The following is a 57,671-nucleotide window of genomic DNA, read 5'->3' on the forward strand; positions in this document are numbered from 1 at the left end:
TGAATGGCAATCATCACAAAACAAAATTTATAAAGAGTTTGTAAGTCACTACAATTCTATAAATAGTGAAGAAAAAATAGATTATAAGTCAAATTTAGAGTTTCTAAACAATTATACTTTAGATAGATTAGCTAAAAACAATGGTTTGTCAGTTGAAGAAAACATAAGACTATTTAGTACAGTTCATACTTCGGAAATAATTTTCCTAATTATGAAAGGACTAAATAAAACATTATCAAAATAAGATGGTAAACTACTCAGAATATAACGACTCTCAAAAACCAGCACTTTCTCTATTACAAAAAATGGGCTGGCAATACATATCACCAGACGAGGTGTTTAAAGCACGTGGTGAGCTATACACTAACGTCATTCTAGATGATATACTAGCAGCTCAGTTAGCTAAAATTAATGCTTTTGAGTACAAAGGAGAAGCCTACCAATTCTCTACTGGTAGTATTCAAGGCGCTATTAACGCATTAAAAAATGTACCTAATGAGGGTTTAGTACAAACTAATGAGCGTGTGTATGATTTAATTACACTAGGCAAAAGTTTTAACGAGACGGTTCAAGGAGACCGTAAAGCCTATACCGTAAACTACATAGACTGGGAATATCCAGAAAATAATGTCTTCCACGTAACAGAAGAATTTGAGGTAGAAGGTCGCAAAGGCAAACGTCGTCCAGATATCGTACTATTCGTTAATGGTATTCCCTTTGTAGTTATAGAGAATAAACGTCGTGATAAAAATGAAGCGCTAGACGAAGCTATTTCTCAAAACATTCGCAACCAAAGAGAGGACGAAGGCATTCCTAGACTGTTTTACTTCGCACAGTTGTTACTAGCAGTACATCCTAATGAAGTAAAGTATGGAGCTACTGGTACCAAAGCCAAATTCTGGAGTGTATGGAAAGAGGATGCAGAACGTGAAATTACCAAGCTACTTAAAAAGAAGACTAATAACACGCTAGCTGAAGAAAGATTAGTTACAGAGCAAGATAAAGGCATTTATGCGCTGTGTAAGCCTGCAAGATTACTCGATTTAACCTATAAATACATCGTTTTTGATGGTCCAGACAAAAAAATATGTCGTTACCAGCAATACTTTGCTGTACAAGAAACCATACAGCGCGTAAAAACTAAAAACAAAGAAGGTAACCGTCAAGGTGGTGTAATTTGGCACACTACAGGTAGTGGTAAGTCATTAACAATGGTAATGCTTTCTAAAGCACTGGCGCTAGATAAGACAATAGAATCACCTAGAGTAATCATTGTAACCGATAGAATAAGCCTAGACAAACAAATATTTAAAACGTTTGTAAACTGTGGTAAAAATGTCAAGAAGGCAAAAAGTGGTAATGACTTAGTAGAGCTATTGCAAGACAAAGGCAATGAAATCATCACTACCATCATTGATAAATTTGAAGTAGCCACAAAACGCGCTTCTTTTAAAGAGGAGTCTCAAAACATATTTGTACTCGTAGATGAAAGTCACCGCAGTCAGTACGGTAGCGCACACGCAAATATGAAGCGTATTGTACCTAATGCCTCATATATTGGTTTTACCGGTACACCTTTAATGAAGTCTCAAAAAAGTACCTCTAAAAAATTTGGTGGTTTTATTCATAAATACACCATAGACCAAGCAGTAAAAGATGGTGCAGTATTACCATTACTATACGAAGGACGCTCTGCAAAATTGAGTATCAACAAAAAACAAATAGATAAAGGCTTTGAGCGTCTAGCAGCACCGCTAAATGAAGAAGCGCGTAAAGATTTAAAAAAGAAGTTTGCCACCATAGCCAAGATCTACGAGTCTGATAATGTGATTGAAGAAATAGCCTATGACATTTCAGAACATTTTCGAGACAATTGGAAGAACACAGGTTTCAAAGCACAGTTAGCAGTTCCTAGAATAGATGTAGCCATCAAATACCAAAAGTATTTTGAAGCGCAAACAGATCCTTCTCTTAGAATTAATACACGTGTAGTTTTCACACCACCAGATAGCAGACAAGATAACGATGATGTGTGGTCAGAAAGCTCTAGCGAATCGCAAAAATATTGGAAACAAATCTTAGAACGCCATAATGACCAAGAAGCGTATGAAACAGATGTAATTCAGCGTTTTAAAGAAGATAGCAAGGAGGTTGAACTTATTATCGTAGTCAGCAAATTATTAACTGGCTTTGATGCACCTAGAAACACGGTACTATATTTAGCAAAACCACTAGTGGCACATAACTTATTGCAAGCTATTGCAAGAGTAAATCGTCTATTTGAAGGTAAAGAGTATGGCCATATTATAGACTACGTAGGTATTTTAGGAAAACTTGATGAGGCACTAACAGAGTACAGTGCTTTAGAGGATTTTGATGAAGAGGACTTAAAAAACACCGTAGTCGATGTAAAAGATGAAATACGTAAAGTTCCTATACGTCACGCAGAGGTTTGGGATATTTTTAAAGAGGTTTATGACAAAAAAGATATTGAAGCGCTAGAAAGGCACATAGCAGATAAAGACATTCGTGATCAGTTTTACGACCGTGTTTCTGCATTTGCTAGAATACTCCAAACCGCATTAGCTTCAGACGACTTTTATAATGAATTTACAACAGAGCAAATTGGCTTTTATAAAAGCGAATTAAAGAAATTCCAAAGTTTACGTCTATCAGTGCAATTCCGTTATGCCGAGAAAGTATCTTATAAAGAATACGAACCACGTGTACGTAAGCTATTAGATACTTATATAGATGCCGACAATGTACAAGTACTATCTCGTGATGTAAATATTTTTGACAAAAATATGGTACAAGAGGCATTAGAAAGTTATGGCAAAACACCAGCTTCTAAAGCAGACTTTATAGCCCACCAAATGAAAAAAGTCATCACAGAAAATATGGAGAAAGATGAGGCTTTTTACAAAAAATTCTCAGAGTTGATAGAGCAAACCATTAAAGACTTTTACGATGGTAGACTTACTGAAAAAGAATACCTCGAGGCAATGCAAAAAACAAGAGACGACCTAGAGAACGGCTATCAAGAAGGTATTCCAAATGCAGTACAAAACAACCCAAGAGCGAGAGCTTTTTACGGAGCTTTAAATGAAGTACTCAACAAAAAACTGGATAAAGAAATTAGCAAACAAAAAGTTGCAGAGGCAGGAGTTGAAATTGAAGAGATTGTAAACAGTCTTATCATCACAGATTGGAAAAAGAATGTCGACATTCAAAACAAAATGGAAAATCAAATAGAAGATTATTTGATTGGTAAAAGAAGCCAATTAGGTATTGAAATCAGTTTTGATGAAATCGATGCCATATTAATCAAGTGCTTGCGTGTAGCTAAAAACAATTTCTAATGAGAAGTATACAATACGGCACCAAAGAAATCTTTTACGAGCTGCAGCGGTCTAAGCGCAAAACCTTAGCTATTGAGGTACATCCAGATAGCTCTGTTCATATCATTGCTCCAGAAGATAGTTCTGTAAAAGATATTGATTTAAAAGTCGAAAAAAGAGCATCCTGGATTATCAAACAACAACAATACTTTGAACAATTTCTACCACGAACTCCAGAGCGACAATATATCTCTGGTGAAACTCACTTTTATCTTGGTAAATCCTACCTTTTAAAAGTGATTGCCGGCAACAAGAATCAAGTAAAACTTAAAGCGGGTAGATTACAAGTAACCTGTAAAGAAACAACTAATCAAGAATTGGTAAAAAAACTATTGGCAAAATGGTATTATGAGCACGCCGAAAAGAAATTCAACAAAATAGCTATCGACGCTTTCGCGAAATTTAAAGAGTACGATATCAAAATGCCCACAATTGAAATTAGAAGAATGGCTAAACGCTGGGGAAGCTGTAATACAATAGATAAAGTCACCATCAATCCTGAAATTATAAAAGCTTCTTCTAAATGTATTGAGTATGTTTTGATCCACGAAATGTGCCATCTTGTAATACCAAAACACAATAAAGAGTTTTACAATGTCTTGACTTCCATAATGCCTAATTGGAAAAAGTGGAAGGATAAGTTAGAGAATAAGTTATCATAACGCCACACTTCCAGCACTTACTCATTCATTCCTTTCGCAAGCTACATTCATTCACTCGCAAAAGCTTTACGTTCGTGCGCAATACTAGTTATGTCCACTACGCACCTACCTATCGGATAGACGCTCCATTACCATAATCAGTATTTTTAGCCAAAGCATGCTAAGTAAATGGCACATTCCTTAAGCAAATTCAACAGTAAATTAGTATTTCAAACTATAGAAATTTTATAGCAATAGTCTTGGAGGAGGTCATTCGCTTAATTACAAGGCTAAACGATTGTTGTTACCAATTTGGTACCTGATAAATTAGTTGATAGAAGAAGTAGTTGTGCTTACTCTACTTTTTATGCATCTTTTTATAAAAGTACTATAGATCTTGTTTTCAATTTTTTTTTATAATTTGTTTATTATTATTATTATTATTATTGCTTTATGAATAATTATAAAATTCATTAAAATTATGAAAAAAATAATTGTATTTCCCATTTTAGTGCTTAGTGCATTTTTTATAGCTTGTGAATCAGAACAGGAATTAATTCCAGCATCCAACACGGTAGAAGTAGTGCCAGCAGAAGAGTTTAAGATTTTTCCTTTGTCTATAAACCTGCCAGATAATTTTCTTGAATCTACCTACGACTTAAGTGAGCATGATTTAGATACTTTAATTTCTTCTTGGGTAGAAGAATTGTATGCCCTAGATTTCGCCCCAGAGTCAGAATCGTATTATATCGGTTTTGAATTCACTATTGATGATAATATTCTGACTTTAAAACCAGCTACCAGTGCAGGACTAGCGAATACCAAAGATGCTGAGCAGAAAAATGCCTGGAAAAAAATGGCTACATTCGAGGATAATGAAATTATGCAAAAAAAGGTTGCCAAAGCAGCTCGCAAATTGGCTGAAAATTCTTCAACAACAAAATCCTTAAACATAAGGGTTAAGCGCACTCCAAATCAAATCATGATTGAAAGTAAATCATAAATTAAATTAGATTTCAATTGATTAAAATCCGCTTAAAGCGGATTTTTTAGTAGCGGCTGCTGGGTAATTCTTTTTGTTACTTCTAAAAACAAATCAAATTTACCTGCTTTATTTTAGGTAAATTTTAACATTAGCTTATATTTGCGGGTTTTACATAAATAAAACCAAATGAAAAAATTAATACTTGCCAGTTTGCTGCTTTTTTGCTGCCAAATTGCTTTGAGTCAAACACAGTATTTGCCCGGTTATATCGTAAATAATTCTGGGGTAAAGCAACAAGTTGAAATCCGTGATGAAGACTGGAAGGCTACGCCCACTTCTATAAAATACAGAAACACTCCAACAGGAAAAGTGCAGTCAGCCGAAATAAAAAATCTGTTGGCATTTGGCCTGAATCATGGACGTAGATTTGAAAGACATACGGTGCAAATCGATCGAAGCACAGATAATTTAAATATATTAAGTCACGTGCGACAATCTAAGCTTGAAGAAGCTACCTTAATTTTGGAACTGCTGGTTTCGGGTAAAGCAAAGTTGTATTATTATGAATCTGGGAACTTAAGACGCTTTTTTTATGCGAAGACAGATGGTAGGGTAGAGCCGCTGATTTATAAAAAGTATTACGATCAGTATGATCGCATCACTACTAATAATAGGTACCAGCAACAATTATTTAATCATATGCGTTGCGAACAAATTTCGACTAAAGAAATCACCAGATTAGATTATAAGAAAAGTGATTTGATGAACTATTTTATAAAGTATAATGCTTGTTTTGAGTCAGATGCGACTAAGACTAATAAGGATGTGCCAAAATTAGAAAAAACAACCAATTATACCTATGACCTAGAGAAGGAAACTAAAGATAAAGCATACTTATTCTTGGGTATAAAACCTGGTTTTAGAAATTCATCTTTCGAAATTACTGGTGCACCGCTTATAGGTGATGCGCGTAAGCCAAAATTTGATGATCAAACCAGTTTTACCGCTGGGATTGAAATTGAATATGTCTTACCTGTTCACAACAACAAATGGGCGGCTTTTGTAGAGCCAACTTTTTTTCAGCGTTTTAAGGGGAGTAAAACCATTGAGGGCTACATAAATGAGGTAAGCTACAACTCAATTGAAGTCATATTTGGAGGGCGGCATTATTTTTATTTAAACAAAGAAGCTAAATTATTTCTAGAGGCAGGCTTTATTGTAGATACACCTTTTTCAGACTCAGAAGTTAGTTTTGACGGGCAAAGACCTGCTTTGACTGTGCAATCGGGTACAAGTTTTTCATTGGGAGCTGGTTTTAAGTATAACAACCGTTACAGTATAGCCGTTCGCTATCAGACCCCAAGAGACATACTCCGAAATTATATGACCTGGGATAGTGAATATAGCAATATCGGTGTAGTACTAGGCTATCATTTTAGCTTGTTGAAATAAAAAAATAACACTCTTCACAATTTAAAAGCCAACCGCTCAAGGTTGGCTTTTTATATTTATTATCTATACTACTCCTTCAATTTCGTTTTTAATGCTATTTAAATTTGCTTTGAAAAATGTATATTTATTGCTTTTTAAGATAAACTATGCGCCATTATTTATATATTTTCATTTTACTTTACGGATGCCTTAGTTGGTCACAACAATCAAAGTCGGTTTTATTTATAGGTAATTCCTATACAGGAGCCAATAATCTGGCGCAATTGGTTATCGATATGGCTAATAATGCGGGACATCAATTAAATGCGGTAGCTTTTACCCCTGGGGGAGCACGTTTTTTGAATCATGATGCTAATGCACAGGTTACCAATTTAATTAATCAGCAAGCTTGGGATGCCGTGATTTTACAAGGTCAAAGTCAGGAAACAAGTTTTGGAATGGCGCAGATGCAGCAAGAAGTTTATCCGCACGTGGCGTCGCTTGTTCAGAAAATAACCGCCAATCAGAACTGTACCGTTCCTATGTTATTTATGACTTGGGGAAGAGAGAACGGAGATGCCGGAAATTGCCCCTATGCTCCTTGGGTATGTACTTACACCGGTATGGATGATGCTATTTACAACACTTATATGGATTTAGGCCAGATTAACCAAACCCAAGTAGCTCCAGTAGGTAGAGTATGGCGCAATTTACGTACTAATCACCCTAATCTTAATTTATATACCTCAGACGGTTCACACCCCAATTATACAGGTAGCTTTGCGGCTGCATGTACGTTTTTTACTAGTATATTTAATGAAGATCCTACTCAATTAGCTTACTTGGGTAATTTATCGGCCAATGATGCCCAAATTATTAAAGCTGCGGTGAAAACTGAACTTTATGATGTGTGGGGCAATTATGATTTCACGCCCAATTTGGCTCAGGCGATATTCAGCTATAATAGCAATCAAATGCAGGTTCAGTTTGATGCAAGTTCTAGTACTTTTGAAACGCTAGAATGGGATTTTGGCGATGGAAATACTTCCACGCAAGTGCAACCCCAACACACTTATGCTACACCAGGTGATTATACGGTTAGTTTACAAGCAGCCTACTGCAACAAGACGGTAACCGAACAAAAAAATATTCAGGTTGATAAGCTTGAGATAAATGCAATAAAATCACCGACCATCGCTCTAATTTTTGATCAGCTTCATCAACAATTGAGTCTTAGTGGAGCTTCAGCCAAGCTTGCATACAGCATTTATGATTTACAGGGGAAAACCCTCAAGCAAGGACAATTAATGCCTCAAGAGCAAATAGATTTACAACATTTGGCGGCCGGCAGGTATTTTCTGCGCCTAGACAACCAGCAAATTTATTCGTTTGTCAAATTGCGTTAAATCGATGCGAAGGTATCGCTAGTAGCATACTGCACCCCCAACGCACTTAATTCCTGCTTTTGCTCTTGGTAAATATTTTGGTCAAGAGCTTTGGCCGCGTCTTCAATAAGTGTGCACTTAAAGCCTTCTTGCAAAGCATCTTTAATCGAAAAATATACACAAATATCGGCAGCCAAACCAGTAAAGTAAATGTGCTTAACACCTTTCTCTTTTAAATAGCCCGTGAGCCCTGTACTTTTTAAATGCGCATTGTCAAAAAAAGCAGAATAGCTATCGATTTTTGGGTTAGTTCCTTTTCTGAAAATCGCCTCTACTTTCTGGGTGTTTAAATCGGGATGAAAGTCGGCACCCCATGAATTTTGAACGCAATGCTCGGGCCAAAGCGTTTGGTCTATACCATCAATTTTAATCGACTCAAAAACCTTGTGATTAGCGTGTTCACTAGCAAAACTAATATGTCCCGAAGGATGCCAATCTTGTGTGGCAACAACCAGGTCAAAATGTTGCTGCAAATGGTTGTTCACTTTTATAATCGTATCGCCCTGGGGAACAGCTAAGGACCCGCCAGGTATAAAATCGTTCTGAATATCTACAAGTAGTAAGGCTGTTGCCTGCATTTTTAAATAGTTTTATACTGTTTAATTAAAGCATCTCTTTCGTCTCTCAGTTTTTTACTTATCCCTACCTTATAGTGATGCGCATTGCTAAAACGTTTATACTCCAGGGGTAATTGAGCAAAGCGTTTTGCACTATAATCGGCTATTGCTTGTAGCGATTTTGGCGCATGAAAGCGTTCTCCGTTTAGCATAACGGGTTGCAACAAAGCTTCTTTTTCTAGATGCTCAATTTTCATACTTTTATATTGATCAAACGGATGGTGAATGCTATCAAATTCGGTTTCATCGCTTAGCGCTACCGCATCTGCACCTATCCAGCGCCCGTCTGCTAGACTTAACCTATAAACCTGTTTGGAGTAGGGCATAGTAATTTTGGCAATATTCTCAGAAATTTTTATTCTGGGTTCTTGGTTGTACGCCACTAATTTATAAACTCCGCCAAGAGCTGCATCGGGTTTTCCTACCACCAAATTGGTGCCTACACCATAAATATCTATTGGTGCCTCTTGCTCTTGCAAACTCTTAATAACGTACTCATCCAACTGATTTGAAACGGCAATTTTCACATAAGACAAGCCTGCCTCATCGAGTCGTTTTCTGCATTCTTTAGCAAAATAAGCCAAATCGCCACTATCTAAGCGAATACCCATTAACTTTTCTCCGCGCTCTTCCATTTCTTTTGCTACCGTGATAGCGTGTGGTAATCCGCTTTTTAAAGTGTTGTAGGTGTCAACCAATAAAACGCAATTTTTAGGACGGTTTTGCGCAAAATCTCTAAAAGCTTGGAGCTCATCGTCATAACTTTGCACAAAAGAATGCGCCATGGTACCCGATACAGGTATGTCAAACTGCTTAGCCGCTATTACGTTGCTGGTGCCATTAAAGCCACCAATAAAAGCAGCACGCGAGGCATAATAACCACCAGGACCGTGAGCCCTTCGCAGACCAAAATCGAGTAAGACGCCATCGGGGACGATATAACGCATGCGGCGCGCTTTGGTAGCGATTAAACTCTGAAAATTGAGCATATTCAATAAAAAAGTCTCAATTAATTGGGCTTCAAGCAGTGAGCCTTCTACCCGCAAGATAGGCTGATTGGGAAATACCACATCACCTTCTAATACAGAATAAATCGATCCGCGAAAGCGAAAATCTTTTAAATAGTTTAAAAATTTTGCTTCAAAATGCTGCCCAGCTAGGTAATCAAGCTCTTCTTTCGAAAACTGAAAGTCGTTTAGATTTTCAAGCAGCGTTTCTAAACCTGCAAAAACAGTATAACCACCTTGGTAAGGATTTTTTCTAAAATAGTAATCAAAAACTGCCTTTTGACTGTGATGATTTTCATTAAAATAAACCTGTGCCATGCTAAGCTGGTACAAATCGGTGTATGTGGCGGTATAATTGGGCACGATAAATTTTTTAATCAAAGATAAGCAATTGCGTTTAGAAAAGGCTTTTCGAATGTTAAAGGAATTATGTTAGGCTGTTCTGCCTCATGTCATCGGCAGCCGGGCTATACGCTCATACGCTTCGGTGGCTTAAGGCCACCTGCAGGGTAACCGCTGCTATCCCTAACAGGTTGATAAAGAAGCTTATTAAATAATAACCATAAAAATTAGGCTATAAAAGTGTTTTATTTCATCCTACGTTCTTTGAAAAAACTTTGCAACAGTTGTGCGGCTTCTTCTTGTAATAAACCAAATTCAACTTTTGTTTTTGGGTGTAGGCATCCGCCCATTTGTCGGTAACCTCGATGCAGGTCTTCGGCAGCAATAACCACTCGATCTATCTGACTCCAATATAAAGCTCCAGCGCACATCTGGCAAGGCTCTAAGCTAACATAAAGAGTGCAATTTTTTAAGTATTTGCCGCCCAGGTAATTTGCAGCAGCGGTAATTCCTTGCATCTCAGCGTGGGCGGTAACATCGTTTAGGCTCTCGGTCAAATTGTGTCCGCGAGCAATAATCTGTTCACCACTTACAATGACACAGCCTACAGGTATTTCTTCGCGTTCATAGGCATTTTGCGCTTCATCTAGGGCTTTTTTCATAAAATAGGTGTCATCAAAAGGAGAAAGCATGGTTAAATATCGTTTGCAAGTTTTACCTTTGCAAAGTATGGAAACTCCTTTATTAAATACAATAGATTCGCCTAAAGATTTACGGCAATTATCAGCCGAAAAATTACCGCAGATAGCGCAAGAGTTGCGTAGGTTTATTATTGATGCGGTGGCAAGTAAAGAAGGGCATTTGGGGGCTAGTTTGGGTGTGGTCGAGTTAACCGTCGCATTGCATTACTATTTCAACACTCCTTACGATCAGTTGGTTTGGGATGTTGGACACCAAGCTTATGGGCATAAAATTTTAACCGGTAGACGCTCCATTTTTGAAACCAATAGACAATTTAATGGTTTAAGTGGTTTTCCTAAACGCAGCGAAAGTCCTTATGATAGCTTTGGAGTGGGTCACAGCTCAACTTCTATTTCGGCAGCTTTAGGTATGGCGCTAGCAGCACAATTAAAAGGAGATTATACCAAAAGGCACGTGGCAGTAATAGGCGATGCTTCTATAGCCAGCGGTATGGCTTTTGAGGGGCTGAATCATGCCGGGGTGACCCCAGCAAATTTATGGATCATCTTAAATGATAACGCTATGGGCATTGACCCCAGTGTAGGAGCTTTGAAAAATTATCTGACCAAAGCCACGGTAGGTAAAAAACCCAGGCAGGCCAATATCATTGAAGCCCTTAATTTTCACTACACCGGCCCTGTAGACGGGCACGATTTACCGGCCTTATTACGTGCTTTTGAAGCGATGGAAAGGGTAGAAGGACCCAAATTTTTACACGTGATTACCACAAAAGGTAAAGGTTTAAAACCAGCCGAATTGGACCAAGTGCGGTATCATGCACCAGGAAAATTTGATCGAATTACGGGTGAGATTTTACCCAAGCAAGAGGCTCATTTGCCTCCTAAATTTCAAGATGTTTTTGGCTTGAGTTTATTGGAGTTGGCACAACAGAACGATCAGATTTTTGCAATTACTCCAGCTATGCCAACAGGGAGTTCGCTTAAATATATGATGCGGGCTTTCCCGCAAAGGGCAATCGATGTGGGTATAGCCGAACAACATGCGGTAACCCTTGCCGCGGGTATGGCTACCCAAGGTTTACGCGTCTTTTGTGCAATATATTCTACATTTTTGCAACGCGCATATGACCAAGTGATTCACGATGTAGCCTTGCAAAATTTACCGGTGGTTTTTTGTATAGACCGCGCTGGCTTAGTGGGAGAAGATGGGGCCACACACCATGGTATTTTTGATATTGCTTATTTGCGTTGTATACCCAATTTGCAAATCGCTGCGCCAAGCAATTTAATCGATTTACGTAATTTATTGTATACGGCATCTAAAAAGCTCGATACGCCTTTAGCGATTCGTTATCCCCGTGGGAGAGGAAGAGAATTAAAATGGCAACAAGCATTTAAAACACTACCCCTTGGTAAAGCGAATTTGTTAAAAAAAGGAACACGTATTTTAATTCTAGCCTTGGGCTCATCGGTTTACGACGCACAAGATGCTATAAACAACTTACCTGAAATCATACAAGCACAGGTTGGTTTAATCGATTTGCGTTTTGTAAAGCCATTAGATACCGAGTTACTCGCTCAGCAAATTCCTACCTATCAACATATAATAAGCATTGAGGATGCTTCGAAAATAGGAGGGGTGGGCGATGCTATTCAAGACTTTTTGGTTCAGCTAAAATACCCTGGTAGCTTTGTAAAACTAGGAATTCCAGATATGTTTATCGAACAAGGCAGCATAGCCGAATTAAAAACTTTGGTTAAAATAGATGCTACAAGTATTGGACGGAAAATTCAGGCCTTAGCCAAAGATTAATTTCGCTTTATTTTTCTATTGGCTACCCATTTGCCAGCAAAGTAAGCACATAAAAAAGGTAATAAAATAAAGCCTTGATACTCAACTAACCAATTTTGTTGTATGGCCAATAATAGCAGTGCGGTACAGCAGCCAATAAAAATCAAATCATATTTCAAGTATTTCATAAAGACATCAGTTTATTGGATTTCTAATTACTTTTTAAAAATACAAAAGTTCAAAAAATTAAAAAAGTTAGAATAAACTGCTTTGTAAATAAAAACTCGGGTAGTCTTGAATCTACCCGAGTTTTTAAAGTTTGCTTTTTAACTTCTAATGTTAAGCGGCTAAGTTTTAATTTATGATTAGCTTTTCAACTTGTTGTTGGTTCGCTGTATTTATCTGTAAAATATAAACTCCCGTATTTAAGGTGCTTAAATTCACCTGAGCCTGCTGTTGGGCGTTAAATTCTTTTTCTAAAAGCAATCTACCCTTAACATCAAATACTTGTATTTTAAATGCTTCAGGTTGATGCTGACGTAATTGTATTAAACCTTCTGTAGGATTAGGATATACCTGAAATAAATTTTGTTGCGGTGTGGTGGTTCCCATCGTACAAGTGGTAGGCAAGTCAAAAGCCTCCAATTGGTCAGAACGGTCTAGCGAGCTTCCTTGGTCGGCACTATATCCTAAACCTCTACGCGCAAAAGCATCCCAAATGAGACACTGATTGGCACCATTGTTTAAAATCATATCGGCTTGTAAGATGGCATCACGGCCGTCTATAAAGCCAGGATTACAAGGTTGTAGTTTTAATGCATCTATTACTAATTGCATGGCCATATTATTACCGCCTGTGCCATTATAAATATCGGGATCAAATCCGTAAAGATTAATAAAATCCCAAGTCATTTCCCAAAGCATAGTGGCCCATACAAAACCTACTCCGTGTGGAGCGCTTAAGTTTGGATTATTGGTAAGGTCATAAGTAGCGGGATTGATGCTAAAATCGGTTGAGTAAGCATAAGGTCTAATCCCTGTACCGCCCGGCTGTTGGTTCACCACATATGTGGCAATGCCTCTAGCATCGGTTCGGGTATCGCTTGCTTTTAAGGTCATCATTAAAGCGACATAATCGCTCCAGCCTTCACCCATTTGTTCGGTGGCTTGAAAACAGCTTCCATCAGGATTGGTAATTTCACAAGGATATAAGCAATCGGCGGTTCCTGCACCACCCGTCAAGCGGATAGAAATACCGTGTCCATATTCGTGGGCGATAATTCCGCCATCGAGCGAACCATCCTTTTGATAGGGTCCGTCGTTTTTAATACTCCCCTGTATACTTACTCCATTTTCCAAATTGCTAATTAGGTTACTACCTGTATTCAAATCAATCATAATGCTAGGAATAGTAATGGTTGCGCTGGGGTTTCCTCCCATATTTATAGTGGATCCATTTACATTATTCACTACAATCACCCCAACGGCTCCAGCATTTTGGGCTTGCAATACTTTTGAGGTAAAATTACAGTTCCCGCGTCTAATCACCGCAATTTGGTTGTTTAAAGCATTGGTATTGATAAAAGGCTCACAAGCATCATAAATATCTGGAGTAGCATCTTCGGCTAAGACCAAATTTCCGCTTACTCCGGTACTGGTGATAGACGGACCGAAAGAAGCAGCTTTGGCTGCATAGGCTCCTGCTAAATTATTCGGACTAGCAATTTGAAGCAAATTAGGGTCGCCTGGTGCCCCCCAAGTAAACATACTCATACTAGCCGCATTACCGTCTTCTAGGGTGCCAAAAAAAGCATTGTTTCCTGGTCCCGCATCAGCATTAAATTGTCCGCGGGCATACACCTCGTCATTGGCTAAACCTTGGTTGGTGTAATTGTACCTTTGAAAATTACCACTGGCCTCATCAAAACCGTATTGGTACCAAACGTCGTGTGCTAAATTACTCCAATAAAAAAGATTGGTTACCGATGCGTCTAGGTAGCCCTTTGGGTCTTGGTTGAGGTTTAATGGGAAATCAAAAACCAAGTTGGTTCCGCCATCGGGTGAGTTTCCAAAGTTACCGTCACGCGAATCGGCTGCAAAGACATTATTACCAAGAGTGCTGGTAAATTCATTTCCGCTCACACCATCTATATCGTGCCAACCAAAAGGAGAAGCTACAGCATCGGCCGGTTGATTGACCAAAACACGATTTCCGTAAGAAGGCGATTCAATGGGCATAGGAAATACGCGATAGGCTGCATTGCCTACCAAGCTCTGCTGTTGGTTTTCTAATGAGAAATTAGATGGAGTAGCAATTGTCTTTTCGTGGGTGTGAGGAACCTCTTCAAACTGGCAGTGCAAAAGATAATCGTTAACGTGCAAAATTGCTCCAGTTGCGGCATCAATACTAACCGACCACCAATGCAAATCATCTAAGGTAAATATACGCAGATTATAAGCCATTCTGTAGCCCGCATCACTCGCTTGGTATACCATCTTTACAGGTATTTCTTTTTTTGACAAGCCATTTTGAGCAATGAGGTAAGTGTTTTTTAGAGGATCTTGCTCAATAATTTCAGTGGCTTTTCCCTCTAGTTTTAAGTAAGCCGCTGCTTGGTTTATCGCTTCAATAGGGCTCAAGTTAGCTTGGCTGCTGCTTATTTGTTGTGTAACTTGTTCAATAAAACGGTGATTGGCTGCAACTATTTTATTGTTTTTAATGGCAAAACTTCCTACAGCTTGCTGCAGCGGTATGCCTTTATAATATTGATCTACATACAGCATTTGGGCTTGAGTGCTGGAGGCAAAATGACTGTCACGCACTACCAATTGCTGCATATCTTGTGGACTGAGCGAACTATTTTGACCTAAGTAAGCTTTGATCTGGGGTAAGAATTCTTGATTTTGAGCTTCCGCGGAAGGGGTTAGCCACAAAAAAGAAAATAAAAAGAGATAAAAGAGGTGATTTTTCATAAATAATGACGCAATTTTTTGCAAATATATTAAAAAGGTACTTAAAACCGTATGGCGTTTAGTTTTTGGTACATTCTTAACGCTTGACTATCGCTTAAGGCCGCTACGTGGCTTGTGAGCCGAATTAACCAATCGTATGCTTCTTCGCCAGCTTGGGGCAACTCAAAGTCTTGTAAAAATCCTTTAAGAATGAGTTCGTGATAATTGTTTTGAGCGTGTTTAATTTTGTTCTCAATGGCTTCGGTAAAAACCTCTAGCAACTTGTGAATAACTTGGTAGCCCACAATTTCTTTTTCAATAACCTCTTGACTTTGGTATACTTTTTCAACCGATATAGAGATAATATCTTTTATTTGGGGTGCATACACCGAGAAGTCGAGCAAGGCATGATGAAATTCACCTTGTAGAATGGCTTCTTCATTCTCTAAAAATACCCGTACAGCATCTTGTATTAAGGTGTTTATAGCCAGCGAACGTAAATAACTTAAGCGGCTACCAACGCTAGTAAGCGAGTGGTACTTGCTAGTGTTTATACTTTTCTTTACCAATTGGATGAGGTATTCTAAGGCTTTATCTTCGGGGATTAGTCCTAAATTTATTCCGTCTTCAAAATCTATGATGGTATAACAAATGTCATCGGCAGCTTCAACCAAAAAAGTTAACGGATGACGATGGTAGTGGATATTTAGGGCATCGCCTTTCTTTTTTAGGCCTAAACCTTTGGCTACACTTTCAAATAGTTGTTTTTCTGACTGGAAATAACCAAATTTCTTGTCGCTTATTTGGTTACTGGGTTTGTGCGGTAAAGATTCTTTTGGGTATTTAGTAAAAGCTCCTAAAGTGGCATAAGATAGCCGCAAACCGTTAAGATTGCCGTTTTTGGTTTCGTTTAGTAGTTTAAAACCATTGGCATTTCCTTCAAATTTTATTAAATCTTGGTATTGTGTTGCAGTCATTTGGTCTTTAAAACGCTGGCCTTTTCCGCTAAGGAAAAATTCACCCATGGCTTTTTCACCTGCATGACCAAAAGGCGGGTTCCCAATGTCGTGAGCTAAGGCAGCAGCTGCCACAATAGCACCAAAATCGTTGAAATGATGCCCTAAATCTTCTTGAAGGTAGGGGTATTTTTCGATAATTTTCTTCCCTACTTGTCGACCCAAAGAACGCCCTACTACAGAAACTTCTAAGCTGTGGGTAAGCCGAGTATGAACAAAGTCTGTTTTAGAAAATGGAATTACTTGAGTTTTATCTTGAAGACTCCTAAAAGCCGAAGAGAAAATAACCCTGTCATAATCTACTTCAAAGCCTAATCGGGTATCGTCTTGGTCTTTTCGAAGACGCGGTTGCTCATCTCCATAACGGGTAAGTGCTAGTAATTGTTCCCAGTTCATGCGTTAGTTTTACGGGTAAAAATACTAAACTCAATGCAGTTTTAGGGAGTTCTAGAATAAAAAATACAAAGCAACTTTGCACGGCTAACACAAAAATAGCGAGGCTATTCACAAATACACAAAACTTAAACGGTGTTACGCAATCAAGTTGCTTTGTACTTTAGTAAAACCTGTACCAGAAAACCGGTCGGTACAGGATAAAATGATTGGTTAGTTAGTTTAATTGTCGTTTACGAGGTAAACCTACAATCCGGTTTTTAAACTGATGGTTTTGGTTATAGTTGGTTACTCAAAAATTTATTGGGGGAGGTATGCACCAGCCCCGATACGAAATTTAAGCGTTCCCGTAATTTTTAGCGATTCGTTAATTTCAGTAGCGCTATTGTCAAAAATACCGTCTAAAATTAAATCAAGACTAGCTAGGCCTCCCTCTTCGGTGGCAAAATAGGTTTTTAGGTTCTTTACCGTTACGGTTCCCGAGCGAGAAATATAACCTTCACCGGTGAATCCTGTGAAAGTAATGGCTAGAGCCGAACTATTTTCTGGATTGTTTTCTTCGCTATCATAGTCGGTGAGTGGCATGGCTTTACCATTATTCATTTTTATAAAGCCTGTGAGATATAAATTTTTATCTTCATCGCTAAGCGAAATGCTTAAGCCTTCAATTCCGTCGCTATTCACATAAACGGCAGCCATATTGTTCCAATCACTACCTTCGGTATCTGTGATAAAGGTGTTGCTGAATTCACCTTTGTTCTCGATGTTTAAAATGTACGAGCTCTGATCGTTATTTTCACCTGTTGGCGAAGCAGAATCGTCATCGCTACTGCAAGCGATAAGCATTAAACTCGCTAAAAGCAAAAAGCTAAGTTTGATAGGTTGATAATTGAGTTGCATAATAAGATTGGTTTGTAGTAGTTAGTTTATATTTTGAATTTTACGCCGGCGGCGATAACCGCTTGACCTTCATCTATGATTACATATTTTAGTTTGGCAAAGGGCACTAAGCTTGAGCCAAGGTCAAAATTAATACCTGCTCCAATATTTAAGCCTACACGACCATCGCTGGCTTCAAAATCGCCACCGCCAAACGGACCGAAATCTATATCAGATTTCACTTTAACCTGACTGTAATTTACCCCGGCAAGGCCAAAGACTTGAATGCCGTCATCGGCTAGAAAATAATAATGCCCATCTGCATTTATTTCCCACCAATTTACTTTTATTGGTCCTTCTTCTTTAGGGAAATAATAAATAAAATTGGGAGAAAGACTTATGCGTTCTGCAATATGAAATTCGGCTGTAGCGCCCAAACCAATGTTTTCAATTTCGGTACCATAAGCCAATGCGGCTCCAATTTTGGTTTGCATTTGAGCTTGGCTAGTCCATAAGCCTCCAGCGATTAAACAAAGTGCGGTAAAAAGTAATTTTAGTTTCATAATGTAATAGTTTAGTTAATAGTTAGTTATTAGTGATTAAGGTTTGTTTGTTTAAAATTGTTGGTAACCAGCTGTCGAAAAACTAAAAGCTTTCTTCTCTAAACTTATGCAGCGCATACGCATATTACGTTTTGATTTTTTATGGTGCTTGAAGTCCATTAATAATACCAAGCCGTTTTCGTTGGGATCAAAACCTTCAGGGAAATTCTTGAGGTTTTGTTGTTGTTGGTAAATCATTTTTACCGGAACCTCTTGCGTAAAATACAGATCTATTTGATATTCATCATTGGTGTAGCGCTTGCCTTGGCATTGATAGCCTAAAATATTCTTTGAGGGTAACTCACTAAATTGGTAATCGCTTTCTTCTTCCCAAGTATCTTCCTCCAAATCGACCTGCATGGCCTGAACTATTTTTTGATTGCCGGCCTGAATAAAACTGAATTGTGTGTTCTTTTGTGTATCGATTACCATAAACATATCCGCGCCAGCGTCTTGCAATTTCATACCCATATACTGGTTGTCTGTATCTAGAAAATAGGTCATTTGCATTTGCTGTTGTTGACTTTGCATCTCAAGCACATAGGTATAGTCAAAATGGTAACTCTCTCTGGGTGCGATTTTGCTCGACTTTACGCGAATGTTCTGGGGTGCATTTAAAACCTCATCCATCCCGCTTTCAACGCCTTTGGCAGCCTTATCGGCCGATTTATCAATGATAACTTGTTCGGCTTTTTGCTCGACTTTCTTTTTAAGCTTTTTAAAGATTTGGGCCTCACAAGGACTCAGCCCTATCAAAAAACTAAAAGCAATCAGTACATATTTCATTCGTGCATCCATCGGTTTGCGGTTTTTGGTTGACTCAAATATCGGATGAATACAGGCAATAAAAAAGGCTCAGTTTGCAATTGAGCCTAAATAGTTTGTAAGTGGTTGTTTTTTGTGTGTAACTAGCAAAATACTGAAATACAGCTTGTTAGCTTGTAAAAGATACCCGATACTGGGTATTGAAAGCCTTGTTGTAAATGTTTATTACCAAGTAGGCATAAGCTTATAAATCTTGGGCGGTTTTCTCGATTTCGGCATACCAATCTTCACCGAATTTCTTTATTAGCGCTTCTTTTACAAATTTATAAATAGGAGTTTGTAGTTGCTTTCCTAAGCTACAAGCATCATCGCAAATGGGCCAACGGTGGTAATTTACCGCGGCAAAATCTGAATAACGCTGTACACGTACCGGATACAATTCACAAGAAATCGGTTTTTTCCATTTGGTTTTTCCATCGCGATAAGCGGCTTCAATTCCGCAAAGGGCTGTGCCTTTATCGTCAAAAGTGACATAGGCACATTCTCCGCCGTTTACCAATGGCGTTTCCAATTCGCCTAAATCATTGTTTACATACAAGCCTTGTTCCTCGATGGCCTTTATACCTTCTGGCCTCAAATAAGGCTTTACACTTGGGTAAACTTCTTCTAATTGGCTCACCTCTTCAGGCTCAACTGGCGCGCCAGCTTCACCTTCTACACAACAAGCTCCTTTACAAGCTTTTAGGTTGCAAACAAAATCTTTAGTGAGTATATCTTCTGATACGATTGTTTTACCGATTTGAAACATGCTAATTACCGATTTTGGGCAAAGATACGCTTATAAAAATTTATGAAAAATTTAAAAATTATATTCTTTAAAACCCGATTTAAATTTTAATTTTGCGGGCTTTTAAAACAAAGAATATTAAGAAGTTATGGGTTTTGACTTAAAAGAAATAGTAACCGCTAGCCTTATTTTATTTGCTGTAATAGATATCATTGGGAGTATTCCTATTATTGTTGATTTAAGACGTAAAGTAGGGCATATTCAAAGTGAAAAGGCAGCGATTGTAGCCGCTATTCTAATGGTGGTTTTCTTGTTTGTAGGAGAAGAGATTCTAAAATTAATTGGGATTGATGTAAACTCCTTTGCGGTTGCGGGTGCTTTTATTTTATTTTTCCTGGCACTAGAAATGATCTTAGGAATACAATTGTATAAAGATGATGCACCCGAAACGGCTTCTATTGTACCTCTGGCTTTTCCATTGGTGGCAGGTGCCGGTACAATGACTACTTTATTGTCTCTGCGTGCAGAGTATGCGACTGTTAATATTATTGCCGCCATCATTATTAATATTATCTTTGTGTACTTGGTGCTTAAATCGTCTAAAAAAATTGAGACGGTATTGGGTTCTCAAGGAATTAATGTAATACGTAAGATTTTTGGTGTTATTCTATTGGCTATTGCCGTAAAATTATTTGTCACCAATATTCAAAATTTATTTAACTAGAAGTTATGAAGTATGTAATTTTTGTGATCATAGGCCTAGCCATTGCTTTAGCCGCTTTTAATATAAGTATGCTCGACCTGAACCATATTATGAGTAAAGAGAGCTCTATTGCATTAGCCGGAGTCTTAGCTAGTTTATGTGTTTTGGTATTAATGCTTATTTTACTGGTATCAAGAAGCATTCAAAAGAAATACCAAGACCAAGAATAAGTAAGCCTTAAAAAGCGAGACGCTCTACTCTTTTTATATAAGGGTCTTGAGAATTGATGATTTGCTCTTTTACTTGAGTGTTAAACAACTGCTCGCCCATACTGGCTTTGAGGTATAGCTTAAGCAAATCTTGGTAGCGACCAAATCGGTAATCAAAATTGAATTGATGAAGGTAGCTAATGAATTCACGAACCCACTCCTCGTCTAACTCGTACGATTGAATGAACTCCTCTTTTGAGAGGTCTGTAAATGCACTTCTGTCTTTCTCGAGCTTGTTAAATACAAACCGATCCATAATACCTCCGCGAAGCATATAAGTTAGTTTTTCTTTGGTCACATGGGTGTCTTTAGGTATAAACACATCTGGAGTAATACCTCCACCACCATAGACCACTTTTCCTTTAGGGGTGGTATAACGCAAGCTATCGTTTACTTGAATGCTGTCTTTGTGTTTTAATTCTCCGTTTTCATATCGGTTGAGGTACTCTAAATGGTAGCTTTCGTTATTGTCTCCGTATGGCTTTTGTATAGATCTTCCCGTAGGTGTGTAATAACGGGCTACCGTAAGCCTCACAGCACTGCCATCGCCCAATTCCATCTCGCGTTGCACCAAACCTTTTCCGTAAGAACGCCTACCAATAATGGTTCCTATATCGTGATCTTGCAAGGCACCCGCAATCACCTCACTTGCCGAGGCGGTATATTCATTAATCAATACATACACCTGTGCCGATTCAAAATTACCCACATCGCTGGCCATGGTTTTAACTACCTCATCGCGCTTATTTTTAGTAAATAAAATGAGTTGATCTTCTTTTAAAAAATCATCGGCGATGTGTATTGCAGGTTTGAGAAATCCTCCGCCGTTGTCACGCAAATCTAGCACCATGTTTTTGGCTCCTAGATCGATTAGTTTTTGGGAGGCTTCTTGATACTCGATAAAGGTGTTTTCGGCAAATCGGTTTATTTTTATGTAGCCCAATTCGGGACCCAGCATATAAGCGGCATCAATACTTTTAATGGGAATGTGATCGCGTTCTACTTCAATTTCGAGTAAAGAATCGCTACCCTTGCGTTGTACCTTTAACAGCACGCTGCTGTTAACTTTACCTTTAAGGATTTTACTTAGCGAATCATTGCTGAGCTGAGCGCTAAATAAAGCCTGATTGTCGGCATATAAAATGCGATCGCCGGCTTTTATTCCCGCTTTAGCGCTAGGGCTATCGTCTAGCGGACGAATAACGGTAATGGTGTCATTGATACGATAAAAATTTATACCAATACCCACAAAATCCCCTTTCATATTTTCACTTACCTCTGCGTACTCACTTTGCGGAATATAAGTAGAATGCGGATCGAGATTGGCAAGAATGCTATTTACCGTTACATCTACAATACTATCGGTATTTACGGCATCTACATATTCATAATCGATATAATCGATAAGTCTTCCCAGTTTTTCTTTCTTTTTATTTGTGGTATTTGGGCTATCGAGTGGGGTTTCAAAATTGAGGTAGGCACCTGCAAAAATTCCTAGCGCTAAACAAAGCCCTAGCAATAGCGGAAAGTATATGGGATTTATTTTTTTCAAATTGGCTGGTGAGCTATATCATTAAAATGTTCTACTTCAACGCCGGCACGCTTTAAAAAATCTATTCCGGCATTGTCTTTATAAGCGTTTAAATATACCACACGTTTTATGCCAGCTTGGTGTATAAGCTTGCTGCAATCTTTACAGGGAGACATGGTAATATACAATGTAGCATCTTTACAAGTTTGGGTACTACGGGCCACCTTTAAGATGGCGTTGGCTTCGGCGTGCAAGACATACCATTTGGTAAGTCCGTCTTCATCTTCACAAGGATTTTCGAAACCGCTAGGCGTGCCGTTATACCCGTCTGATATAATCATGCGATCTTTCACTATAATGGCGCCTACCTGTTTGCGCTGGCAGTGCGAAAGTTTCCCCCATTCTTTAGCCATGCGTAGGTAAGCCTTGTCAAATTTAAGTTGCTTTGCTTTATCCATAAAATTATCTGGTCTTGCTGCTTATTAAAACTATAACCGACACAAATTTATTGTTTTTCATTCAATTTATCCCGATATATTTTAAGCAGTGCGGGTTAGCTGGTTTTAGCTTTACGGATTTAATTTCGGGTAGCGACCAAAATTGGTCCTTCTGGTTATTAAAAAGCCATAGGAGTAAAAGTTTTATTTGGTTGTTGCATGCTATATAAAAGCAACCGATTAGGCATCCGTAAAGGAAAAACTAAAGAATCCAATTGGCACGCAACAGCGGAATGCTTAATCCTATAACCAAGGCAGCGATAAACAACACCCAATCCCGTTTTGAAAAACGCAATAGGCTTTGAAATACCAAACTTAGTAAAAGCACTACCAAGACTACAATAAGCTGAGCGGCTTCTATACCTACGGCAAAAGCGAACAACCTGCCAAAATCTACTCCAGAACTTCCTGTGGTGCTAAGAAAAAATGAAGAAAACCCAAACCCATGTACCAACCCGAAAAAAAGCGTGATGGCGTAGAGTAAAGTCTTGCCGCTTTTTACATTTTTTCCCGCAGTAAACAAACGGTAAATTGCGGTGACCAAAATGCTCACGGGTATTAAAAACTCGATCACCCTGCTCGAGAGACTGACCAAATCATAAGCAGCAAGCACTAAAGATAGGGTGTGGCCTAATGTAAACAGGGTAACTAAAGCAATTACGGGTTTAAAATCTTTAAATCCAAAGGCTGCAACCAAAACACTGAGGAATAAAACGTGATCATAGGCATTCCAATCGAGTACGTGTGTGAGCCCTAAGTTAAAATAAATTAAGAAGTCGTTCATGCGGCCGGTGTTTTTTCTTCACCCAAACTTACATTTTTCTATTTAAAAAAGCACAGACTTAAGCTGAATAAATTTAAGGGCCTTGCGGCTTGTGACCGGGGTCAAGCTGAGGGTCATTTTTATAAACCATTGTGCGGTGGGGGTAAGGTATGCTTATACCTTCGGCATCAAAACGTTTTTTTATCGATTCGAGCAAATCGCATTTCAAGTCAAATGAATCGGCGTAGTTGCTGGTCCATACCCAAGCACGCATCAATACAGCCGACTCTTGTAACTCGACTACCTTTACAGGTACTACAGGCTCATTGTTGGCTTTTTCTAGCGGCGTGCGGTTGTCTAAGGTAAAGGGATGCTTCATACACTCTTCGCGCATAATTTTACGCGCTAAATCAATATCACTTTCATAAGCAATGCGCATAAAAATCCATTGCCGAACCAAGCTATTGCTCAGATCATAATTAATCAAGCGTTCTTTATTGATGATGGAGTTGGGTATAACAATCATTTTATTTTGAAAATCTTGAATCACCGTATGCCGTAAGGTAATATCGTGCACGGTGCCCATCATGGTATCGGTAATCTGAATGATATCTCCAATTTTAAAGGGCTTAAAGCTGATGATAAATAAGCCACTTACCAAATTGGCGAGCGCTTCTTGCGAGGCAATACCCAACACAACTGCGAGAATACCCGCACCTCCTAATACGGTACCGGCAATGTGTTTAAGCGACGGAAAAGCTAAAATTATAAGTAAAACCCCAACGAGATAAACGCCTATACTGGCTAAATATTGAATAAAACGTAAACTGGTAGAGTCTGCTCCTTGAGCGGTTTTCTCTTGAATGCGTTTACTAAAAAACAATTGTACCATGGTGGCGGTAAGAATACTTACCACTAGCACCACCCCTACATATACAATAAGCTGCAGGTTTTCTTTGATTATAGTGGTGGTTTTGGCACTCGCAAACACAAAGCTGATACTCGCAAGCCCAGTAATCAACCAAAGTAAATTTAAAATTTTCTTTACATTGCGTAAACTGCTTAAGCTCTCATAATTGTATTTTTTCTCTAGTCGCTTGGTAAAAAAACGATAACTCCAATTGGTGAGCCACAATAAAAAAACAGTAGCCACTAAAACAAAGCCTACAAATAAAATATCTTGATGGTAAAGCTGCCAAAAATTTTCCATGCTATAATTACTTAAGAAAGCAAGATAATAAATATCGTGCAGTTCTAGCGGGGTTTTGTCTCGGTAATTATCAAGTAGTTTGCTGTATTGAGTTTCGGCTTTAAGCCTAGAAAGCTTTAAAAATTTATAAAAATAAGCGGATGAAAGCAGTTTTTACTGATTTTTCAGGAAGAAATCATTAAATTGTAGGTAAATTAAAGCGTATGAAAAAGAAAATCGGGTTATTTCTTTTGGTTGCAATCTGTTTAACAGCTTGTAAAAACAAGAATCAAGAGGAGCAGTGGCCACCTCAACAAGAGCGTTTAAAAGCTATAGGAATTAGTTATACCCAACAAAAAGGCGAAGTAGAAGAGGCCTACCAGAAATTGAAATCTACTTTGCGTAAGAATAGTGCCATTGGTATTATTGCCGAGTCTGATTATGCCCAAGAAGCGGCTCAAGAGCGTATAGATTTGGCACCCGAAAAAATTATCTTTTTTGGCAACCCCAATCTAGGAACGCCGCTTATGCAAGCCAACCAGTTGGCCGGTCTCAATTTACCGCAGAAAATTTTATTCTTTCAAGATGGAGAAGAATTTGTAACGGCTTATAATAGTACCAATTATTTAGGTGCCCGATTTGGTATTAAAAATACCCCAAGTCTAAATCAAATGAGCGATGCTTTAGAGCGATTGGTTGAAAATGCTGCAGGGCAAACGGTAGTGCATACCCGAAAACAACATGTCAAATTATTGGAAGGTATCATTACCACCCGAAGTAAACAGAGCTTTACGAAAACCAAAAACACCTTATTAAAAAGTATTCACGACAATCAAAAATTAGAATTGATAGCGAGTTTAGATCACCAAGCAAATGCTGCCAGCGTTGGCATGTCTTTGCGGCCTACCTATGTGCTTATGGTGAGTTACCCAGAGATAAGCAGCCGTATGTTGCGCGATAATGCTTTGTTGGGTCTAGACTTACCGCATAAAATTTTAGTTTGGGAAAATGCCAAAGGCCGGGTATTTGTGTCGTATAATGCAATCGATTTTATTGCAAAAAGACAAGGCATGGAGATTAATGCCAGTTATAAGGACCAGATAGAACGTTTGCTCCATCAATTGGTAGAGACCGCCATAAAGCCTTAAAAAAACCGCTACTTCTTGTGAAGTAACGGCTTGTAGCTTAAACATAGTACTTATTATTAGGGTTGTTTGGTTAAAACAATACTGGTGGGAATAACAAAGTCTGGTTCTCCGGGGTAGGTTTTGGCCACAATCCCCTTTTTCTCAATCTCCCAAGTGGCGGTTAAAGGCGATGCTTGTGGGTTTTGAATATTCATCACCACAATACCTCCCGCACTGTTGCCCGGGTGGCAATTGTCATCCAGAAAACCACTCATTGTAACCCCGTCATAGGTAGTAGCATGTGTGATGCTTCTAATCAGCTTGTCAAAATGACTGTAGGCGGCAGCCGTATTGCAGATAACCATTTCCATTGGCGTGCCCATCCCTTCTATTAATTGGATGTCGATGACAAGAAAATCCTGAGCATAATTATTACTTGGACTAGGCCCTAGTACGGCTTTAGAAATGTCTATGATCATCGTGGTGTTTTGGTGTGTGCCTTGCCAAACCCCGATAAAAGGGTCAAAATTATCATCTATATCTTTATAATATTTTCCCGAATGATCTTGGGAATTATCCCTAGTATTCATATTTACGGTTTGCAATTGTGCCCATGTATTTAGGGCAAAAAATAGGCTGATCAAAGTAATTAGGTATGTTTTCATAATAGTAGGATTTACTTTTGTTTTAATCATAATCCTAATCATAATCATAACTCATTTTAGCATTTTTTGCTTCTTTATACTTAGCCTTAGCTATCGAGTCTACTTCTTGGCTATAAAAAGCATAATAGGACCAAGAGCTATAAATAGGAGATTTTCCTTGATAATCACTATAAGTGCTAGGTTTTATTCCCTTTGAGTATTTTTCTCCAATTTCAGTTGCTTCTTTTGTTTCTGCATGGTAAATAATAGCCACCATCGGTGCTAACCCTAAATCATTATTATTTTTATAGCTTAACTTAATCTACAGTTTTTTGACACAGTCCATTAGAATAATTTAAATCATTTTTATTTAGATTTAATTCCTTAAATAAAATAACTTTTGAAATTTGTTTATCATTTGATTTTACACAGGAAATAAATTTGATATAAGTAAAAAATATAAAAACTTCTTCATAATTATACTTCATTTGCAGGAGCTATTTCTGGTGTTCTTATAATTGTTTTATCACTACCTGAATCATCTATAACACTAATATCTTCACCCAAATCATCTGATTCCTTCCGCCACCTGTTCCTAGAAACCAGAAGGTAACAATTCTAAATTCTTTTCAGTGCCTATATAATTCATTTTTATTGTAAAAAAAATTTCATCTTCATTAATAATAAGATAAAATTTATTCTTTTTACTTATAAATTCATGTAAACCACAGGGTTCAAATTTCTTTAGATCTTCAACATTATAATAGTTGATTGAATCAATATCAATTTTATTTTTTATTTCATTGAGATCAAGAAATTCATCAAAGTTTTTTTGATTCAAAATTTGAAATTTATAAGCATCACTGTTAAAGTCCTTATTATTGCTTTTAATAATTAGTGTATAATATAATCTACTATCTTCATCAGAAGATATTGAACTTCGACTATCATAAACATAAAATGCGCTATTCGAATTTTGTGTATAACAAATCGTAGCATTTAAAAAAAATATTAACAGGATTAATTTTTTTTTCATAATTAATAACTTTGAATTAATTGAATTGCATATTGAATCATCGTTTTTTCCGATGAATTCAGATTTTGATATTCTTGAGTGCCTTCAAGGCCCGCCCAAGAAAATTAAAAGTAAAACTGTTGTTTATTTTGAAAAACACCGTCATTGTTAATTATATTAGAAAATGAATCATTGGGATCTAACCAAGAATCAATCATAATAAGGTTATTTTCAATTGACTGTCTTAAATCAAAAACATTAAATAAATCGTGGTTCCATTGTGAGTTTCCATTTCCAAAATTCTTATAGATAGGTTCCCCACTTAATAATTCACCCCTATTCTTATCGAATACTAATTTAAAAATATAACCATCTTCTACATATATCCCCATCCGCTAATCATCAATCCCTTTATTGAAAACCATTTTACTTACTGGATCCGGCAGAAACCCTTTCACAAAGGCTTAACCCAACCGCTAAATTCTTTTACACTAAGCTTAAGCTAAAGTTAAGCCATGATTAAAACGCCCTCATCGCTTTTTCATACTTGCCTTGCAAGCTATATAACATAAGCCAAGGGTTAAAACAGGCTTAATTCCTTATGTTTGGGAATTTTTCCACACATTTAGCACAAACATCCCCGCCCTTATTTAATTTACATTTTAAGAGTTGGGACAAACAAACCCCTTTTGTCAAAGCAAGATTAACAATTGCTTTTGGTTTTTCATTTATATCTTTTGTAATTAACTCCCATTCATTATCATATTTCAAAAATTCAGCGAATACCACAAAATGCTTATTATAAAACCCATACGATATAGTCAATTTATCTTTTATCATGAAAACTTCAATAAAATCAATGAAATTAACATCCATATCTTCGTATATTTCTTTATAAGATTTAATTTTTATAGGATTACCAAATTTTGTTAAACAAATTGTATCTGAAATTGGTTCAATATATTCGCTTTTTAACAGGACTACAGGTTTCTTCTTTTCATTTTCTAAAAAAAAGAAATCAATATGATTTAGGTTTAAAGATTTTTGCAATAAAATCTTATATTCTTGAGCAGAAATGCCATATTTTTTAAAATCTTCATTTATTTTATACTGAGAAAAGCCATAAGACACTATAAATAAAAAAATTAGATATAAAATATTTTTTTTCATAATCATTCCTTTTTTATCAGCTATTCTTGAGCATCTATAAGCCCATCATTATCATAATCTATTTGTGTTCCTATTATTTCCTTTTCAAACTCCCAACCAGTTTCTGTTCCGGTTTCGTGATACATATTACCATTATAGTGAAAGTCTCCATAATGTGTGTACTCATGAAGAATTACAATAGCAATAAAAAACTTATAAACTTTCGCATCAAACGGGCCGCCATTTTCCAATTTATCTTCTATATCCTCAATAGTCCAATAATTCAATTCTATTGTATCGGGGCCAGCAAAGCCTTCAGGGTGGGAAGTCGGCAATCCATTAAACCTACCCATAATGGTGTGTATTGAACTTAAATAACTTAATTTGATATAAGGACCGTTACCCCAAGTTAGAGCATCAATTATCTGTTCTTCTGTAACACTTCCCCATTGTTTAAGAGCATCAACAATTGTTTGATCGTCAGCTATATCTACTAATTCATTTTTAAGGAAATTAGTAAAATGCGGAAACTCATTTGCATAATCACTTCCCTCTGGATATTTCACAAAAGGAAAAGCAGAAATTAATGTTTCATTTTCATAAGCTTTGATTACTTCTTTAGCAAAAGCCTCGGCTTTTTGATGTACACCAACTGGGACATGAATCTGTGGTTATTAAAAATTCACCCTGATGTACCAATTTCATAACCTCCTTGAAGACAAATGAATTTTTTCCCTTTAATTGTAATTTCCCAGTTCTCAAAAGCCATAGAGGTAATATAAACTTCAATTTTTTTATCTGATGAGAAATACAAGATCAAATCATTATTTTTTGAAATTTCTATTTTAATTAAATATTCACTTTGAAGTTCTTCAATCAGATAAGGAATTAAATCTATTTTGGGCATTTGAAAATGATATTTTTTATCTTGATCTTTTGAAATTTGCTCTATTTTGTTTTTTTTAAAAAATCTCCAAAAGTCTGTAGTAATCAAATGAATTTCGTCAAAATAAAAATAGAATAGATTACTGTCATTATCAAAAATCACTTTTTCAAGTTTAGTTTTCCCTTCAAATATTATTTTATTATTCATATTTTAGAAGTTTATTGAAAATCAAAATGATTATTAGCATTACCTAATGTTTGACCATTATTAGGGTTAATTGGATGTCCATTACTATTATAAAACTTTACATACCCTTTTGGATGCGGGTATGTACCTGTCGTTGTAGGTTCCATTATTCTTATTGCATTTGCATCAGAGCCAAAAGGTGTCCCTTGAGGAACAAATTTAATACCTTTCCCATTATCAACAATCCTTGGCACATAATTATCGGGAATATCAATGGTAACAGAAACTCCTTGAGGGTTTGTAACGGTTTTTCCTTGAACAAATTTTGAGGTCATTCTTTTCATAGAAATTTTCCATTGTGTATTGGTCAAGGTTGAATTAACAGGGGTGTTTGCTGGCAAAGTAACAATAGCATGCCCAAAAGTGGTAATCGCATAGGCCCACCATTGTGGGGAATGCAGTGCATCGTTCCACATATCGCACAAGCCATCAAAATAATTACCCGCTGCCATCGCTATCTGCCCTTCAGAAGGCATTCCATTTTGATAAAACAGGTCTGCGGCATGGGTATATAAATCTATATTGTCTTGAAATTCGTTTAATGCATCTCCAGCAATAACATATTCAATTCCATTAGCTTGTGTTCTTGACGCAGCATAACAAATTAAATTGTTATTTCTGTCATAATGCGGTAATAAGGTATAATCTCCAATATTTATGGAATTACTTGTTGAAAATACAGTTAGATCGAGTTTATTACTGTTTCTATGTTTGGCTACTAAATATAATTCTATAGGATCGCCAGTCATTTGGTCTTCAATATCTTGTATTTTTGATATTTCAAAGTCTTGATCTATATGTATATCAAGACTCTGATTATTTAACAAATTATTTATATAATTAGCCGCAAAAGCCTCGGCTTCTTGAGTGGGATAAAGTTGTCCTGGTTCTTTATTGTTTTCTAAGAAATCAAGAATTTGATTCTTTTGGTGAACACTTAAATCATAGTCCCAAGAGTATTGAAGAGAGGCAGGAAGATTGTTGTAAAAGCGACTTTCCATACTAGCTAAATTTAGAATTGGTACAGTTGCGATGCCTTGAAATTCACTTACTGCCTTGTTCTGGTCTGGGTTTTGTGGGTTGGGATGTGTCTCAACATTACCAGCATTGTTTCCTGCTTCACCACCACCGGCACCACTGCCAAAATCTGGGTTAGACCAAGGGTCACCTACGCCTCCCGGGCTACCATTACCGGGACCACTAGAGCCACCACCAAATTGACAATCATAACTCAATACAGACATGGTTATGGCGGGTATTGGCGGTTGATTTGCATCACAACCATCTCCAGGCATGTGATATACACGGTTACCATCATCATCCTTACCGTCACACGGCTGGGCAGGGACTATAATAATGGTCTCCCAGCAATCAGCAGGAATTCCATTTACACTTACCTGGCTATAGTCAGGGTTATAGACCGTTAAATTTACTAAATCTGCAAAATTACTTAAAGTTCCGTTGGCCCAAGCAATACGTTCACTATCAGAAAATTGATAAGAGAAAATATAGGCGAAATACTGCTCAGGATTATCTGCGTTGGCACTCAATACAAGGTTTCTTATCGGTTGTTCTGGAGCAAGACTATCTTGTATCATAAACGTATAAGAATGTTTATTCTGACTTTCAATTTTTATAATACGGGTTGTGTCTAAGTGCATTCTAAACGCTTCGTTGTAATAACCTCTACCATGTTGATCAGAGGGTTGTTGAATTTTCTTAAGAAGGTTGACTAATGCCAAATTGGCGCTAATGTCTTTAAATTTTAAAGTGCTTATTTTTTGATTAAAAGAATTATTGGCGTCAGGCTCGTTGACATCAAAATCATCTTGTGTGCAACTGTGCAGCATAACTACACAGACTAATAAACACAGACTAATAAACACAGACTAATAAATTTACTTTTCATCTGTTAAATTGTTGGTTAAATCGTGAAATTAACTTTTTTTTATGTTAATAACAAACAAAATATTAATAATTTTTTATTTGTTTTAATATGGCTTGTTTTAATTGCCTGTAGCCTGCAAAGTTATTCCTTCATCTATAAATGCACATTCCTTATCTTTTTATGCTTGTCAAAAACCAAAAAACAGGAGCTGGTTTTTAGTGTAAAATTATTTTGTTTCATTAGAATTTCATGCCTTCCACGTAAGCGCAGTAAAAGCCTAAAATAAAATTGTGCATAACAAAATTAGAATCGGTTGGTTTACGTTGAGCTGATTTCTATTTTTGGCGACTAACCTAAAATCTATAAGTAAATATGAGTATTATTTGGTATGAGTGTAAAGTAAAATATATGAAACGCCACGAGACGGGAGAGCAAAAATTAACCAGCGAAACCTACTTGCTCGATGCGGTTTCTTATACCGAGGCCGAAGCCCGACTTACTCAAGAAATGAAGAGCTTAACCGAAGAGGATTTTAAAATCATGAACATAAAGGTGGCCAATTTTGCCGAAGTGCATCCTTTTGAGAATAGCGATCGTTGGTTTAAAGTTAAGGTGGCCTTGGTGGCCATTGATGAAGAAAGCGGCAAAGAGCGTAAAACCAATCAATACCTTTTGGTACAGGCCAATGATGTAAAAGAAGCTTTTGAAAACAGCATGCAGGTGTTACAAAACACCATGGGAGATTATAGTATACCTGCCATTAGCGAATCGCCTATTATAGATGTGTTTCCTTATTTTGATGGTGAAGAAAATGAATCAGGTACTACAGAGGAAGCGGTAGAAGAAAACGCAGAAAATACTATGGCTGCATCCTAAAGAAAAGGCATCAACCCGAATAAAGCAAAACAGGCATGCCAATCGAGGCATGCCTGTTTGGTTTAAGAGGTCTTAGCCGAAAAATACTTGGCTTTTAGCCAGAAGGAAACCCGCACGAGAAAGATGAGCGCCGGTACTTCTACAAGCGGCCCAATAACTCCGGTAAAAGCCTGCCCAGAGTGTAATCCGAAAACGGCAATGGCAACTGCAATGGCTAACTCAAAGTTATTTCCTGCGGCCGTAAAGGCAACAGCGGTAGTTTGATCGTATGTAGCACCCACGGCGCGAGTAATCCAAAAACCAATAAGAAACATCAAACCAAAATAAATCAACAAGGGTAGCGCGATAAGCAAGACGTCTTGGGGTAGGGCTACAATTAATTCGCCTTTTAGCGAAAACATAAGCACAATGGTAAACAGTAAAGCGATTAAGGTTAAGGGAGATATGCGCGGTATAAATTTTTCTTGGTACCAGGTCGCTCCATAAAGACGCACTAAAATCAGCCGACTAAGAATGCCTAATAAGAAAGGGATGCCTAAATAAATAGCGACACTCTCTGCAATTTGGGCGATGGAGATCTCTACCAAAGCGCCTTCAAAACCAAAAAACGGAGGGAGTACACTAATGAAAATCCATGCATAAAACGAGTAGGCAAAGACCTGGAAAATACTGTTGAGCGCCACCAAGCCAGCTCCATATTCGCTGCTGCCCTCAGCCAAATCATTCCACACCAATACCATGGCAATACAGCGTGCCAAACCAATTAAAATAAGGCCTACCATATATTCGGGATAATCGGCTAGAAATACAATAGCGAGTATAAACATCAAAACCGGCCCAATAATCCAATTCAGCAACAGCGAAATAGACAAGAGCTTTACATTTTTAAACACCTTGGGCAGCAAACTATACTTTACCTTAGCCAAGGGCGGATACATCATTAAAATAAGTCCGATAGCCAAAGCTATATTAGTACTGCCTTGGTTATAAGCTTGTAACTTTTCGGGAAAGCTCGGAAAAAAATACCCCAAAGCTACTCCCAGTAGCATAGCGGTAAAGATCCATAGGGTTAGATAGCGGTTTAAAAAGCCTAATTTTTTATTCATGCCTTTACGGATTTAGTTGTGAACAGAGATAAAGCATCTCGGTAGCAATTTGTGTACTGGTTTGCGCATAAGCCTGTTCTTCATTCTCTTGCCCATCATGGTTTTTTGGGTCGGTATAGGTGAGTCCAATGCGTTTTTTGGCTCCTAAAACAACGGGACAGGCCTCATAGGCTTGGTCGCAAGTCATCACCGCGATAAAATCATCGCTGGGGTTTACCAAATGCGTTATGGGTTTAGAAAACACAAAACTCGGTGCGAGCTGTTTACTCGCTTTTACAGCATAAACCGAGTTGCTGCCTTCGCTTAGGCGACTAGCGGTAAATCCTTGCTGTTCTAATTGGTTGATGACCTCGGGATAAATCGCGGTAACGGCCGTACCACCCGAATAACAACCGACTTTAAAATAGCCGTGCCAATATAGTAAATGCTGTGCCCAAACCTGTGCAAACTGACTTCGGCGCGAGTTATGCGTGCAAATAAATTGCAGAGCCACGCCCTCCTTTTTCTGCAAGCCCTCCTGTATAGCTTGGGTCAAATGTTGGAGTATTTGTTTACGATCGCTAGCAATATTATCGGGTTTTAAAGTGCCGATAAAATCGGTGAAAACCTTATTGAATTCCATAATAAATCAAAATAATAAATTAGCAGCAGCCACTACCCGGTGCACAAGTGGCGTTATTGGCGGGTGCAGATTTTTCTGGGATGCCGCAATCTTCTTTTGCCAAGCAATCGGTTTGTTTGTTGCGCAAAATAAAATGCTTGCCGTTAAAATCTAAATCGTATTTACCAATAGTTTCGCCTTGGTATTCTACTTCAACCTCCCAATCGCCTAAAACCAAAGCTTTTTCGGCCAATTCGATAATGGCAGTCAATTTTTCTGGATGCAGGCGATGATTGTAATCGTTGGCGCTCCACAATTGAAAACTGATAAGCGTTTCATAGCGCAAGGTACCGCCACAGTCGATAAAGTTTTTGTCTATTTTGCCAATCTCGGTCACATGAAAATGAGGCGGAACCAATTCGCCCGAAGGCAACTCAAAGGCAATTTGTTCTAGGTTTTGCAGTACGGCTTTAATTTCAGATAATTTCATAAGTAATCAGGTATTTTGGGGTTAACAACATTTAGGATTATGAGAAGGACCGCTGGCTAAAAAGGCCAATAAGTTTTCGCGCATATTTTGCCAAGCCTGGGCATCTATACAATAGCAAACGCGCGTACCGCTAATGCTACCTTGTATAAGTCCTAGTTTTTTGAGCTCTTTTAAATGCTGCGATATGGTAGGTTGAGCCAAACCAATAACCTCTACCAAGTCGCCACAAACGCAGCTGTCTATTTTAATAAGATGCTGTAAAATGGCGATACGCGCAGGATGCCCCAGAACTTTGGTGAATTTTGCAATTTGGTTTTGCTCGGCAGTGAATAAATCGGTTTTGGTAAGTCCCATAATCAAAAATAGATTCATTTATATATTGCAATATTACGATGAATAAGAAAAGCCACCAATGGTATTTTATTTTTTAACAGTTTGTGTTCGGACTAGAGTTTAACAAATACTGCAAGGCGCAGCTCCAATTGTACCCCAGTAGAGCTGCCCTCGTGCCTGAGATAGTAGGTGGCGCTGGGTATAAAGTTATGCGTATCTTCACGGGTAACGGGTCGCATTCCTTGAATGTGACTAAATTTTACATCACGGTTTTTTATACCCCAACCGATATAGGGCGAGAACCCCCAGTTTTTACCCACAAATAATACCGATGCCAAATGCATACTCAGCGTGGTTTTAATACGTCTATAGTCGGCCTGCTCAAAAGCATACTGTTTATGGTCGCTTGCTTTACGGAAGTAATCTTGGTTAAATTGATCTTGGTGGTTGATATAACTTCCGGTTAAACCGATATAAAATAAATTTTGTTTGTTTTTGGCCAGTATAAATTTGATTTCGGGAAGAACCGACCAACTGCGGTAATCGGGATGAATAAAGCCGCACGTCCGAACGCTTGAGGATTCGTGTGGAGGCTAGAGCCAGGAATTAATTTTATACGGTGTTGTATGTGTTTTTTTAATTTCGTATTCAAAATTAAGTACTCTCAAGCCATAAAATTTAAGTGTTTGTTTTGCTTTTATTTTTCCGTCATTAAAACTTACCGTTAGGTGGTCTTTAAATGACTTTATATAATTTGTCCATAAGTTTCCACTTTTGTCTTTTAGCAAAAAGTAAAACCCACTATCTCCAATTTTCCTACCAGCAGATTTTAAGATTAGCTCTCCGTTACTACCAACACATGGTTCTAAAATAACTGTCGCATTTCCGTTTGGTAATGGAAACATTGCTTTAATGCAAGTTATTCCGTTTGGAATTGTACAAGTTTCATAAATGCCTGAATAAACAACTTGTTTCGTTTTTTTAATTGTTCTTAACCAAATTGTTCGTTTTACTTTTTTGGTTTTTTTATCAATTAGTTGAATAATATCGCTATTCATTCCCTTAGTGTTCTTGCGGTTTTTCATGGGAATGTTTAGTTGCTCAATTCTATTACTGAACAGTATTTTTAGGAGATAGCCGAAAAATTTAAAAATAGGATTCCAGTTAGTTTTCAATTCAAATTCATAACTACTCGTGTTTTCGTAAAAGTCAATTACGTTTTTTGATAATTTATTAATTTCGGTTGTTGGTAAGTTTAATTGGTTAATTGAATTTATTAATCCTTTACTTAGTTTAGAGGTACAGATTTCTAAATTTTCATTTTCCGCTAACTGCTTAATAAATTTTTCCCCAATTCCATTTGTATTTCCAAATGGACCTAACAACCATTCATATTCTTTTGAATTGATTTTTTTACCTGAAACAATTACCCATTGTTGAGTAACCCAATCTTGAAAGTTCTGTTTAATAAAAGCAAATCCCATTATTAAACAGTTTTCTTAGTGTAATTGCTATAGCCTTTCCAAGAACCGTATTCTGAAAGAGGTTTAAATCTAAGAGTTGTAAACTCAAAATGAAAGTTTTTACGTTCTCTTTCTTTCATGGCGTTTGAGTGTCTTTTAGGTTTTGGCATTTTGCTATGACCGTGAACCATACTTTCCATTTCTTTTATATTTTTCCAAATTGAAAAAGTTGAAACTGTATTCGGAAATTTGAAAGATGCAATAGAAAGTAAAGTGCCAGAATGATCTCTAACTAATTTTTCAACTGGTATTCCCCATTGTAAGAATCTCGGAACTGCTAGAGGTTTCATACGAGCAATTGTTACGGCAACTACAGGTGAATTTGGATTGTCTAAAATTTGGTTTTTCTTTGGTGTTTTATACCCTTTTATCTTTCCCCAATCTCTCATAAAACCTAAGCGAATGTGCCAACCTTTATTTAGAATTTTGCCAAAATTGTCTTTTTCTAGAAAGTTTTCAAGGTCTTTTTCGCTTTCCCATTGAGCAAAGATTGCTACTTCTCTTATTAAAAAACGAGAAGGTGATAGAATAGGAGAACCTAAAGTCATAGCGGTCATATATTCCGAATAAATTAGACCTTTTGTTTTTGTATTAATCAAGTTTATAAATAGTCCTTTAATCGCTTTTCCAAATGGAATTTTTACAAGGTGAAAAGAGGAAATATTCATTTATTTTTTATTGAAAGTTTCTTGTTTAGCTATGATTCATAAATTACTGGCAACAGCAGTTTGTCTCAACAATAATTTAATTCCCGGGAGAATCGAATATATAGATTTTCTTAAAGGTGCGTACCCAAATACGTTTCTCTATAACCGAGGTTTTGAGATAGTCCGCCGATCTCGTATAACCATCAGTTACGGGTAAATATACGTTAATTTTCGTTTAGGCACTGATGTTAGCAATTCCGAGTGGATTCGGACATAGTCTCCCGACGGTTCGGGACGCCGTAATTGTGGTTATAAATTGCTGTGCAACGTATTTTATTCATTTTCCTCATTAAGTCCAACAATGTCTTTTCGAATCTTTTTTCTCCATTTCTTTCCGTATTTTTTGTCCAAATATTCGAAGACTGTTTTGTTATATTCATAAAGGCTTTCCTCTGCAATTGCCTCACAACCATATTCGACAAAATTCACATTATATTTCTTTGCAAATTTTGAGTCTGATTTATAAAATACAGGTGCGATTCCACTGGATTCCAGTATATTTATTTCTCCATTTTTTATGTCCGCAAGTGCTTTTTCTCGGTTTAGTCCAAATCTTGGTTTCATAACAAATTCAAACACGTATTCTTTCGGGTTGTCAACTCGAATTATTGTATCAAGATTTTCATATCCTAAAGCTGTTAATTCAATAGTTTCCAAACTGTCTCTTTCTCGAATTTTGTATCGATATTCAAATTTTCCTTTTTCGTTTGTCATTGAATATCTATATCTTGATTTATAATTTATGTAAGCATTCTCAAGAGGTTTTCCGTTGACTTCGGACAATACAATTCCTTTAATCAGAACTTCGCTTTTTTCTTGTGAAAATCCGACTATTGAATTCAGAAATAATATTGTCAGTATGAGTTTTTTCATATGTGGCACACCTCGTTAAACCAACTCAAATATACACTTTTAATACAATTTTTTACGGGATAAAGTTGCACACGGTTATTGCGATTACTCTGTCCAGGCTGCTTTATTTTAAAAGACTAGAAGAACACGATGCAATCGCCCAGCAGCGGGGGTGTCATTTTAGCTATTGCATTGCATATTAAAAAGACTTGGTAAGGGGCTTAATTAATGCAATTACAATGTTGGTGGATGAAAATATTTCATTAAAAACCCCCCCAAGCATACCGGAGTTTTATGCCGTAAGACATCAATCGGGCATTTTGTGCCAATGGCGTTTGGCTAAGGCTATTCCATTTAAAAGCATCTGGTTTTTTAGATTGGTACTCCACTAGAGGATTGTTTTTGTCGGCTGTTTTTAAACCTTTAAGGCCGTAATTCAAAAAGAATCCGATATAAAAATGCTGATTTTTATACACTTCACTTTTTATTCCACTTTCAAAGATAGCCGAGTAAGTAGTTTGCCAATTTAAATTTTGCTTTGAGGTTTTGACATCGTCAAACCGACCAAAACCCATAAATAACGGATCGTCTAGAGTGACTTCGTATTGAGGATAGTAACCACTTGTTTTGAGAAAGTCTATTGCTTGATCAAATTCTGCTTCTAGAACCAAGTTGACCTGAGCACCAGCCCTAAAGTAAAATTTAATTTCTCCGCTGGTTTGCCATTGTAAACTGAGCGGAAATTGAAGATTTCCTATTTGTTGTTGCTCTTTTAATCTTTGTGCCTCGAATTGAAAAACAAAGTTCTCTTGTTCCAAGTCTATACTTTGATATTGGTCTTCTATTTTGGCTACACTCAATTTGGCGGTATACTTTTGGTATATTCCAGCCAATTGTAAAGACCAATTTTCATTAAGATAAAAACCATAGCCTAGACCCAACCCCCAATTTCTTTCTGGTGCTGTAAATGTTTGTTGGGTTTCGTAATCAACATAAGAGAACCCTCCTAAGGCCTGAACAGAAAATTCACTGCTTTTTTGTGAGTAACCACCCCAAGTAAGACTGCAAATACTTAAGAAAATCATTGTTTTTATTAAAATGATATGACGTTTGCGGGTGTTTGCGCTTTTGCAATTCATATGAGTTTTTATTCTATAATTAATTTAAAGGATTCTGTGTGATTACCGATTTGGTAACTAGCTAAATAAACACCAGCAGATAAAGTATCAGGTAAATCTATAGGAGTGTTTTTTTCTGTTATTTTCCAAACCCCAACTTGTATACCCTGTAATGTATAAAGCCTTACAAATGCAGGTTGTTGAAGAGAAATCTCAGTTTGACTTACCTCAAAATGAAGTTGATTGCCAGCTTGGTTAGGATTTGGCCAAGCGTTAAAATCGGCAGATTGACTTAAGGAGATCTGGCCAGTACAAGTATGTAGAATAGTTCCGTTTGCTAAAAAAAGTTTAACAGCATATTCGGCTTGTGGGTCTAATATGTCTTGGGAATGAGGACCCGCACTATAATATTGTTCGTTACCGATTGGCTTAGCATTTTTAAACCATTGATAACCCACAAATTGATAGCCGCCGTTAGTCGCTGGATTATTATTAACCAGTAACACATTGTCGAATTTTTGATGAACAATATCAAAAAATGCAAATTGCTTTTCGATTATTATCCAATAGGTTTGCGTACTGCTTCCATCTTGAGAGGTAATAGTTACTTTTTGCTTGTAAATACCTGGTTTGGGGGTTTCAATTTTAAAACTTTTTGCAGGGCTTACTTGAGCATTAACCTCTGTGGTTATCTCAATATTTACACTTTCTTTTTGGCTCGTGCAGGCTATCTGGTAATCAAGCTTTTTTGGTGGTGTGTTAAATTGTTTTTCCTCAATTTGTATAGTATGTGCCGAGGCATCTCTACTGTTAATTTGTAAATTCTGGGACATACTAGTGGCAGGATGATAATTGTTATTTCCTGGTTGTTCGGCAGTAATTTGTATTTGACCAGAACTTAGTAAATTCACCCAACCTGTTGGCGAAACTGTGGCTGGGGGACTGACTCCCGCATATGAATAAGTGAATTGCACGGGCAAACCTGAACTCGCGCTAGCTTGAAGTTGAAAATCTGAATCGTCTTCTAGTATTTTTAATCCAGGGGCTTGAAAGTTTATACTCTGTGCTGCTTTTTCAATCACCAATTGTGCACTAAGGCTAATGGGGTCACAATTTACATCTGAAGCCGGCGGACTTATGACCGCAGTAACAGTATAATTTCCTGCGTCTATTGCGCCATTGGGACTGCTAGTTTGAGGGCTTATACTATAATTAACTTGTGCTCCTGCGGGTAAATTGCTTACGCTTAGACTATGTAAATTTCCATCGTAAGTAAATTGACCATCATTAAAACTTACTGCCTCTAAGGGCGAAGCTAAAACTTGAATATTTTGGGTTTGCGTACTGGTATTACCGTTTTGATCTTGAAACGTCCACGTAATGCTATGATTTCCTTGTGTATTGATAGGGAAAACCGCATCGTTGGTCACCAAGACGCTTCCTCCACAATTGTCAGTTGCAGTTGGCGGTGTTAAATCTGTTGGCAGCAGCTCACAAGCTTTTGATATAGTGGGCAAGCTAGCCAGGTCTGGAGTAGGCGGCATGGTATCATCTATTACAATATTTTGGGTTTGCGTACTGGTATTGCCGTTTTGATCTTGAAACGTCCACGTAATGCTATGATTTCCTTGTGTATTGATTGGGAAAACCGCATCGTTGGTCACCAAGACGCTTCCTCCACAGTTATCTGTAGCAGTTGGCGGCGTTAAATCTGTTGGCAACAGCTCACAAGCTTTTGTTATAGTGGGCAAGCTAGCCAGGTCTGGTACAGGTGCCAATGAGTCGATGACTTGAATGTTAATGGAACAACTACTAGTGTTTCCTGCTCTATCGGTTACCAGCATACTTACACTCTGAGCACCAATCATGCTACAATCAAAAATCTGGGGTGTAATTTGTATACTAGCAATTTGATCGTTATCTGTGCTTCCCGCATCCACCATGGCTGGGGTAATACTGGCAGTGCCATTTGCATCTAGATAAACTTGAAGGCTTTGGCATAGGGCGGTAGGAGCAAGGTTATCTGAGGTATTAATAAAGCCGTTCTTTGTAAGGCTTGCACTGCAGGCTTGGGTTGTGGTAATACTCAAACTAACGTCATAAACTCCAAAACTGCTGTAGGTATGGGTGGGATTTTGCAGTGTAGAGGTATTTCCATCACCAAAATCCCATAACCACCCTGTGATAGGTAAATTACTTGTAGAATTGTCTTGAAAATTAACCGTCAAATTAGGAAATCCAGTTGTGGTATCGGTAGTAGAGAAGTCAGCTATGACTTGGTTGATGCTGATATAATCTATTTTATTTTCGGTATAGGAGCATCCTGTATCTGTTGTGATTTTAAGGCTAACCTTAAAGTTTCCTGGGGTATTGTAGGTGTGACTGGGGTTTTGAACAGTCGAAGTATTCCCGTCTCCAAAATCCCATTCCCATTGTGTAATCGATCCATTTCCGTTTAAGGTTGAGGTGTCTGTGAAAGCAATAGTACTTCCGATACAGCTCGAAGTAGTACTTCTGGTAAAATTTGCGGTTGCAGTTTGAACGCGTATTAAGGCAGTATGGGTATTGTAGGTGTTAAAAATGGTATCGGTGGTTTTTAAAGATACCGTATAATCTCCTGGACTTACAAAGTTGTGTATGGGGTTTTGAGCAGTCGAAGTATTCCCGTCACCAAAATCCCATTCCCATAGATCTGGATATTCAGAGGTGTCTGTGAAAAATACCGTATGCGGTATCCCACATCCTTCAGTAGGATTGGCGGTAAAATCGGTGTTCCGCACCGGTAAATCGGCATTGTACTCTAAAGCACCAAGGTCTATTTGATCTTGACTAAAAAAGCTATCATCATACAATCGAGCCTGACCATTCAAATCTACATCAGTCAATAGATTTCCGCCAGCTTGTGTATAGGCAGTATTGTTTCCTACATTGACCGCCCGACTAGTGTTTTTAAGACTAAAGTCATCTTGAAACGGATTGTTAAAAACCAAAGTGGGGGTCAAACCATAGGTATTTATATTGCCGTTGGTGGTAGTGTTATTGCCTTCAATAAGACTGTGGTAAGCGGTATAAGTTCCGCCAAGTAATTCCTTAATATCACCAAAAATGATACTATTATGCAAAATAGGATTAGACAGTTTGGTTACAATGGCTTCACCTTGAGGGGCCGAATTAAGGGCTACACTCACATTGGTAAATTGCATTTGGCCGTTCAAATTTATATAGATGCCTCCTCCAGCATCAGTGGCGTGATTGTGATGTATAATAGAATTGACAAGACTAGAATTAGCATCGATATTATATATTCCAGCACCTCTATTGGCAGAATTGTCTTGTAGTTTTAGGTTTTTAAAGGGTATATTGGCCTTTCTAATATAAATGCCGCCGCCTGAGAAGTGGGAGAAGTAATTTCCGTTGATGTAAAAACCTGAAATGCTTTGGCTTACAGAACTGGCGTTAGCCCCTTGTATGGTAAAACCATCTACTTTTGTTTGCCCTAGATTGCCAGAGCCCATAAGCACGTGATAGGTATTCTGAGCTCTTGAGCTAGCTGTATGCCTTACACCTGTATTAGGGGCAGGATTTATAAGAGCGTCGTTTGCATCGCGATCACCACTTAATATGCTGGCATTGTTAGTATTACTCAGGTCTCTTTGCGATATGCTATTTTCAGTTCCGGCAAAACCACCAAATAATTGAACATCTTTAACCAGTAAAAATGCATTAGCCCTTCCCTTTTGTTTTCCAAATTCTCCATCAATAGGACTATATAAAGGGGTGTAGGTGCCACCGGCAACCCAAATTTGTAAGGGGGTTGTAGCCCAATTAGGACTAGCATTATTATTTGCCCATTTTAAGGCATGGGCTAGTTCGGGAATGGCATTTGCCCAACTAGAACCATCGCCTTGGGGGTTAGGCGTGTTTTTATTAACATATAAAATTTGGTTAGCGTCTGGTTGGTAAACCAAGGTTTGTTTATTCGTTTGGGCAGTGGCTAACGAACCGGTATTGCCTACTCCATCGGTAAGTTGTAGACTTAAATTTAGCACTCCGTTACTTAAACCGCTTAAATTTAAATCGCTTATTTGTTGATTGGCTTGGCTGATGACACCAGAACCGCTAAGGGGTGTGCCTCCATTATTACTCGTTATGGTGTATTGATAGGTTGCGCCTATTTCGGCTGCAGCTATAGTGAAACTGGCATTGTTTTCATTGCTAATTGCTATAAGCGCTTGATCAAATTGTACTGTATATCCCGTGGGTGCCACCCCGTCAACCAAAACCCCATTTGTATTGGCTACATTATTTAAATTCAGGTTGGCGGCTAAACCATTGCTATTTTGTAGGCTGCCTCCGTTTGCGCTAAGGCCATTAATACCAATACCATTCGAATCAAAATCACCAGCTTGTACCGTGTAAACAAAATCTAAGCTACTTGTGCCACTACCACTAGAATAGGTGGCATTTTTAAGGCTAGATCCTACTGCGATAGTAATCTGCGGAACTCCATTAAGGGTATTGACAATGATGTTTTGATCAAATTGAATACTAAAATTAAGATCGTCACCAGCGGCATAGGTGTTATTAAGGGGCACGCTCACATTGTTGATAATTGGATTACTGGTAGGGAAACTAACTTGAATATTATCAAGCCCAAAATTATTTAGCGTTGCTAAGTTGTCGGGTTTAATCTTAAAGCTGCTGATGTTGCTCGCCAAATTTGTATTGACAACAAAAACTGGAGAGACGACTCCAATGGGGTAAGACGCAAAGGGGGTAATAACTTGATCGTTAGGGTCTAATAAGCTAATTTGGTAATTTCTATAAGCCACACAAGTCAATCCATGTAAGGTAAAATTGGTAGGATTTCCATTTTTTGTAAAACTAATCACCCAGGGGTTTGTATTTCCAGCTCCACCATTGTAATAAAATACCTGCGAACCATTTACTTGGGTAAGCCCAGCATTACCGTTTGACGTAGCGTGGGTGATTGTCATAGTATAGACGTTACCTCCCACAGTAATAGATTGGCTAATAGCACTGTTGTTATTTTGAAGTACTGCATTTTCTAAGTCAAAGGTAATGCTTTGGGCACTTAGGCTGCTTAGCATAAGCATTAACAGAAGAGACAAGTTAATTTTTACTAAAGTGGTCGTTAGGTATTTCATACAATTGGTATTACAAGAGAATAAAACTTAGCTTCTAGAAGGATAGATACCGTTTAAGGCTATGATAAAATTAAGAGCGAGATAGGGCGGGCGGTTTTCGTGTGCCTTGCCTTCTCCTGTATCGGTTATTCTTACGGCATCATTTGCCATTTGCGCATCGCTAGTAGTGCTGTAACTACCTCCTTTAGCCCAATAGTTATTGGTAACCTCGATGGTATTGGCCCCTATGCCATCTAAAGCAGAGGCGTGAGTACTTACGCCGTGGTTATGAGCGGGCATTTCGGAAATGCCTAAAGCTACTTTTTCTTTCCCACCTTGACTGCCTATGGGGTAATTACTAAGCCCCTGCGCCGTACCAAAACCAAGGGGCATTCTACCACAAAGGTTGGGAAGAGCAAAAGTATTTACACCGTCTCCTCCGTATCGTGTTCCTAATAAAGAAAAAAGCGCGGTGTGGTCAGATATATTTAGCATTTGACCGTTGCAAAAAGCCCAGCCAGCAGGTGCGTAATCGCCACCAAATAGGCTTATTTGTCCTAAAAAAACATCCATAATATTATTGTTTAAGTGATAATTCGGGTAGTTTGATCTGTATTGCTGTACCATTTTTTACTTGTAAACTAAAACAGCCTAACGCATCTATAGTTAAGTATATATCGCCGTGTTGTTCAAAACGGTAATAAAATTCGGTACTGTGGCAGCGTAATAAAAGTCCGTAACGCTCAGAAGGAAAAGGATATCCTTTTATCTTTTCTTCGCCTAGATCTAAAAAAAGAACTTCGCCGAGTCCATAAATTTGTAATAAAGCCGATTTTAAATCGGGAATACTAGCACTGGTAAAATGATGATTGATGATCCAATCTCTATTGGTGTCGGTATTGATCAAGCGTCCAGAATACCGGTAGTTGTTTTCGATTTTAATAGTGAACATATTGGGTGTTTTATATTTACCCGTGCAAGTTAGTTTTTAGGTTCAACTTTTGGAATACGTAGCTCTACGTATATAGGCTGGAGTCTTTGATCTTATGTTGGTTATAGCGTAAACATTTCCCTGAAAAGGGAATGAAACAGTTCTAGACCAACAAACAACTTTTTTTAAAAACTCATTTTGTTTTGTTTTAACCAAAGTAAGAGGCTGTGGGCTTGAGAGTCTAGATTTAGCTTTTCAATAATATTACTACGGTGTTTTTCTACCGTTCGTTTTGAAATGAAAAGTTCTTCGGCAATTTGAGCGCTGGTATATTCTTGTTCAATATATTTCAAAATCTTAAGTTCGCTAGCGGTGAGTTTTTCTAGCTGAGGGTTTTGGCTTGGAATATGAATATTATTTTTTAGGGTAGAACTCTGGTAGGTTTTTTGAGATAAAACCGCATTTAAACAATCATCTAGTTCTTCTAAAGCGGTATCTTTGGTTAAATACCCTGCAATACAGTGCCCAAGTTCGGCCAGAATGGCTTCTTGTTGATGCAAGGTTAACAAGATGACCTTTACCTTAGTGCCCTGGGCAAAAATCGCCTTGGCCACCTCTAAACCGTTTTGTTTGGGCATATCAAAGTCGAGAATAGCGATATGGGGCTGATGTTTTAATATGGCATAATAGGCCGCTATACCATCCTGAGCGGTGGCCACCACTTGGTGCCCTTTACTGTTGAGGTAGGCCTGGGTTCCTTTTAGCAATAGCGGGTGATCATCGGCGAGTAAGATACGTAAGCGCATTAGTTGGCGTGTTTATTTAGAATTATACTTATATGCGTTCCTTTTTCTCTACTAGAACGTATTTTTAATTTGGCCTCTATTAATACGGCCCGTTCTTTAAGATTTTTTAAGCCTAAGCTGTCGAGTTTTTGCATCTGTTGGCTAACCTCAAAACCCAGCCCGTTATCTTTTATGCTAAAAATATAAGTTTCTGAGGTTTCTTGTATGCGTACTTGACAAGCCGAGGCTTGAGAATGTTTCTCTACATTGTTAAGACATTCTTGAATCATCCTAAAAATGAAGATGGCTTTTTCTTTTTTTAGATTGATGTGTTGGGTTTCAATAAGTGTGGAGTAATAAATACTCGAATTTTTTTGAAAACGCTCTACCGTATGCTTAATCGAAGTAAGTAAGCCTAGCTTTTCAAATTGAAACGGATGAAGGCGCTGAGACATCGATCTAACTTCTTGTATGCTCTCTTCGAGTAGTTGATGCTCTTGCTGCTTTTTTAACAAGAGTTTGTTTTTTACCAACAAAAGATTTTGCCCCACGCTGTCGTGTAATTCTCCTGCAATACGTTTGCGCTCATCTTCTAATTGATGTACCAAGTTATGAGCAAATTCTTTTTGCAGGCGTTCTTTGCGTTGGGCGTACAAGCGTTGTCGCCAAATGTAAAGGAAAACAAATCCGAAAAGGCTAATTATTCCTAATAATAATAAACGCTGATTTACAATGCGATTTTTAGCATGCAGCAGTTCAATGGCTTGATTTTTTTGCTTTAAGGCGAGATCTTTTTTCTTGGTTTCAAATTGAGTTTGCACAAAAGCAAATTGCCTACGCGATGCGGCTACGTTTACCGAGTCTTTTAAATGGGTGTAGCGCTTTAAATAATAAAGGGCCTTAGGGGTTTGTTGATTTTCTTCGTAGATGTTGGCCAATAACCAATAAGCACGCGCCAGGTGTTGCCAATCATCTGTATTTTCTAAACTCTCTAGCAAGTCATGAGCCGAAGAAATAGCTAAATCTATTTGGTTGTTTACCAAAGCATGCCTGCTTTGTGCCAAGCGATAATAGCTATTTATAAATGGGGTTTGTAATTTGTGTTCGCTAAACTGAGTTTGGAGCTCTTTAAAATAGCGATTTGCTTTATCTTTCTGTTGGTTGCGGGCATAAATAGCCGTAGCAAAGGTGAGGCTTATCAGCCTAACAATCTCTTTGATATCGGCTTGGTTGTTTTCTGTTTTTAAGGCTTGCTCGATATGATACAGCTCTTTTTGCGGTTGATTCTGAAAAAAAGCATCGGTAGCAGCTCGTAAATGGGCCACAGCTTTTACCTGAGCAAAACCAGGCTTTTTAGGCATATTAAAAATAAATTCTCTCTCTTTCGCCGCTTTATCGTATAAAGCAAAACTACTGAATAAAGTACTCAAACCGCTCTTGGTCCATAACAACATAAGACTATCCTGTTGGTGACTAAAAAGGCTCTCAGCTTTTTGAAAATAGGTTGCGCTTTCGGTAAAACGGTTCAACCGATTGGTGTTTTCGGCGGCTTTAAGATAAGCATAGCCAAAGGCATACCAACTGGAATCTTGTTCTTTCTCCATATAAGAAATCCCTTCTTCAAGTATTTGCATCGCCTCTTTGTAATACTGGTTATAAGTAGCCGATTCTGCATAATTAATATAAAAGTTAGCACGTTGTTTGGGGGTTTGGCAGAACTTGAGGTAGGGTTTAAAATCACGTAATAAACTATAGCTTCTTTGGTGATCGATGGCTTGGTAAATCAGTAAATCACTTAGTGCGTTGAGGTGCACTAAGGCTTCATCATATTCTTGTTGGTTTAAGGCTTGGTTATAAGCATCTTGAAATTGCTTTGCTTGTAGATTGACTTGCGCAATAGACTGGGCGTCTGCGCTTATGCCTAAGATAAAATATACAAAAAAAACAAGGTAGTGGTGCTTCATAAAGCTGCTTAGATTTCAAATTTAAGCATTTTTTATTTTTCTACGAGCAACAATTATTCTTGTTGCTATACAGGCTTGACTTTGATTTAAAGGCTGTTATAACTATACCAATCACCGGCGAGTAGAATGAATAGGTCTTTTTTTAAATTTTAGCCCAGTGGCTTCTTAGGTAAAAAATCAATTTACCATTAAAGCATATCCCGAAGCTACATGCTCCTAGTTTGCAGCCTATCAAATCCCTAATATAGGCGGAGTGAGTCCACACTGAGTCCACACTTAGTCCACTAAATAGTGGACTAAGCTATAGGCATAATGCAGACAATATAGACACAAATTGCAGGCATTACGGCTTTAACCTTGCTTTGATGTGGAGTTGCTTGGCCTAGGCCCTAAGTCTACCCCAATGGGAATCGGACTTAAAAGTTGGGGCAGTTTAAATGCCACTAGGGTTTAGTAAGCTGATAGTTAAAAAATGAGCTCCCTGAATGGCTAAGCTCAAAAATAAAGTTATATAGCGCTAAATATTAAGGAAGGAAAAAACCTTAGCTTTCATCTTAACGGCTTAACACACTTATTAGTTTAAGCACGATAATTATTCAATATTCAAAATTATTTGAAAAGTAAAATCGGCCCAATTAGTTTTTTAAGGAGGTATAAAATACCTTTTTAAAGTATGGTGTTATGCTAATGCGATAGTTGTGCGTTCCGTTAAATTACCTATACTACTAATCTAACAAGAGGTAATGGATAAGTACGAGTATTAGCCTATAGACTAAGGATAAAGTCAACAAAATCTTACAAAAAAAGCGAGGTGTTCAAAAGAACACCCCAGCGATAAATGTTTTACCTGCATCGACACCAAATGACGAACACAGGAATTAATTTTGGAGGGTGATGAAGTTTAACATAAAAAGCATACCACAAAAATTATTAACCCTTAAAACCTTAATAGATCAATGAAATTTGTAAATAGAGTACGCGACAATATTCTTTTATTCGGTTTTTTAAGAAAAATTAACTAGATTTATGGATTCAGAGAAACATAGGGGTAGAGTAATTCTATTTAATAAGTATTGTGAATAAACGCAATAAAACCTGCTAACCTTCTTATAGATAAGAAAGCAAGGGGAACCAATTAATATAAACTCGATTGATAAAATAATAAAATATTATGCCAGTAAAACACACGCCAACCGAAATAATTCATCAAGGTAACAAAGGAGGGAAAACCGCCTGTGGTGAAAATACCAATGAGCATCCTAGTCATTGGGTGAATACTAATGAGGGAATAACTTGTAAAAAGGATGGGTGTAAATAACTTAATAAATACCTCCCAGTGAGATTTGAACTCAAAGTCTCCGATTTGGAATAACGGTGCTTTTACCGATTAAGCTATCTGGGAGGTTATTGTACTAGCCTAGTTTTGAGGTGGATTTTAATACTACCTTAGATCATCGTTTCAATCTAATTTGTATTAAGAAAAAATAAATTTAGACTAACTTATTTCATACAAAAATGTTTTTACTTTATTTGAAAATATTTAACTAATTGATTATGCTGCAAACACTTTTAAAAATAGGCGAATGGCAAAGCCATGGAAAAAGCGAATGGGATCGTTTTCTAGAATTTCCTAAGGCTGACAAAAAAGACAAGCGCGGAAATTCTCAAAAAAACTATACCCTTCTCATAATTTTTGACTTGGATAAAGAAGAAGCTGTTTTTCATAGTGGCAATCTTAAAGAATTCGAAGTAAAAGATGTTGAGGAATCTTTAGGAATCAAAATGAAAGGCTCAAATAGTAAGGCGATTTGCGCTGCAGGTATTTCAAAAAGATTGGGAAGAATTTATCAGGCCTTTTTCGGTAAAGAAGAAGAGAGCGAATCTGGGCAATTAAAAGAAGCCGTCGAATTGTTAGATGTGAAATTATTAGAAAATAATTTTGGTAAAATAATAGATGGAATTTTTAAACTGAAAAATTCATTCTTAGAACAAACCACATACGAAACACCTTCCAAATCGGAGGTGGACATCAGGGCTTTAAATGATGAGTTTGAACTTAATAAGAATGAAAATATTGTGTTTTTAAGTGTTGCCGTGAAAGCTGAAAAATTTGGTTATGATGAGCCAATTTTATTCTCAAAAATACCTGAGTATAAGAAATTCCTGAAACTATCCTATTTTGGTCAAGAAAAAGAGAAGAATACAACTCAATCTAAACAAAAATTATGTTATGCAAGTGGAGAAATGCAAGATGAGGTAAAGGAACTAAATCTTTCTAACCGCTATAGTCTAAACAAGATGTTTGTAACGGAGACGAAAAATTATGCTTCTGTTTTCGACAAAAAGAAATTTAAATTAAATTATCAAGTTAGCGCGGAAAATCAAAATAAGTTGGATTACGCATCCGAATTTTTACTAAGACAAGGATTTAAAATAACCATAGCCAATATAGATCACGTAATAGTGCCACAATTTTTACAAACTTCTCAAGTGGATTTAAAGATGGCATTAGAAGGGATTCATAAGAAATCTGATATTCTTTTTAGTCTTAACAAATTAAAAGATGTGTCTGAGGACATCCAAGATGAAGTTGAAGAAAATGAAATATTTTGGTTGAATTTTATCGCTTTTGAGTCGGATGGAAAATTCTTCAAATCCACCGAACTTATAAAAGACGTAAGTAGCTTCCATTTTAACAAAATCTTGCAAACATTTGTTGATATAGACTGGAAATTTCGTGATGCAAACTTTGTGGATTGGAATTCTGTGATGATGGAATACGATTATGACTCGAAACAGCAAGTTTCCAGACATTTTAATTTCAATTCTCTTTATAAAATAATTCCGCTACGTAAGGATAAGGAAAAAAAGAATAAAGCTTTAGAATTATTTAAGACCATACTTGAGAATAGAAATGTTAATAAAGATTTGCTGTATGATTATTTTGTTGAATTGATGCTCTGTCATTATTACGAACGGTATGGCAGTTATACAAATGTTCAAAAAAACTCTAAAGATTATTTTTCTTTCACTGTTCGAAACAGTGTTTTTAAATACCACGCTTTTATTCAATTACTCAATAAATTAAATCTTATCGATATGGAAGAACCAGATAAAACCACCGAAGAGAATTCTAAAAATGATTACGAAGACAACATTTTGAATTTTTTCAACGAAATGAAATTTACCAAAGAACAAAAGGCAATGTTCTATTTAGGGCGTATGTTAAACAGGGTTGAATACATTCAAAAGGGTAAAAATAAAACAGTTATCCAAAAAGTCAATTTTAACGGAATGGACAAAGATGATATTCAACGATTAAGACTTGGGTTGATGGAAAAGGCTAAGCAGTATAATGCTATGGGCAAAGTAATTTTTACCGATAATAAATTTGGTGAACACTTTAATTTCAATCAGTGGGATTTAAATCCAAAAGAGGCTGTTTTTTTCATTTTAACGGGCTATTCCTTTGGGATTGGCGTAAAAGACGCCGAAGCCTTAGAAGAAAATGAAACCGAAATAACAATTTAATCAATTTAAAAATCAATTATTATGAATACTATAACCAACTCTTCCGATTTCCTTTTTATTTATGAAGCCAGTCAATGTAATCCCAACGGTGATCCAGACCAAGAAAATAAACCCAGAATGGATTACGACACCAAAACAAATCTTGTTACCGATACTCGGGTTAAACGTTTTATTAGGGATTATTTGACCGATATTAACGATAACGAAGTTGTTTTCGTGAATATGGAAGGTGATTCAAAAGTGAGTGTGGACAGCAAGTTAAAAGCAGTTGTTAAACGAACGGTTGAAAATGAAGGGGAACTAGAAAGGGCTTTTGCGGAAAATCCTGATTCTTTGAAAGTTTACAAAGATATCGTAGAGAAAGAAAAGGATGCTGAGAAAGTTTGGAAAGTCATTACGGATAAAAAATTTAAGCATAAGGAGGTAAACTACGAGCTTTTAGCCTATTTGGTTAAGGAAAAATTTATTGATATCAGGATGTTTGGAAGTGCGTTTGCTGTTGGAGGTTTCACCAAGGCTTACACCGGTCCAATTCAACTCAATTGGGGCTATTCGTTCAATAAAGTAGAATTGATGGACTCCAGCTCCATAGTAACAATTATGAATGATGACAGCAGTACTTTTGGTAAAGATTACCGCGTCCACTACAGTTTATTAGGGTTTAATGGAACCATAAATGCTGCAGCCGCTAAAACAACTGGTCTAACTCCAGATGATGTGGAGGTTTTTAGAAAATCTATTTGGGAAAGTATCCCTGCATCGCCTACCCGCTCAAAACTTAATCAATATCCAAAACTATATCTTGAAATCATATACAATGAGGGCGTATCCAATGGTCAATTTGGGGATTTACGAAACTATGTAGAAACCAATCCCCAAGATAATATTAGTGACAAGCAAGTTCGAAGGTTTAAGGATTTGGATATCGATTTAAGCGCTTTAAAAAAATTGATTACAGAGGATAAAAATGGAGATCAAAAAATAAAAGATATCATCGTTAAGACTTCTGCTGACTTCAATTTTTCCCTGTAACAAAAGTTTCATCTTAAACCTACTGTTATGGAGATATTAAGTTTTAAAATAAGTGGTAAAATGGCACATTTCCGCAAGTATTTTGCCAATAATACCGCATTTAGTTTTTCAATTCCGCCAAGAACAACTTTGATGGGGATAGTAGCAGCTGCTATGGGGTGGTCAAAAGACTCCTATTACGAAAAGCTATCATCTGAAAATATTCAATTTGGAATAAGGGTAGTAAGCCCGCTGAAAAAAAGCTTCCACCGATTGAATTTTCTCAGCATTAAATCTACCGGAGATATGGCCAAAAAATGGTCTTCAGATTTTCGTGGAGAAGGTGGGCGAATTCAAACACCGTTCGAAATTGTGAGTGCCTGGGATATTGCTAAGGACAATGTAGTGTATCAAGTATTTTTAAAAGCAAATAAGGGTGGTGAAGACACCTTTAATTCAATAAAAAACCAATTTTTAGAAAAAGAACCAGTTTACAACATAAGTTTGGGTACAGCCAACTTTTCAGCTCAATTATCAGACATTGACTTGATCAAAAACGATAAAGTAGAAAAAAAGGAGAGTTCAGATTACATATTAATGGATTCGGCCTTGCCGGTAGATAATGTAGAAGATTTAAAATTTGAGAAAGAAGAGTATACAAATTACAATTTTGTGGAAGAAGATATGCTTCCGAGTGATTTTAAGGCTAATGGAAATCGAGAAGTTCGAAAGATGAATAAACTTTTGTTCTCAACCACTGAAAATCCATTACGGGTAAAATTAAAAAATTCATATTATCATATTCTTGGTAGGTCTCAAAATTTGAATATTCAATTTATGGAATAATGCAATTTTTTTCACACAGCAAAATAGGTGCAAACGGGAAAACTTATGGTTCTAAAGAACTAAAGGTTCATATAATGGGCGTAAAAGAAAACGCCCTTTTTCACTTTACGGGAAACTTATCTTTAGGATTCTCTGATGAAGAGTTACAAGAACTTCTAGAGTTGGTTGTCTATTATCATGATTTAGGGAAATACACCACTTATTTTCAAAACTATCTTTTAAAGAAAGAACCTATTGATGTTTTATTAAAACGACACGCTCAAATAGGAGGGTTTGCCGCCTATAATTCCATTTTGGAAGAAAATGAAAAGAAGGCACTTCTAGCTTTCTACCTTATTTACCTGCATCACAGCCAGCTAATTGATTTGATGGAAATTTCTTCAAAATTAGGTGAAAACTTAAAACGAATAATTGGTAAACAAACGGCTGACCTTCAAGCATCTTTTAAATCTATTGAAAAAGACTTGAGTGTTGATAATATTGAGCATGTTATAACCTATTCAGATGAAAGAAAATTAAGAAAAGGTTTTAAGCATTGGAGTAAAAAGTATAGTTCTATTCAAGACTACTTTCTTATTAACTATTTGTTTTCGTTGCTTATTGAAGCGGATAAACTGGATGCCTCCGACACCAAACCATATGTCTTAAAACCGATAAACCCGTTATCTGTTGATAAAAGATTTGGAAAACCTGAAATTAAAACCAAAAAACTTTATGAATTATCCAATAATGAATTAAGGAATTATTGCCGAACAATGGTAGTTTCCCAACTTAATGATAAAGATATTCTAGACAATTATCTTTTTACCCTTACGGCTCCAACTGGAATTGGAAAAACAATGACTGCACTAGATTTTTCTTTAAAGTTAAAAGAAAAAATCAAACAAAAAACAGATAAAGAATCACGCATTATTTATGCGCTACCCTTTATCAACATAATTGAGCAGGCGTTAAATGAATATAAGAATACATTGAACGATCAAGAAATAAATATCTTAGGGCATTATCAATTTGCGGATGTATTTGGCGGAACTGAAACCAATAAAAATGATGATGGAGTTGAGTCAAATTACAATCAAAAGCTTATGGCTTTAGATACCTGGCAGGCAGATATTGTCATCACTTCCTTTGTTCAGTTTTTCGAAACTTTAATTGGTAATCGTAATAAATTGCTTAAAAAATTCAACCATTTTGCTCATGCCATTATTATTCTGGACGAAGTACAAACGCTTCGCTTAGACCAAATGCCTTTATTGGGAGCGGCATTATTTTATCTTTCTAAATTTTTAAAATCCCGTGTCATTTTAATGACGGCTACACGTCCCAAAATTTTTGAATTGGCTCAGAAAGAAATTCTCACTAACCAGAATGAAAAGATACAAGCTAAAGAATTGCTCAGTAATTATGAAGAGGTTTTTTCAATATTTGAGAGAACTTCCATTCAGCCACTTTTAGATAAATTAGAATCGGAAGTCGAAGAAAGAACAAAGGAGTTTATCGATTCAATTTTCAAAGAAAAATGGCAGCCAGATAAATCTTGTTTGATTGTTTGCAACACTGTTAAACGTTCGATAGAAGTTTTTCAGGATTTACAAAACTATTTAGAACAAAACGGATTAGAAAATCCAATTTATTACTTATCGACCAATATTATACCTGCCAATCGATTTGAAAGAATTGAAAAAATAAGAACTGATCTCAATGAAAATAAAGCACCAATTTTGATAGCTACTCAAGTTGTCGAGGCAGGAGTTGATTTAGATTTTGATATGGGTTTTCGTGATATCGGCCCAATAGATTCAATTATTCAAGTTGCGGGAAGAATAAACCGAAACAACGATATTTCACGAAAACATTCGCCGCTATTCATCGTGGATTTTGATAAAAAAATGACGGTAAAAGTTTATGGTCGCTTGGCATATCAGCAAGCAAAAAGCGCATTAAAACAACAAGATCATTTTAAAGAAAAAGACTATTTACAGCTTATTCAGGGTTATTTTGATGGAATTTCAGATAGAAGTTCTTTCGAAGATGCAAGACAATTCTTTCAATCTATGCGAAATTTAAAATATGATTCAGATGATAAGGAAAATCTACCAGTTTCAGCTTTTAGGATTATAGAAGAATCGGATAGATACAGTCCAGTTTATGTTGAAACGGATAACAATGCCACAATCTTATTAGGGAAATATCTGGAGAAAATAAGAAATGAAATTAGTAAAGAAGAGTTCGACAGAAAATGGAAACTACAATTTCAACAGCAAATTATTTCAGTGCCAAAATATTTATGTGAGGACTTAGAAACTGTTAATGAATATGAGGAAAGTATCTTACTAGTGTCATTTGAGGAATTAGCTTCTAGATATTGTAATAATACAGGATATATTAGAGATTCTGAAGATAAGAATAAAAGCTTTGTTTTTTAAAAATTATACTATCAACATGCAAACCCTAACCACACAAAAATTAAAAATCACCAAAATTCAGTTTCCCGAAATTCAGCTTAAAACGCGCGATGCCCATAAGCTGCGAGGATATTTTGGAGAATTATTTAAGGAGCACTCTCCTTTATTACATAACCATTACCAAGATGGTAGTTTGCGCTACCGGTATCCGCAAATACAGTATAAAATAATAAATAAAACACCAAATCTTATTGGTTTAGAAGAGGGAGCCGATTTGCTCACCCAGCTTTTTTTAAAAATTAAGGAGGTGAATATTAACGGAAAGACTTATCCAGTACACACTAAAAATATAAGTCAGCAACAAATAGAAATTGGCTATTCTAATGGTTTGCACGAATATAAATTTGAAACTTTGTGGATGGGTTTAAACCAGAAAAACTATTCGAAATTTGTAAGTCACCAATCCGTTAAGGAAAAAGATGATATGTTAAATGCAATATTAACAGGTCATATTTTAGGCTTTTTTAAAACTTTTGGAGTAGCACTAAAACCAGAAGAGCGCATTATGGTTAAACATCAGCTAACACAAAAGAGCACTAATTTTAAGGGTCAGAAAATGCTAGCCTTCACAGGAAGTTTTATTTGCAATGCGAGGTTACCAGATTTTGTAGGCTTAGGAAAATCGACCTCAAGAGGTTTTGGAACTATAAAATTAATCTAATGCAAATATTTATTAACACCTACGGAACTTATGTTCATGTTAAGGATGATATGTTCCAGATTAAAATAAGGGAGGAAAAGAACAAGCCTGTTAAAATAAATCATATCGCTGCACATAAAATCACATCATTTGTAATGAGCAAGGGGGCGGCACTAAGTACAGATGCAATTGCTTTAGCTTTAAAACATAATATAGATATTGTAGTGGTTGATTATAATGGGCATCCAATGGGTAGGTTTTGGCATAGCAAATTAGGCAGTACAACAAAAATAAGAAAAGAGCAATTAAAAGCTTCTTTAAATGAGAATGCTGTGTTTTGGGTAAAGCAATGGTTAGAAAACAAGTTAGAGAATCAAGCAGATTTTTTACAAGACTTAAAAAAACATAGGTCTAAACTTCATGCTAAATTAGATGAAAAGATTAATGCAATTTTAGAATTTCGCAGCAAAATCAATTCAAGTCAGTCTACCGATATATCGGCGATTGCCGATTCTTTTAGAGGATGGGAAGGTTCGGCAGGTAGGCAATATTTCGATGCTTTGGCTATATGTATGCCCAATAGCTTTGCATTTAGAGGAAGGAGTTTTAGACCCGCCCAAGACGAATTTAATGCCATGCTTAATTATGCCTACGGCATACTTTATAGTCGTATAGAACGAGCACTTATGCTGGCCGGTTTAGATCCCTTTGTCGGGTTTATGCATCGTGATGATTATAACACTAAAAGCTTGGTTTATGATTTTATTGAACCTTATAGGATACACGCAGAACGATTTGTTTTTCGATTATTTACAGGAAAAAAAATCAATAAGAATTATTTTTCTTCCTTCACAGGTGGGGTTTCGCTGAATGAAGACGGAAAGGCCTTTTTTGTGGCTCCTTACTTAGAATATCTAGATAGCGATAAAATAAGATACAAAGGAAGGTTGCAAACCAGAATGAATGCCGTACAATTAGAAGCACATCGATTTGCGAATAGTTTGATTGAAGGTTAGAAAGGAGAATGTTGGAATGGGAGAATGTTGGAATGAATGAATGTGAGAATGAATGAATGTTTGAAT

The 57,671-nt window shown here is 37.0% G+C and carries 54 protein-coding genes and 1 tRNA gene (1 of these 55 running past the window's edge); 18 read left to right on the forward strand and 37 right to left on the reverse strand.

The features are described from left to right. The 6 genes from ACH2AZ_RS03805 to ACH2AZ_RS03830 all read left to right on the forward strand — a co-directional run. A protein-coding gene (locus ACH2AZ_RS03805; RefSeq protein ID WP_394906712.1) for a hypothetical protein crosses the window boundary here: on the forward strand, nucleotides 1–244 show its 3' portion. The gene continues 716 nt to the left of window position 1, outside the view; only the last 244 of its 960 coding nucleotides appear in the window; its start codon lies beyond the left edge, outside the window; its stop codon occupies nucleotides 242–244. A gap of 1 nt (nucleotide 245) precedes the next feature. Beyond that, complete coding sequence (locus ACH2AZ_RS03810) at nucleotides 246–3,362, forward strand: type I restriction endonuclease subunit R (protein ID WP_394906713.1); 3,117 nt, start codon at nucleotides 246–248, stop codon at nucleotides 3,360–3,362. Beyond that, a complete protein-coding gene (locus ACH2AZ_RS03815; protein ID WP_394906714.1) occupies nucleotides 3,362–4,063 on the forward strand; it encodes a M48 family metallopeptidase in 702 nt (233 codons plus the stop codon). Before ACH2AZ_RS03810 ends, ACH2AZ_RS03815 begins: the two co-directional genes overlap by 1 nt. A gap of 460 nt (nucleotides 4,064–4,523) precedes the next feature. Next, the gene (locus tag ACH2AZ_RS03820; RefSeq protein WP_394906715.1) at nucleotides 4,524–5,045 is read left to right on the forward strand and encodes a hypothetical protein; all 522 of its coding nucleotides are present in this window, start codon (nucleotides 4,524–4,526) and stop codon (nucleotides 5,043–5,045) included. A gap of 168 nt (nucleotides 5,046–5,213) precedes the next feature. Continuing rightward, entirely contained in the window at nucleotides 5,214–6,479 is a 1,266-nt protein-coding gene (locus ACH2AZ_RS03825) for a hypothetical protein (RefSeq protein ID WP_394906716.1), read from the forward strand. Between the two features lie 146 nt (nucleotides 6,480–6,625). After that, nucleotides 6,626–7,864 (forward strand): PKD domain-containing protein, encoded by a 1,239-nt coding sequence (locus ACH2AZ_RS03830; protein WP_394906717.1) that lies wholly within the window; start codon nucleotides 6,626–6,628, stop codon nucleotides 7,862–7,864. Here ACH2AZ_RS03830 and pncA read toward each other — a convergent pair. The 3 genes from pncA to ACH2AZ_RS03845 form a co-directional block, all read right to left on the reverse strand. Further along, the gene (pncA, locus tag ACH2AZ_RS03835; protein ID WP_394906718.1) at nucleotides 7,861–8,481 is read right to left on the reverse strand and encodes a bifunctional nicotinamidase/pyrazinamidase; all 621 of its coding nucleotides are present in this window, start codon (nucleotides 8,479–8,481) and stop codon (nucleotides 7,861–7,863) included. The genes ACH2AZ_RS03830 and pncA overlap by 4 nt on opposite strands. A 2-nt stretch (nucleotides 8,482–8,483) precedes the next feature. After that, entirely contained in the window at nucleotides 8,484–9,890 is a 1,407-nt protein-coding gene (locus ACH2AZ_RS03840) for a nicotinate phosphoribosyltransferase (protein WP_394906719.1), read from the reverse strand. A gap of 224 nt (nucleotides 9,891–10,114) precedes the next feature. Then, nucleotides 10,115–10,561 (reverse strand): nucleoside deaminase, encoded by a 447-nt coding sequence (locus ACH2AZ_RS03845; protein WP_394906720.1) that lies wholly within the window; start codon nucleotides 10,559–10,561, stop codon nucleotides 10,115–10,117. A gap of 37 nt (nucleotides 10,562–10,598) precedes the next feature. Between ACH2AZ_RS03845 and ACH2AZ_RS03850 the strand changes: the two genes are divergently transcribed. After that, entirely contained in the window at nucleotides 10,599–12,383 is a 1,785-nt protein-coding gene (locus ACH2AZ_RS03850) for a 1-deoxy-D-xylulose-5-phosphate synthase (protein ID WP_394906771.1), read from the forward strand. Here ACH2AZ_RS03850 and ACH2AZ_RS03855 read toward each other — a convergent pair. The 7 genes from ACH2AZ_RS03855 to ACH2AZ_RS03885 all read right to left on the reverse strand — a co-directional run bounded on the left by ACH2AZ_RS03855 (nucleotide 12,380) and on the right by ACH2AZ_RS03885 (nucleotide 19,777). After that, nucleotides 12,380–12,550, reverse strand: coding sequence for a hypothetical protein (locus ACH2AZ_RS03855; RefSeq protein WP_394906721.1), 171 nt, complete (start codon nucleotides 12,548–12,550; stop codon nucleotides 12,380–12,382). The two genes, ACH2AZ_RS03850 and ACH2AZ_RS03855, sit on opposite strands and share 4 nt — an antisense overlap. Before the next feature lie 166 nt (nucleotides 12,551–12,716). Beyond that, nucleotides 12,717–15,335 (reverse strand): T9SS-dependent M36 family metallopeptidase, encoded by a 2,619-nt coding sequence (locus ACH2AZ_RS03860; RefSeq protein ID WP_394906722.1) that lies wholly within the window; start codon nucleotides 15,333–15,335, stop codon nucleotides 12,717–12,719. 41 nt (nucleotides 15,336–15,376) lie between these two features. Next, entirely contained in the window at nucleotides 15,377–16,726 is a 1,350-nt protein-coding gene (gene dgt / locus ACH2AZ_RS03865) for a dGTP triphosphohydrolase (RefSeq protein WP_394906723.1), read from the reverse strand. Between the two features lie 297 nt (nucleotides 16,727–17,023). Beyond that, the gene (locus ACH2AZ_RS03870) at nucleotides 17,024–17,623 is read right to left on the reverse strand and encodes a hypothetical protein (RefSeq protein WP_394906724.1); all 600 of its coding nucleotides are present in this window, start codon (nucleotides 17,621–17,623) and stop codon (nucleotides 17,024–17,026) included. Nucleotides 17,624–17,649: 26 nt separating this feature from the next. Beyond that, complete coding sequence (locus tag ACH2AZ_RS03875; RefSeq protein ID WP_394906725.1) at nucleotides 17,650–18,165, reverse strand: hypothetical protein; 516 nt, start codon at nucleotides 18,163–18,165, stop codon at nucleotides 17,650–17,652. Between the two features lie 51 nt (nucleotides 18,166–18,216). Next, nucleotides 18,217–19,002: a DUF4412 domain-containing protein gene (locus ACH2AZ_RS03880; RefSeq protein WP_394906726.1), complete on the reverse strand. Its 786-nt coding sequence runs from the start codon at nucleotides 19,000–19,002 to the stop codon at nucleotides 18,217–18,219. Nucleotides 19,003–19,213: 211 nt separating this feature from the next. Continuing rightward, the gene (locus ACH2AZ_RS03885; protein WP_394906727.1) at nucleotides 19,214–19,777 is read right to left on the reverse strand and encodes a DUF3109 family protein; all 564 of its coding nucleotides are present in this window, start codon (nucleotides 19,775–19,777) and stop codon (nucleotides 19,214–19,216) included. A gap of 127 nt (nucleotides 19,778–19,904) precedes the next feature. Here ACH2AZ_RS03885 and ACH2AZ_RS03890 point away from each other — a divergent pair, with 127 nt between their 5' ends. Further along, entirely contained in the window at nucleotides 19,905–20,480 is a 576-nt protein-coding gene (locus ACH2AZ_RS03890) for a MarC family protein (protein WP_147861988.1), read from the forward strand. Nucleotides 20,481–20,485: 5 nt separating this feature from the next. Beyond that, complete coding sequence (locus tag ACH2AZ_RS03895; RefSeq protein ID WP_147861989.1) at nucleotides 20,486–20,689, forward strand: hypothetical protein; 204 nt, start codon at nucleotides 20,486–20,488, stop codon at nucleotides 20,687–20,689. Nucleotides 20,690–20,696: 7 nt separating this feature from the next. Here the strand turns inward: ACH2AZ_RS03895 and ACH2AZ_RS03900 are convergent, their stop codons facing one another. The 4 genes from ACH2AZ_RS03900 to ACH2AZ_RS03915 form a co-directional block, all read right to left on the reverse strand. Then, nucleotides 20,697–22,280: a S41 family peptidase gene (locus ACH2AZ_RS03900; RefSeq protein WP_394906728.1), complete on the reverse strand. Its 1,584-nt coding sequence runs from the start codon at nucleotides 22,278–22,280 to the stop codon at nucleotides 20,697–20,699. After that, nucleotides 22,277–22,717, reverse strand: a complete 441-nt coding sequence (locus tag ACH2AZ_RS03905; RefSeq protein ID WP_147861991.1) for a dCMP deaminase family protein — start codon at nucleotides 22,715–22,717, stop codon at nucleotides 22,277–22,279. The genes ACH2AZ_RS03900 and ACH2AZ_RS03905 overlap by 4 nt, the downstream gene beginning before the upstream one ends. 241 nt (nucleotides 22,718–22,958) lie before the next feature. Beyond that, nucleotides 22,959–23,540 (reverse strand): HupE/UreJ family protein, encoded by a 582-nt coding sequence (locus ACH2AZ_RS03910; protein WP_379046756.1) that lies wholly within the window; start codon nucleotides 23,538–23,540, stop codon nucleotides 22,959–22,961. 73 nt (nucleotides 23,541–23,613) lie between these two features. Further along, a complete protein-coding gene (locus ACH2AZ_RS03915) occupies nucleotides 23,614–24,729 on the reverse strand; it encodes a mechanosensitive ion channel family protein (RefSeq protein WP_394906729.1) in 1,116 nt (371 codons plus the stop codon). A gap of 203 nt (nucleotides 24,730–24,932) precedes the next feature. Here ACH2AZ_RS03915 and ACH2AZ_RS03920 point away from each other — a divergent pair, with 203 nt between their 5' ends. Continuing rightward, entirely contained in the window at nucleotides 24,933–25,856 is a 924-nt protein-coding gene (locus ACH2AZ_RS03920; protein WP_394906730.1) for a DUF302 domain-containing protein, read from the forward strand. Between the two features lie 56 nt (nucleotides 25,857–25,912). Here the strand turns inward: ACH2AZ_RS03920 and ACH2AZ_RS03925 are convergent, their stop codons facing one another. The 8 genes from ACH2AZ_RS03925 to ACH2AZ_RS03960 form a co-directional block, all read right to left on the reverse strand. Beyond that, nucleotides 25,913–26,500, reverse strand: a complete 588-nt coding sequence (locus ACH2AZ_RS03925) for a DUF6705 family protein (RefSeq protein ID WP_394906731.1) — start codon at nucleotides 26,498–26,500, stop codon at nucleotides 25,913–25,915. Nucleotides 26,501–26,534: 34 nt separating this feature from the next. Then, nucleotides 26,535–26,756 (reverse strand): hypothetical protein, encoded by a 222-nt coding sequence (locus tag ACH2AZ_RS03930; RefSeq protein WP_394906732.1) that lies wholly within the window; start codon nucleotides 26,754–26,756, stop codon nucleotides 26,535–26,537. 318 nt (nucleotides 26,757–27,074) lie between these two features. Next, nucleotides 27,075–27,515, reverse strand: a complete 441-nt coding sequence (locus tag ACH2AZ_RS03935; protein ID WP_394906733.1) for a hypothetical protein — start codon at nucleotides 27,513–27,515, stop codon at nucleotides 27,075–27,077. 104 nt (nucleotides 27,516–27,619) lie between these two features. Further along, the gene (locus tag ACH2AZ_RS03940; protein WP_394906734.1) at nucleotides 27,620–27,886 is read right to left on the reverse strand and encodes a hypothetical protein; all 267 of its coding nucleotides are present in this window, start codon (nucleotides 27,884–27,886) and stop codon (nucleotides 27,620–27,622) included. Between the two features lie 199 nt (nucleotides 27,887–28,085). Next, a complete protein-coding gene (locus ACH2AZ_RS03945) occupies nucleotides 28,086–28,664 on the reverse strand; it encodes a hypothetical protein (RefSeq protein ID WP_394906735.1) in 579 nt (192 codons plus the stop codon). 20 nt (nucleotides 28,665–28,684) lie between these two features. Then, the gene (locus ACH2AZ_RS03950) at nucleotides 28,685–29,209 is read right to left on the reverse strand and encodes a hypothetical protein (RefSeq protein ID WP_394906736.1); all 525 of its coding nucleotides are present in this window, start codon (nucleotides 29,207–29,209) and stop codon (nucleotides 28,685–28,687) included. 116 nt (nucleotides 29,210–29,325) lie between these two features. Beyond that, nucleotides 29,326–29,736, reverse strand: coding sequence for a hypothetical protein (locus ACH2AZ_RS03955; protein WP_394906737.1), 411 nt, complete (start codon nucleotides 29,734–29,736; stop codon nucleotides 29,326–29,328). A gap of 11 nt (nucleotides 29,737–29,747) precedes the next feature. Further along, on the reverse strand, nucleotides 29,748–31,625 hold the full coding sequence (locus tag ACH2AZ_RS03960; RefSeq protein WP_394906738.1) for a hypothetical protein: 1,878 nt from the start codon (nucleotides 31,623–31,625) through the stop codon (nucleotides 29,748–29,750). Nucleotides 31,626–32,035: 410 nt separating this feature from the next. Here ACH2AZ_RS03960 and ACH2AZ_RS03965 point away from each other — a divergent pair, with 410 nt between their 5' ends. Then, nucleotides 32,036–32,539, forward strand: a complete 504-nt coding sequence (locus ACH2AZ_RS03965) for a DUF4494 domain-containing protein (protein WP_394906739.1) — start codon at nucleotides 32,036–32,038, stop codon at nucleotides 32,537–32,539. Between the two features lie 62 nt (nucleotides 32,540–32,601). Here ACH2AZ_RS03965 and arsB read toward each other — a convergent pair whose 3' ends face one another. From arsB to ACH2AZ_RS04035, 14 genes are all read right to left on the reverse strand, one after another. Continuing rightward, nucleotides 32,602–33,645 carry an ACR3 family arsenite efflux transporter gene (arsB, locus tag ACH2AZ_RS03970; protein WP_394906740.1) on the reverse strand — a complete coding sequence of 348 codons (1,044 nt, stop codon included), beginning with the start codon at nucleotides 33,643–33,645 and terminating at the stop codon, nucleotides 32,602–32,604. Nucleotides 33,646–33,649: 4 nt separating this feature from the next. Continuing rightward, nucleotides 33,650–34,267 (reverse strand): protein-tyrosine-phosphatase, encoded by a 618-nt coding sequence (locus ACH2AZ_RS03975; RefSeq protein ID WP_394906741.1) that lies wholly within the window; start codon nucleotides 34,265–34,267, stop codon nucleotides 33,650–33,652. Between the two features lie 19 nt (nucleotides 34,268–34,286). Beyond that, nucleotides 34,287–34,736 carry a DUF6428 family protein gene (locus ACH2AZ_RS03980; RefSeq protein WP_394906742.1) on the reverse strand — a complete coding sequence of 150 codons (450 nt, stop codon included), beginning with the start codon at nucleotides 34,734–34,736 and terminating at the stop codon, nucleotides 34,287–34,289. Between the two features lie 21 nt (nucleotides 34,737–34,757). After that, nucleotides 34,758–35,090, reverse strand: a complete 333-nt coding sequence (locus ACH2AZ_RS03985; RefSeq protein WP_394906772.1) for an ArsR/SmtB family transcription factor — start codon at nucleotides 35,088–35,090, stop codon at nucleotides 34,758–34,760. 92 nt (nucleotides 35,091–35,182) lie between these two features. Beyond that, nucleotides 35,183–35,413: a hypothetical protein gene (locus tag ACH2AZ_RS03990; protein WP_394906743.1), complete on the reverse strand. Its 231-nt coding sequence runs from the start codon at nucleotides 35,411–35,413 to the stop codon at nucleotides 35,183–35,185. 249 nt (nucleotides 35,414–35,662) lie between these two features. Then, entirely contained in the window at nucleotides 35,663–36,553 is an 891-nt protein-coding gene (locus ACH2AZ_RS03995; protein WP_394906744.1) for a hypothetical protein, read from the reverse strand. 2 nt (nucleotides 36,554–36,555) lie between these two features. Continuing rightward, complete coding sequence (locus ACH2AZ_RS04000; RefSeq protein WP_394906745.1) at nucleotides 36,556–37,260, reverse strand: hypothetical protein; 705 nt, start codon at nucleotides 37,258–37,260, stop codon at nucleotides 36,556–36,558. A 312-nt stretch (nucleotides 37,261–37,572) separates the two neighbouring features. Then, on the reverse strand, nucleotides 37,573–38,172 hold the full coding sequence (locus ACH2AZ_RS04005; RefSeq protein ID WP_394906746.1) for a hypothetical protein: 600 nt from the start codon (nucleotides 38,170–38,172) through the stop codon (nucleotides 37,573–37,575). A gap of 242 nt (nucleotides 38,173–38,414) precedes the next feature. Next, on the reverse strand, nucleotides 38,415–39,290 hold the full coding sequence (locus ACH2AZ_RS04010; RefSeq protein WP_394906747.1) for a hypothetical protein: 876 nt from the start codon (nucleotides 39,288–39,290) through the stop codon (nucleotides 38,415–38,417). Nucleotides 39,291–39,298: 8 nt separating this feature from the next. Beyond that, nucleotides 39,299–44,437, reverse strand: a complete 5,139-nt coding sequence (locus ACH2AZ_RS04015) for a PKD domain-containing protein (protein ID WP_394906748.1) — start codon at nucleotides 44,435–44,437, stop codon at nucleotides 39,299–39,301. Between the two features lie 27 nt (nucleotides 44,438–44,464). Further along, nucleotides 44,465–44,989 (reverse strand): phage tail protein, encoded by a 525-nt coding sequence (locus tag ACH2AZ_RS04020; RefSeq protein ID WP_394906749.1) that lies wholly within the window; start codon nucleotides 44,987–44,989, stop codon nucleotides 44,465–44,467. Between the two features lie 4 nt (nucleotides 44,990–44,993). Then, the gene (locus ACH2AZ_RS04025; RefSeq protein WP_394906750.1) at nucleotides 44,994–45,368 is read right to left on the reverse strand and encodes a hypothetical protein; all 375 of its coding nucleotides are present in this window, start codon (nucleotides 45,366–45,368) and stop codon (nucleotides 44,994–44,996) included. 164 nt (nucleotides 45,369–45,532) lie between these two features. Continuing rightward, nucleotides 45,533–46,153 carry a response regulator gene (locus tag ACH2AZ_RS04030; protein ID WP_394906751.1) on the reverse strand — a complete coding sequence of 207 codons (621 nt, stop codon included), beginning with the start codon at nucleotides 46,151–46,153 and terminating at the stop codon, nucleotides 45,533–45,535. Further along, entirely contained in the window at nucleotides 46,153–48,096 is a 1,944-nt protein-coding gene (locus ACH2AZ_RS04035; protein ID WP_394906752.1) for an ATP-binding protein, read from the reverse strand. Before ACH2AZ_RS04035 ends, ACH2AZ_RS04030 begins: the two co-directional genes overlap by 1 nt. Nucleotides 48,097–49,267: 1,171 nt before the next feature. On the opposite strand from ACH2AZ_RS04035, the gene ACH2AZ_RS04040 reads away from it, so the two are divergent. After that, a complete protein-coding gene (locus tag ACH2AZ_RS04040) occupies nucleotides 49,268–49,414 on the forward strand; it encodes a hypothetical protein (protein WP_394906753.1) in 147 nt (48 codons plus the stop codon). Nucleotides 49,415–49,423: 9 nt separating this feature from the next. On the opposite strand, the gene ACH2AZ_RS04045 is transcribed toward ACH2AZ_RS04040, so the two are convergent. Further along, nucleotides 49,424–49,501: transfer RNA gene (locus ACH2AZ_RS04045), tRNA-Gly, on the reverse strand. A 149-nt stretch (nucleotides 49,502–49,650) separates the two neighbouring features. On the opposite strand from ACH2AZ_RS04045, the gene ACH2AZ_RS04050 reads away from it, so the two are divergent. The 6 genes from ACH2AZ_RS04050 to cas1 are packed head-to-tail and all read left to right on the forward strand — an operon-like array spanning nucleotide 49,651 to nucleotide 57,605. Next, on the forward strand, nucleotides 49,651–51,627 hold the full coding sequence (locus ACH2AZ_RS04050; protein ID WP_394906754.1) for a TM1802 family CRISPR-associated protein: 1,977 nt from the start codon (nucleotides 49,651–49,653) through the stop codon (nucleotides 51,625–51,627). 21 nt (nucleotides 51,628–51,648) lie between these two features. Further along, entirely contained in the window at nucleotides 51,649–52,659 is a 1,011-nt protein-coding gene (locus tag ACH2AZ_RS04055; RefSeq protein ID WP_394906755.1) for a type I CRISPR-associated protein Cas7, read from the forward strand. Nucleotides 52,660–52,686: 27 nt separating this feature from the next. Next, on the forward strand, nucleotides 52,687–53,484 hold the full coding sequence (cas5, locus tag ACH2AZ_RS04060; protein WP_394906756.1) for a CRISPR-associated protein Cas5: 798 nt from the start codon (nucleotides 52,687–52,689) through the stop codon (nucleotides 53,482–53,484). Next, the gene (gene cas3, locus ACH2AZ_RS04065) at nucleotides 53,484–55,910 is read left to right on the forward strand and encodes a CRISPR-associated helicase Cas3' (protein WP_394906757.1); all 2,427 of its coding nucleotides are present in this window, start codon (nucleotides 53,484–53,486) and stop codon (nucleotides 55,908–55,910) included. The genes cas5 and cas3 overlap by 1 nt, the downstream gene beginning before the upstream one ends. A 16-nt stretch (nucleotides 55,911–55,926) precedes the next feature. Then, entirely contained in the window at nucleotides 55,927–56,610 is a 684-nt protein-coding gene (locus ACH2AZ_RS04070) for a CRISPR-associated endonuclease Cas6 (protein ID WP_394906758.1), read from the forward strand. Further along, nucleotides 56,610–57,605 carry a CRISPR-associated endonuclease Cas1 gene (gene cas1 / locus ACH2AZ_RS04075; RefSeq protein WP_394906759.1) on the forward strand — a complete coding sequence of 332 codons (996 nt, stop codon included), beginning with the start codon at nucleotides 56,610–56,612 and terminating at the stop codon, nucleotides 57,603–57,605. The genes ACH2AZ_RS04070 and cas1 overlap by 1 nt, the downstream gene beginning before the upstream one ends. Nucleotides 57,606–57,671: the final 66 nt, after the last annotated feature.

Source organism: uncultured Mesonia sp. (assembly GCA_947499595.1).
In the GTDB taxonomy this organism is placed as follows: Bacteria; Bacteroidota; Bacteroidia; order Flavobacteriales; family Flavobacteriaceae; genus Mesonia; species Mesonia sediminis.

What these genes read in the sequence shown, in the direction of transcription:
- ACH2AZ_RS03810 (WP_394906713.1), top strand. Translation starts at nt 246, where the DNA reads ATGGTAAACTACTCAGAATATAACGACTCTCAAAAACCAGCACTTTCT.
- ACH2AZ_RS03815 (WP_394906714.1), top strand. Translation starts at nt 3,362, where the DNA reads ATGAGAAGTATACAATACGGCACCAAAGAAATCTTTTACGAGCTGCAG.
- ACH2AZ_RS03820 (WP_394906715.1), top strand. Translation starts at nt 4,524, where the DNA reads ATGAAAAAAATAATTGTATTTCCCATTTTAGTGCTTAGTGCATTTTTT.
- ACH2AZ_RS03825 (WP_394906716.1), top strand. Translation starts at nt 5,214, where the DNA reads ATGAAAAAATTAATACTTGCCAGTTTGCTGCTTTTTTGCTGCCAAATT.
- ACH2AZ_RS03830 (WP_394906717.1), top strand. Translation starts at nt 6,626, where the DNA reads ATGCGCCATTATTTATATATTTTCATTTTACTTTACGGATGCCTTAGT.
- pncA (WP_394906718.1), bottom strand. Translation starts at nt 8,481, where the DNA reads ATGCAGGCAACAGCCTTACTACTTGTAGATATTCAGAACGATTTTATA.
- ACH2AZ_RS03845 (WP_394906720.1), bottom strand. Translation starts at nt 10,561, where the DNA reads ATGCTTTCTCCTTTTGATGACACCTATTTTATGAAAAAAGCCCTAGAT.
- ACH2AZ_RS03850 (WP_394906771.1), top strand. Translation starts at nt 10,599, where the DNA reads ATGGAAACTCCTTTATTAAATACAATAGATTCGCCTAAAGATTTACGG.
- ACH2AZ_RS03855 (WP_394906721.1), bottom strand. Translation starts at nt 12,550, where the DNA reads ATGAAATACTTGAAATATGATTTGATTTTTATTGGCTGCTGTACCGCA.
- ACH2AZ_RS03860 (WP_394906722.1), bottom strand. Translation starts at nt 15,335, where the DNA reads ATGAAAAATCACCTCTTTTATCTCTTTTTATTTTCTTTTTTGTGGCTA.
- dgt (WP_394906723.1), bottom strand. Translation starts at nt 16,726, where the DNA reads ATGAACTGGGAACAATTACTAGCACTTACCCGTTATGGAGATGAGCAA.
- ACH2AZ_RS03870 (WP_394906724.1), bottom strand. Translation starts at nt 17,623, where the DNA reads ATGCAACTCAATTATCAACCTATCAAACTTAGCTTTTTGCTTTTAGCG.
- ACH2AZ_RS03875 (WP_394906725.1), bottom strand. Translation starts at nt 18,165, where the DNA reads ATGAAACTAAAATTACTTTTTACCGCACTTTGTTTAATCGCTGGAGGC.
- ACH2AZ_RS03880 (WP_394906726.1), bottom strand. Translation starts at nt 19,002, where the DNA reads ATGGATGCACGAATGAAATATGTACTGATTGCTTTTAGTTTTTTGATA.
- ACH2AZ_RS03885 (WP_394906727.1), bottom strand. Translation starts at nt 19,777, where the DNA reads ATGTTTCAAATCGGTAAAACAATCGTATCAGAAGATATACTCACTAAA.
- ACH2AZ_RS03890 (WP_147861988.1), top strand. Translation starts at nt 19,905, where the DNA reads ATGGGTTTTGACTTAAAAGAAATAGTAACCGCTAGCCTTATTTTATTT.
- ACH2AZ_RS03895 (WP_147861989.1), top strand. Translation starts at nt 20,486, where the DNA reads ATGAAGTATGTAATTTTTGTGATCATAGGCCTAGCCATTGCTTTAGCC.
- ACH2AZ_RS03905 (WP_147861991.1), bottom strand. Translation starts at nt 22,717, where the DNA reads ATGGATAAAGCAAAGCAACTTAAATTTGACAAGGCTTACCTACGCATG.
- ACH2AZ_RS03910 (WP_379046756.1), bottom strand. Translation starts at nt 23,540, where the DNA reads ATGAACGACTTCTTAATTTATTTTAACTTAGGGCTCACACACGTACTC.
- ACH2AZ_RS03915 (WP_394906729.1), bottom strand. Translation starts at nt 24,729, where the DNA reads ATGGAAAATTTTTGGCAGCTTTACCATCAAGATATTTTATTTGTAGGC.
- ACH2AZ_RS03920 (WP_394906730.1), top strand. Translation starts at nt 24,933, where the DNA reads ATGAAAAAGAAAATCGGGTTATTTCTTTTGGTTGCAATCTGTTTAACA.
- ACH2AZ_RS03925 (WP_394906731.1), bottom strand. Translation starts at nt 26,500, where the DNA reads ATGAAAACATACCTAATTACTTTGATCAGCCTATTTTTTGCCCTAAAT.
- ACH2AZ_RS03930 (WP_394906732.1), bottom strand. Translation starts at nt 26,756, where the DNA reads ATGGTGGCTATTATTTACCATGCAGAAACAAAAGAAGCAACTGAAATT.
- ACH2AZ_RS03935 (WP_394906733.1), bottom strand. Translation starts at nt 27,515, where the DNA reads ATGAAAAAAAAATTAATCCTGTTAATATTTTTTTTAAATGCTACGATT.
- ACH2AZ_RS03940 (WP_394906734.1), bottom strand. Translation starts at nt 27,886, where the DNA reads ATGGGGATATATGTAGAAGATGGTTATATTTTTAAATTAGTATTCGAT.
- ACH2AZ_RS03945 (WP_394906735.1), bottom strand. Translation starts at nt 28,664, where the DNA reads ATGAAAAAAAATATTTTATATCTAATTTTTTTATTTATAGTGTCTTAT.
- ACH2AZ_RS03955 (WP_394906737.1), bottom strand. Translation starts at nt 29,736, where the DNA reads ATGAATAATAAAATAATATTTGAAGGGAAAACTAAACTTGAAAAAGTG.
- ACH2AZ_RS03960 (WP_394906738.1), bottom strand. Translation starts at nt 31,625, where the DNA reads ATGCTGCACAGTTGCACACAAGATGATTTTGATGTCAACGAGCCTGAC.
- ACH2AZ_RS03965 (WP_394906739.1), top strand. Translation starts at nt 32,036, where the DNA reads ATGAGTATTATTTGGTATGAGTGTAAAGTAAAATATATGAAACGCCAC.
- arsB (WP_394906740.1), bottom strand. Translation starts at nt 33,645, where the DNA reads ATGAATAAAAAATTAGGCTTTTTAAACCGCTATCTAACCCTATGGATC.
- ACH2AZ_RS03975 (WP_394906741.1), bottom strand. Translation starts at nt 34,267, where the DNA reads ATGGAATTCAATAAGGTTTTCACCGATTTTATCGGCACTTTAAAACCC.
- ACH2AZ_RS03980 (WP_394906742.1), bottom strand. Translation starts at nt 34,736, where the DNA reads ATGAAATTATCTGAAATTAAAGCCGTACTGCAAAACCTAGAACAAATT.
- ACH2AZ_RS03985 (WP_394906772.1), bottom strand. Translation starts at nt 35,090, where the DNA reads ATGGGACTTACCAAAACCGATTTATTCACTGCCGAGCAAAACCAAATT.
- ACH2AZ_RS03990 (WP_394906743.1), bottom strand. Translation starts at nt 35,413, where the DNA reads ATGCATTTGGCATCGGTATTATTTGTGGGTAAAAACTGGGGGTTCTCG.
- ACH2AZ_RS03995 (WP_394906744.1), bottom strand. Translation starts at nt 36,553, where the DNA reads ATGGGATTTGCTTTTATTAAACAGAACTTTCAAGATTGGGTTACTCAA.
- ACH2AZ_RS04000 (WP_394906745.1), bottom strand. Translation starts at nt 37,260, where the DNA reads ATGAATATTTCCTCTTTTCACCTTGTAAAAATTCCATTTGGAAAAGCG.
- ACH2AZ_RS04005 (WP_394906746.1), bottom strand. Translation starts at nt 38,172, where the DNA reads ATGAAAAAACTCATACTGACAATATTATTTCTGAATTCAATAGTCGGA.
- ACH2AZ_RS04010 (WP_394906747.1), bottom strand. Translation starts at nt 39,290, where the DNA reads ATGAATTGCAAAAGCGCAAACACCCGCAAACGTCATATCATTTTAATA.
- ACH2AZ_RS04015 (WP_394906748.1), bottom strand. Translation starts at nt 44,437, where the DNA reads ATGAAATACCTAACGACCACTTTAGTAAAAATTAACTTGTCTCTTCTG.
- ACH2AZ_RS04020 (WP_394906749.1), bottom strand. Translation starts at nt 44,989, where the DNA reads ATGGATGTTTTTTTAGGACAAATAAGCCTATTTGGTGGCGATTACGCA.
- ACH2AZ_RS04025 (WP_394906750.1), bottom strand. Translation starts at nt 45,368, where the DNA reads ATGTTCACTATTAAAATCGAAAACAACTACCGGTATTCTGGACGCTTG.
- ACH2AZ_RS04030 (WP_394906751.1), bottom strand. Translation starts at nt 46,153, where the DNA reads ATGCGCTTACGTATCTTACTCGCCGATGATCACCCGCTATTGCTAAAA.
- ACH2AZ_RS04035 (WP_394906752.1), bottom strand. Translation starts at nt 48,096, where the DNA reads ATGAAGCACCACTACCTTGTTTTTTTTGTATATTTTATCTTAGGCATA.
- ACH2AZ_RS04040 (WP_394906753.1), top strand. Translation starts at nt 49,268, where the DNA reads ATGCCAGTAAAACACACGCCAACCGAAATAATTCATCAAGGTAACAAA.
- ACH2AZ_RS04050 (WP_394906754.1), top strand. Translation starts at nt 49,651, where the DNA reads ATGCTGCAAACACTTTTAAAAATAGGCGAATGGCAAAGCCATGGAAAA.
- ACH2AZ_RS04055 (WP_394906755.1), top strand. Translation starts at nt 51,649, where the DNA reads ATGAATACTATAACCAACTCTTCCGATTTCCTTTTTATTTATGAAGCC.
- cas5 (WP_394906756.1), top strand. Translation starts at nt 52,687, where the DNA reads ATGGAGATATTAAGTTTTAAAATAAGTGGTAAAATGGCACATTTCCGC.
- cas3 (WP_394906757.1), top strand. Translation starts at nt 53,484, where the DNA reads ATGCAATTTTTTTCACACAGCAAAATAGGTGCAAACGGGAAAACTTAT.
- ACH2AZ_RS04070 (WP_394906758.1), top strand. Translation starts at nt 55,927, where the DNA reads ATGCAAACCCTAACCACACAAAAATTAAAAATCACCAAAATTCAGTTT.
- cas1 (WP_394906759.1), top strand. Translation starts at nt 56,610, where the DNA reads ATGCAAATATTTATTAACACCTACGGAACTTATGTTCATGTTAAGGAT.